Below are 57,671 nucleotides of genomic sequence, written 5' to 3'. Positions count from 1 at the left end.
GGCTTGTTAGATACAAATGTAACTCCAAGGTAAATGGAGATTTGAAATCAGCGGGCTTTCATTCAGTTAAACAGAATTCCAGAGTATCTATTATGAGTAACAAACATTGGTCAAAAGTGACCTTACTGCATGAAGCGGTCACCAACCCCAACATCACTATCAAGGGTAAACACAGTTATTACAGTGACTGCTGGGACTCGGGCTTTGAACAATCCGTCGTACGATATCTTCAAGGGGATGAGATCAGCCGCGATTGGGAGTTGGCATGGACAATCGATAAACTCCATATCGGTGACTATGTTTGCATCGCCCCGGAAGTGGTTATCTTGATGGGTGGAAACAGCACTCATAGAGCCGATTGGTTTTGCTTATACCCATTTATGGACTTTATCGAAGATGCCTATGTCGGCAAAGGTGATACGCATATTCATGATGGGGTATGGCTGGGCATGAGATCCATGATCATGCCTGGGGTCACCATTGGCGAAGGTGCCATTGTTGCCGCAAACAGTGTTGTCACTCACGACGTTGAGCCGTACAGCTTTGTGGCTGGCTCGCCTGCCAAAACGGTGAAATATCGCTTTGATAAAGCCATTATTGAAGAACTTCTGGCTCTAAAGATTTATGACTGGCCCGAAGACAAGTTCAATCACCTTAAAAAATATCTTTGCGCAAATGATATTGACGCCCTGAAGCAAGCCAGTGCTCTTTACGATAACGACATTCTGGAAGCTGATTAAGCGGTTATCTCAAGTTGCCGACTGAAGCTTGCCTAGTGGCTCAGCAAGCCATACTGAAGCCCCGGATTCGTTCTATCTCAGTCAGGGTATTCGAGTTATCGCCAGCTCGGCGCTTATGTTTGAGCTGGCGACTTTGCCAAGAGGCAGACGGCTATGACTTACCGTCACAAATTTGTTGCCCTTCCTGCGGCTTTTTCAATCAGCATTGAGGAAGTTAACACTTGCGGCAATACTTGCGGCTGCAGGTTCCCTCTTTGATACCAAAGATATAATGGCACACCAGAGCGTTGATGTTTGGCCAGAAAGCCAGTGATCTCTGGGTCACCATTTGTCCAGTCCCCCAACATCACCGCCGTATTGGCACGGGAAAAAGCCGCTTGGGTTTCCTGCCGCTCAATGGCTGTCTTCTCATTCACTTTACAGGTTAAACACCAGTCGGCACTGAAATAGACAAAGACATCCTGATCTTTTACCAAGGCCGAGAGAGTTTCTTCATCGAACGCCATGGTGCTCTCTGCATCTGTGACAGTTGCCTTGGTGCCACTTCCGGGAGCAACTGTTGTCAGGGAGCCACCGCTAATGACTAACACCAAAACCAGTGGCCACCAAGGGTTTTGACGCCCGGCCTGTTGGAACAATCCAGTAAGCCATAGTCCCAAACTCAGTAACAACACCAACAGCAACGCAGTAAACACATATTGGCTGTCAGACTGTTGCATCAATACCCAAACCAATCCCAGAGCCGTTAAGAACATGGGCACAGCAAAAAAACGTTTTGCCGTCACCATCCAGGCACCGGGTCTGGGCATACGTTGACGCAATGCCGGAATAAACCCCACCAGTAAAAAGGGCAAAGCCATGCCCAACCCCAATCCGGCAAACACCATCAACCCTATGCTCGTCGGCAACACCAGGGCGGCACCCAGCGCGGTGGCCATAAAGGGCCCGGTACAAGGGGTTGCCACGAATGCAGCCAGCACTCCGGTCCAGAAATCTCCCACCGCCCCTGGCTTATGCTGCAACCGCCCCCCCGAACTCAGGGTACCCAGTTCAAACAAACCGGCCAAATTCAGCCCTATGGCCATCATCAACAGAATAAGCGCTACTATGATTTCCGGTCGCTGCAATTGAAACGCCCAGCCCACTTGATGGCCAAACTCCCGCAACATTAAGATGAAGGCACCGAGGAGAAGGCACGCCAGCACAGCACCAAGGGTGTAAGCCACAGCCCCGGTTCTGGCCACACGCTCATCACTCAAATTGGCAAGACTCAGCACTTTCAAACTCAGAATGGGAAATACGCAGGGCATCAAATTCAGCAAGAATCCGCCCAGTACCGCCCCGAGTACGGCAATCAGAGAGGTGACAAGCAAATTGCCGGGTTGCTCGGGCGGCAAACTCACCTGGGTTGGAAACACCAAGTCGCCCTCCGGTTGCCGGACAGCCTTGATTCTGATTGCCAGCGTCTCATTCAAGGAAAGCACCCCGTAAAAGTCGCTGACATTGCCCTCAGTGGCAACGGTTTGCATAAAGAGGCGATCGCCCTTTCGAACAAAGGATTGTGATGCCGTGTTGGATAGCACCCCGTTCACTTCAGGGTAAAAGTGCGGCTCCTTGGCCAGAGTGATAGATTCAGGTAACGGCAGCGACAATACAAACTGATCCTTGTGAACAGTAAAATCTGCCGACGCCGCGGCAGGCCTTGGTATCAACCGTCGCCATGTATTAAAGGTCTCAAGATATTTCTTGGGCGCTCCCTTTTCCCCTACTATGAACCGGGTTTGTAATCGCTGCTGCTCGGGCACGCACAACTTGGGACTGCACACCAGATAGCGAATATCCACGGTGAGGGTGATAGGTGTGCCCGCCGCAATATCATCAGCAATAACCAATGGTGCCAATAAGGCATAGTCGCCGTGATAGATGTAATTCATCAGGTCACTTGCCAGCAACTGCTCGGGAGCGGGATATTGCAGCTCGCCAACCGTTACCCCTTCAGGCAGGTGCCATTGCAGCTGCAGCGGGAACCCGGCGTCCCCAGGGTTTAACCAGTAGCCATGCCAGCCCGCCTGGGGAGACATACGTATTGCCAAGGTGGTTTCGGTTCCGGCCGCTGGCATGCGGGACTCAAGTAAAAGTGATGCCGCTATCTTTTGGCCTTCATCTTCATAGGCTTGCGCTGACATTGCAGAACACACCATGAGCAGGCAAGCAGTGATAATTTGCATCCATAACGAGGTGATTTTCATAGTATGTTCTGCGCTCCAACCGCTTTACTTACCACTGATTAACAGCTGGAGGCGTTCGGCAAAGTCAGGTGCCTGACGGCTAACCTTTTCAGTGACTTGGCCGCTCTCATCGATAAAGACTATGGTCGGCAACTGGGTAACACCGAATTGCCCAAACAGGTTGCCTTCCTCATCGAAAACAATTGGCAAACGAGTTTGATAATTGGTTTGGTACTCGACCAAATCTGTCCGGGATGACCAGAGGTTAGTGGAAATATGCAACCATTGAGACTTGCCATTGGAGGCGGACTGCTCAACCATTTGCCGCACCAATCGACACGATTTGGCGGTATCCGGCTCTGATTCAGCCAGGTACCACTCACACCAGGGGGCAAAGAACACTAGCCCGGTAGCTTTACCCTGCCGGGTTGTGGACGGCAACGGGTAGCCAATGTTGGCAATCGACTTCAATCTCAAAGAGGCAAGCTTATCGCCAACTTCGTAGCCTGAAGCTTTTTCGGCAACAGTGCCGCTGAGCGGCGCCTTGTTTTCACCTTTGTCTGCGATAACCGCTTCCAACGCCTGATGAAACGCCTCATCATCCTGATGCCCCACATACGCAATACGGCCACTCCTATCAACCAAAAAGTGCTGCGGGGTTACCCTTAGCTTAAACGCCCTGGCCAGAGTGCCATCGTCTATGGTCACCGGCATGTTCAAACCGGCCTGTTTCACAAAAGTCCCGACGGAATTGATGTCATCACTGATACCGGTATTCACGGCGATCACTTGCAACTTCTCACCGTACTGCTGATAAATTTTTTCAAACCCCGGCATTTGCTGGCGACATGGAACACACCAAGTTGCCCAAAACTTGATGTATACAGGCTTGCTGCCATACAGCTGTTGTAGATTGAGCGTTTCTCCGGTCAGAGTGGTCAGCACTCGCTGCGGCGCCGGTGTGCCAATGAGTTCGCTACCGGCGAGTTTGGCCCTTCTTTCCCCTTCGGAGGCAAAATCATCCTCCGCCAAGGCCTGCCCTCCAAACACAATAGACAGAAGCTGGGTTAAAAGACCCACAATCAATAACTTGGATAGCTTAGGGGGTAAATGCGTCATGCTGTATTCCCATATCAGGTAATGGCTAAATGAAGGCCGTGAGGACCAAGGAGGTTTACCTGACTGAGATACAAAGTCACCTTGAATTGGTTACGCAATGAAATGCCAGGTATCACGGCTGCTGGAATATTAGCTAATGATGGGAAATGCGAATTGTAGATTTTCGACATTTCATTAAGATGCAGTGAGGGTTACCGTGTTTTTGCCCAGCCGAGCTTTGATATACCCGCCCCCAGTTGATAGAGCACAGTAATATGTCGACATTGCCACATCTTGGTTTTCAGCGTTATCAGCCCTGTGCTCTACTGCGGCCTTATATCAGTTGTTACTGGCAGATTTTTAGACCAGCCGGTCCTGAATCACTATCGACAGAATTTATGCATCCCGAAGGAGGCACAGGCATCATCTTCAATTTTGGCGCCCCGATGCACTTTGATGGCTTGCTGCATAAATCGCTGTGCCTGGTGACGGGGCCCACAAGGCAAAGTACCAGATTGGAGTTGTCAGGTCAGGTAGATGCTTTGGGGATCCGCTTCTGGCCTGGCAGCGGACGCGCATTTTTAAAATCCCCCCTTTCGGAAATCTTGGGGCAAACCCTGACACCGGCCGACCTGTCTTTGGCGCTGCTCAGCGATGAACTGGCGCAGCGCCTGGCCTTACTGGCAACAGCGCCGGAACGCATTGCGCTTCTGGAAACCAGGCTGATGCAATATCTGGCAGGTCATGAATCATTGGCCAAGGCAATGGAGCCGAGGATGAAATATGCACTGCACTGGATAACGGCCCAAAACGGCCAGGGAGAGATCCGCAACTTATTGACCAAGATAGATATCAGCCAACGCCAACTCGAACGTTTGTTCCAGCAAAACTTAGGCATGTCTCCCAAGAATTACAGTATCTTGCAGCGCACAGCCTTCGCCCGGGAACTACTCAAGCAGGAAACAGATAAGTCTCTTACAGAGATAGGCTATCACGCCGGCTTTTATGACCAAGCCCATTTCATTCGAGAATTCAAACAGGTGATAGGCATTACCCCTGGAAGTTATAGAAGCAAGGCCCTACAGGGGCGATAGCACTGAAACCACCACATTTTGATAGCACTAATGAACTCAAGACTGTACATCTCCATCGATAAGATTTCCCTGTTTATATGTTAATATTCCAGTCGACGTCCTGAAATGGTGTTTCAGGAGTACCGTCAGGCTGGATATGCGGGTGTGACTCTTCAAAGTCGAGCTGTCGCCAAAATGCAAAAAATTGTTCAAAAGACTATGAAGGAAGTACTTTTTGTTTTTTATCATACTATTATCATGTCTATTCTTTAAAGAGTCCGGCATCAACACTTATGCAGTTTCGCAAGATCTTGTCAAAATTAACAATGAATTAATCGATTCAAACAAAGTGAATGGCGATATATTTTTTGATATAAGAAACTCATCTGAACCTTACATAAGGAGTTTAATGAAAAAACACAGCATTAAACGAATTACTTTTAGTAAAATTAACCAAAGGATATCTATACGGTATTCTTTTGGCGGATGGGCGAGTTGGTTAATGCCCTATCGTTATTACTTATTTAACTCCGACGGATACACTGAAGAGTATCAAGTTAAGTCTGTTAGACAATCAGTGAAAGATGAAACCGAAGAGTTTTATCATTTCTGCCAAAAGTTAGAATATGAAAACTGGTTCTATTGTGAATCTCAATCGTAGAAAGCATACATTAATGATATTTTTACAAAAAACTAAGTCAGTTCACCCCTTTACTTACTCCTCGAATTAATGGTGCATACAAAAACTCCATCAGTCGGCGGGTACCCGTTTTAACCTCTACCATGACTGACATGCCAGGCTTTAACTTAACCCACTTGCCATCAACATTAATTTCATAAGTCACCAATGATGCTTTAAGGGGAAACAATAGACTAAGCTGTTCGTGCTCTATCGCGTCGGCTGAAATATCAGTTATAACACCATAGGGGTATCGAACGAAGGACGCAATCATACAGCACAACAAAGTTACCGTATTGGCAGTAAAGAGCCTTGGTTACTGGCAACCAACTTACCTATGGAGGTTTTCTCTTCAACCCAGGTGGTCAAGCTTTATGCCAGACGGATGCAAGGAGAAGAAATCTTTCGCGACCTCAAACGACATGGACTCAGACAAAACTGCAACCATTGTCCAAACCGTTATGATGTGTTGCTGTTGATAGGCTTTAATGTATCGCTCTGGCTTGATAAGGAGGCGCGACAACGTCCGGAATACTCAATCACATTTCCGCAGGCCCTAGGGTGAATTTCTTAAACGGGTTAACACTTTTGGGAGACCCGAATTATGAGGGGATCCTCCAGCGTCAGATTAACAGGCTAGTTGACCAATAAAATGCCAGCATAGTGAAGTGAGAAAGCCTACTAATGTGAGCGTTTGGTTGTGGGAAATTAAAGCAGAACTATGGGGTCAAGGTTGTGGGCCGGATGATATAACCACCTGAAAACAAAAAACGACCCAAGGCAGGTTTCTGTTATCTCTATGAGAGATGGTAGCAGAGGTCGGAGCGACGGAGCTGGCCTTCCAGCCGATGCGCGCGTGGCGCAATGACCGACTCAGACCTGACTCGGGGCTGAATCTGACCTGAAAACAAAAAAACCGACTCATGGTCGGTTTATGTTCTCTCTTAGAGAGATATGGTACCAGAGGTCGGACTCGAACCGACACGCTTTTAAGGGCGGGGGATTTTGAATCCCCTGTGTCTACCAATTTCACCACTCTGGCACATATAGATTGTTTCGCGACGAAGTCTCATCGGCGAGTGAACGGCATTATACCTGTGCTCACTTCAATGGCAAGCGCTTTACGAGCCTGTTTGCCAAAATCCTGATCGGTTGGACAAAATTCAGTCTGACTACTGGGCTCCGCGGGCAATTAGGAAGCTTGTGTACTCCTTGTCACTGCCCTGAATATGGTTGATAAGCCAGGATTTGAGGAAGGCCATCAATTCATCGGCAACATCTTCACCACTGGCCACTCGTTTCTGGAAATCCAGTACCTTAGCCACTAATTGCTGGTGCTTAAGCTTGTGCTGCTCGGTCTGCGGATAACCGAAACGGGCAAACAACTCCTCTTCATAGGCGAAATGATTGGCGGTGTAATCCACCAGGCCCTGTACTATGCGTTTAATCGCTTCCAGGCCATAAGCTTCTTCCAAGGTGCGGTGCAGTTCATTGATCAGGGATACCAGACGTTGGTGCTGACGATTGATCTCTTCCATGCCGAGATCCAACTGCGGCCCCCACTCAACAAAGCGATGGCGTTTCTCCAACTGTTCCATCGCCCGTTTGTCGACATGGAAGCGCCCAAGCAGGGAACTGATCTCCTGCGACATATTGAATACCTTCAGGCTGGAGAGGTTGGTACTGTGGGTCTCTTTGGCATTCTCCACCGCCACTTGTGCCATTGATGAGATATTGCTGCTGATCTCTTCGGCAACTGCCTGCTGTTGTTCCGAAGCTGCCGCTATTTGATGCGACATATCTGTAATGCTTTCAATCTGAGCCACAATTTGCCCCAATGCTTGCTGCGCCTGGTGAGCCATAGCATGGGTGGCACTGGCCTGCTCGACACTGGTGGTCATCACTTTCACGCCTTCATCGGCGCCCTGTTGCAATTGCAATATCTGTTGTTGGATCTCAACTGTAGCCGCAGACGTCCGCTGTGCCAGGCTACGGACTTCATCGGCAACCACAGCAAAACCTCGGCCATGCTCGCCGGCGCGGGCACTCTCGATAGCGGCGTTGAGCGCCAGCAGATTGGTTTGCTCTGCCACTTGGGAAATGGTGTCTATGATGGTACTTATGTTGTTGCTGTCTTCCGCCAGGCGGGCAATAACTTGCTGAGTTTGCCCAACCTGAGCCGACATATCATCTATCTGCCGCACCACCTGCCTGACAGTTTGGTCGCCACTGCGGGCCGCCTGCCTGGCTTCTTCTGCGGCATTGGCGGCACTGGCAGCATTGCGGCTGACTTCCTGCACAGTAGAAACCATCTGGGTCATGGCGGTCGCTGCCAATTCCGCTTGTTTTTCCTGCTCCTCCACTCCGATATGGGCGGCATCGCTGATGGACTTGATATCCATGGCCACACTCTTCATCGCATCTGCGGTATTGACCAAAGACAGAATGGTGCGGCCAACGTCCTCTCCCATACGGTTGATACCGTGGACCACAGAATGGAACATGCCGGCATCCTGTTCCGACAACTGATAGCTGAGATCGCCTTCTCCCAGATGACGGGCGGCATTTTCCAGGCGCTTGAGATTGGACAGCTGTCTGGCACCGAGCCAAGCCAGCACTATCAAGGCGGCCAATAGAGAAGCAAAGGCGAGATAACTGGCGCCGTGTAACAGGCTCCACAGGGGGTAAAGCAACAAGAACAACAGCGGATAAAACTGCCACTGGTTTAATATCAGTTTTAAAAGACCTCGGGATGTTTGCATCGCACGCTCCTTGCCAATGAACAATCGCAGGCCAAGCCACCCTACTCCTTTAGTGTAGTAATTAATATTAGCCTTTGATCCTATTCCCTTTAGGGAACACTTACGTTGCTCCTTAGCCGGCTAATTTAAGCAAAACATGATAAAGCTCATGTTTTAACAAGCTGATTTACCCGATTAACAACTCTGACAACATTTGTTGATCGAGATCAGCTCCGGCCGAAGCAAATTTGGTTAGTTTAGCTTTGACTTTACAAGAAAGAGGACTTCAGTGATGGCATTCTGGTTAGATCTAATGTTCGGAAACCCCATAGGTTTACTGTCGATGATAGTTATCTTCAGTACTATCGGGATCATCTCCTACATTATGTGGATGTTTATTGTAAAGTCAGCAAAGCCTTAGCTTTGATTTCCATGTTCTTTTAAATGCAATGACGTTTTTGAGTATTGCTTGGGCAGCCCTGTGGCTGCCCTCTTTTTTGCTGCCTTCAAGCAGCGTGTTTCCGCACTTGGGCAATACCATTGATAAATTGCGGTCTTGCCTTGATAAGATGCTGCAGCTCTTCCTGGCTGGGCTCACCGGATGGTAAACGCAATACTTTGCGGTTCAGATGCTTACGGGCAGCCATGGCTATCTTGTACTCGGCGGTGGGGCCTTGAATGGCGTAATGGCGTTCATTTCCCAGGCTCTCGAGTATGTGAGCCTTGAGCAGTGCCTGCACCGGCGTTTCATTTTGCGGTAGAGTCAAAACACTGGCTCCCTGCAGGAAGAACTCCCTTAACAGGGCCCGCTCGGCGGGATCCAGCAACCTGACTTTCTCTTCAATCATTTCGTTGATCCGGCGCTCACTCAAACGGCTTATCGCTTCATCCAACAAAAGATTGACGGCCAGCGCACCAATATAGGCCAAGGCCAGCAGCAGTGTCAGGCCGATATAATGGGCATTGGCTTCTACCCAGGATTCCAAATGCAACAGGGCCAGCAAGGACTTTGGCATAAACAGCAGCAATGTGGTTATCAGCAGCACCCACAGTGTCAGTTGCAATGCAGCGGCCTTGAACTTGCCCTCTTTCAATACCTCAAGTTTCAGTCTCTTCATGGCTCTATCCAGCGTCAGAAAATTGTTCCAACCGCTAATCAAGCAAAACCAGTGCCAGGATTGCTCAGTGAACTTTGCCATCAGCGGCAACAAAAAATGCCGCGAAAGTCAGATGCGAAGCTATGCTTAAAGCTATCCACAGCAAGCACTTAAGATAGTTGAAATTAATGCCCGGTTTTATGCAGCAGCTCATCAGTAGTCCCATCGGCCGCAGGCTGACTCTGGCTATTATCTTGTTCAGCTCACTGATCACTCTGGTGACCACAGGTTTGCAGTTGGTTTCCGATTACAAGGGTGACATTGGCCGAATCAACGATGAGTTTGCCAATATTGAAAAAGCCAACCTGGATGTACTGGCGGCAAGTATCTGGGTAATAGATGAAAGGCTTATCAAGACCCAACTCAACGGTCTCAACCAACTGCCGGATACCAGCTATGTGGTCATAGAAGATGACAGTGGTAAAGAATGGACCGCCGGCGAGTACAGAGACCAAGGTGTAATAGAGAAGCGCTTTCCGCTGGTGCACAAGACCAGCAGCCAGAATTTCAATGTCGGTGAGCTGAGAGTTCAAGCCGATCTCTCCAAAATCTACGACAGATTGGTGAACAAGGCCTTACTGATACTACTGGCCAATGGTATCAAGACCTTTCTGGTGGCCGGTTTCATTCTCTATCTGGTTTGGGCCACCATTACCCGGCACCTGTTGCAACTGAGTGAGTACTGCTCACAGCTCGATTTGGAGCAGGATTATCAACCACTGCAGTTTAAGCGCCGGGACAAACAGGATGAATTTACCCAGGTTGCCCTGGCCATCAATTTGATGCAGCAACAGCTGCGCGCCTCTTTCACCCAGTTGAACCGCTCCCGCTACGAACTGCAAGAAGCTCTGAGTGACAGGGAAAGACTGTTGGAACTGGAACGCAGTTATAAAGATGAGCTGGCAAGGCAGGTCAAAGAACAAACCAAAGAACTTGAACAGTCGCTGTTGGTGTTGGAACGGGCTCAACAGGTGATGGTCGAACAGCAGAAAATGGCCGCGCTCGGCGGTCTGGTATCCGGCATCGCCCATGAGATAAACACCCCGATAGGTATCTGCCTCACCGCTGCCAGCAGTCAGCTGCAGCATATCAATGAATTGGTTGAGCTGTTGCAAAACGATGGCGCTACGCTGGAAGAGCTCAATGCCATTCTCAACGAGTATCAACAGAGCTGTGAACTGATCATCAGTAATATTACCCGCGCCAGTAACCTGATCCAGAAGTTCAAGGCGATTGCTGCCGAGCAAGGCAATGACGTGCACGAACAGATGCTGCTACCCCAGGTATTGCAGGAATTTGCCGATGCTGTAGCGCTATCTTTCAAGCAATTACAGGTAGATGTGGAGATCCAGGTCGAAGCCGATCTTTGGCTTACCAGCAGCCACAGCCTGCTGAAGCAGATAGTGACCAACATACTTTCCAACGCTTATGCTCACGCCTTTGAGGGTGATACCGGCCATCAGATCAGCATCAGCGCACAACAGCAGGGTCAAGAACTACAGCTGGATATCGAAGACAATGGCAAGGGAATCGCCCCCGAGATTGCCGGCCAGATCTTTGAGCCCTTCTTTACCACCAGCAGACGAACCGGCGCCACCGGGCTTGGATTGGCGGCGGCCTTCAATGCCGTCACACTACTGAAGGGCAATATCACCCTTCTCAATGACTCCAGCCTCGGCGGCGCACACTTTCGGGTTCGCTTCCCGGCTGTGATAGAGTCCCGCCCCGCCGATGACGACAGAGTGGAACTCTTTATTTAGATTACTCGGCGTATCTTTGAGTGGTTAACCTGGCGATATTGATGATCACCTCTACCGCCTTTTCCATTGACTCAAGACAAACATACTCATGTTTGCCATGGAAATTGTGGCCACCGGCAAAGATGTTGGGGCAAGGCAGCCCCTTCCAGGACAGTTGCGCACCGTCAGTGCCGCCGCGGATAGGTTTGATATCCGGTGTGATGCCGGCCATCTCCATCGCCTGACAGGCAATATCTGTCACATGAGGCACAGGCAAGATGCAGTCCTTCATATTGTAATAACTGTCGCTGATGCTAATCTCCAGGCTACCGGCCTGCAGCTCGGCATTACATTTGGTCACAGATTCCTGCAGCCAGGCCTTGCGCTGCTCAAACTGAGCCCTATCAAAGTCCCTTATCAGGTACACCAACCTGGCTTCTTCTGTTTGGCCTTCCATGGATAACAGATGGAAAAAGCCCTGATAACCTTCGCTGGTCTCGGGTGCATCATTGAGTGGCATTCTGGCGTGAAATCTGGCAGCCATGGTCAAGGCATTGACCATCACCCCATAGGCACTGCCTGGATGACAATTATTGCCTTTGGCGGTGATCACCGCAGTGGCGGCATTGAAGTTTTCATATTGAAGTTCGCCAACTGCGCCACCATCGACTGTATAGGCCCAATCGGCGCCGAAACGCTCGAGCTCCAAGCCATCAGTACCTCGCCCTATCTCCTCATCGGGCGTAAAACAGAGGTTGATCTCTCCATGGGGAATTTCAGGGTGTTGCAATAGATAGTGCAGCGCCGTGATGATTTCGGCTATGCCTGCCTTATCATCGGCGCCCAATAGCGTAGTGCCATCGGCAGTGATCAATGTTTTATTGAGGTAGTTCAGCAAAGAAGGAAACTGCTCAGGACTAAGCGCTTCCCCCTGCTCCAGTTCAATGATCTGCCCTTGGTAGTCATCTATCACCCGAGGTTTTACCCCGGCGCCGGAGTAATCTGCCGCCGTATCCATATGAGCCAAAAAGCCGATTGCCGGCACCTTGGCAGTATTCGCCGCTAATTTGGCATAAAGGCAGCATGATTCACTGAGGAAGACATCATCAAATCCCAACTCGAGCAGTTCTTGCTGTAACTGCCTGGCAAAGGCCACCTGACCTTGGGAACTGGGAATAAACTGGGAGTTCGGATCGGCTTGTGTATCCTGTTTGACATACCGCAGGAAACGATTGAGCAGCGCTTGTCGCATAAGCTGAATATCTGTAGCGAAAAAGTGTCTGGATTCTAACAATCCAGACACCTGCTGCATTAGACTCAGATCATGTTTTGTGCTGTTTATTCAGGCTTGGGATTATTGGCTTCCTGCGCCAAGCGCGCCAACACCCGGCTGGCTGCCACAAAGCCAAAGCTGCCGGTCACCATGGTCACGGCACCAAATCCCGAGGAGCAATCCATTCTCATGCTGCCTTCGACACCAACCTTGGTGGAACAGACACTGCCATCCGTCTGGGGATACTTGAGGTGTTCACTGGAAAACACGGCATCAACGGCAAACCGCCGCTGTGGATTCTTGCTGAAACCATACTCTTTACGCAGCAAGTTGCGTACCTTGGCCAGCAATGGATCCTGAAAAGTCTTGGCCAGATCCGTTTGCTGGATCTGGGTTGGATCTGTCTGACCGCCGGCACCGCCAATAGTCACCAACTTAATCTTATTGCGTTTGCACCAGGCGATTAAGGCCGCCTTGGGCTTTACCGCATCTATGCAGTCCACCACAAAGTCTATGCCCTTGTCCTGTGCCAGATACTGACTCAGATTATCTGCTGCAATAAAGTCTTCTATTTCATCCACCCGGCATAGAGGATTAATCGCCTTAATCCGCTGCGCCATCACGGCGACCTTGGACTCGCCTATGGTGTCTGCCAAAGCATGGATCTGACGGTTGGTATTGGTCACACACACATCGTCTAGGTCCATCAGGCTGATGTGCCCTATTCCACTGCGGGCCAAAGCCTCTGCAACCCAAGTGCCGACGCCACCTATACCTATCACCATTACATGAGCCTTGGAAAAGGCTGCCAGTGCAGCAACACCATATAAACGGGCAATGCCGCCAAAGCGCTGTTGATAGGCTTCGGACTCCAGTAGTTCTGTGTCTGTATCTTGCATAACTTGGTTCCCAATTATCTTCGGCGGCATTTTAGCCGAATACCCGGCTATCCCCAAGCCGAGTAAGAGAGAGTGTATATCCCGGGTATGTTTTGCTTGGGCTTATGGATATAAACGGCTTAGTAAATACAGAGCTTCTTTTAGGGATAGATAGGGCATCATGGAGTGAACCGAGACAGCTAGTTGGCTATATAAGGCAGAGTTTGCCACCGGCCGGCTTGGGTGCCTAAATGAGAACCAGAGCACATAAATATCATTTTTATGATGAAAAATTTCACTTTTATTAAAACTTCATCTATCACTAATTTACAATTTGATCTATTAAAAATAACCAGCTGATACAGTCCTTCATACTGCAAAGTTATCTTTTTATAGCGAAAAGATGATTATGCTGATTTTGTGAACAATGATGGTTGAATAGTTTTTAACCGAAATGGACATTTTGGTCACAGATTAAGGCTTTTCCCACAAGAATGGGGCAAAAAGTTTGATCTAGGCCACAATCTTGAGCAAACAAAACTGTAAGAATCAGCGCAGCTTTGTGACGGACAGGATGTCCGCTACAAATCCAGGAACACTCGTTTGTTAAATAACCATAAATACATGGAATAGAACTCAGGTTCTAGGGAGCACAACACATGAAGAAGACCCTTATCTCTGCGTCAGTAGCAACAGTTCTGGCCGCAGCCTCTTTCGGTGCACTGGCTGATGGCCCAACTCTGTATGGCCGTCTGGATCTGTCTATCACCAACTCTGACCAAGGCGCCACACTGCAAACTGGTACTAACGGCGTAGAAGTAGGTGAAAGCGGTACTTACATCGAAAACAACTTCTCACACCTGGGTGTAAAAGGTTCCGAGAAGATTTCTGATGGTGTAGACATCATCTATCAGATGGAGTTCCAAGTAGAGAACACTTCTGGTTCTGGCGACACTTTCAAAGCTCGTAACACTTACCTGGGTGCCAAGACCAACTTCGGTACTGTACTGGCCGGTCGTAACGACACAGTATTCAAGCAAGCTGAAGGCGGTGTAGACGTATTCGGTAACACCAACGCGGATATCGACCGTATGCTGGGTGGCCAAGTTCGTAGCGGTGACGGTGTTTGGTACTACTCACCAAAGATCGCTGACCTGATCACTCTGAACGCCACTTACCTGATGGAAGACAACTACGCGACTTACGACGCGAACGGTAACGAAATCGACAAAGACAACATGTACGCTCTGAGCGCCACTATCGGTGACAAGAAGCTGAAAGCTCAGAACTACTATGCTGCCATCGCCTACAACAAGGCTATCGGTGGTATCGATGCATACCGCGCCGTTGGTCAAGTTAAGCTGGGTGACTTCAAACTGGGCGGTCTGTTCCAGAACTCTGAAAGCATCGTTGACGGTTCTGACGACAACAACACTTACTTCGTGAACGTAGTTTACAACCTGAACGGCGTTAACCTGAAGCTGCAATACGGTTATGACGAAGCCGGTTTCGGTAAGTACTACAAGGCTCTGGGCGACAATGCTGGCACAGACATCGAAGTGACCAACATCACTGTTGGTGCCGACTACCGTGTAGCCAAGTCTACTCTGCTGTTTGCTCACTACGCAAACTACCAAGGCGAGTACAAAGACGCTGGTGCTAAGTTTGACCTGGAAGACGACAACGTATTCACCGTGGGTGTACGTTACGACTTCTAATCTCTGTTGAGATAGTGGTTATAGACACTAAAGGCGACCTCTGGGTCGCCTTTTTGTATGCCAGCATTCCTACTAACCGCTTGTTCCGCCTTGGATTATTATAATTTCCTGGGGAACTTATTTACGTTTCAGCAGATAGGCACTCTCATTGAGCCAAGGCACCTCTTTGGCAATGAACCTGGGGTTGTCGGCCAATACATCGGCTTGCTCCAGCAAAGTGACCTCAAACCACTGGCTCATATGCTCCCTTATCCACTCCTGAGTCACGCTGAATGGCGGCCCCTTGAGCATATCCTGCGGATATTCCAGAGTAACCAACAAGCCGCAACAACCCCTTGGCAGCAAGGCGGCCAGCTTGGCGGCATATTGCAAACGCATCTCCTCAGGCCAGGCGATTAGTGCCGCCCTGTCGTAGAAGGCACCTACCGACGCCAATTGCTCAGCCTTGAGCGCAAACAAGTCGCCCTGCAACAAGGTCATCTGTTCGCTGGAAAACGCCTGCAATTCGCCAAAGGCTTTCTGTTGATACTCAAGGCCGTTCTCTTCAAAAAACTGCCTGACGGCCAACTCGCTCAGTTCGCAACCAAGCAGATCATGGCCCTTCTCGGCCAGATAACACATATCCAAAGACTTGCCGCAAAGCGGGACAAAGACCTGCTCATTCCCCCTGAGTGCGAGTGTGGACCAGTACTTCACCAAAAAAGGGTTAATATCCTGCTGGTGAAAACCTATCTGCTGCTTGTGCCAGCGTTCATGCCAGAATCCGGGTTCCATCTATCCATCCTGTGTATCAGAAAACCTTGATACTCTATCGACTTGGACGCCGATTGCAAAGAGCCCAACAGCAACAGACAAAAAAGCCCGCCGCGGAGCGTGCAATGACTCCGGGGCGGGCAGCATCAGTTTTCAAGCTATTCAGGGCAGTCTGGCCAGGGTCTCCTGCACCTTGCGCAACCAATTACAGTTATCACATTGGCACTTGCGTCGTGACAAATGGTGCGGGCTCAGGCTGGAGTCGACAAAGTCGACGGCAATCAATAACTGCTGCTTCAACTCTTCGAGTGATTTCTGTTCCAGATCCACCAGTTCATCATTCTGGTTCATCCAGATACACTCCAATCCCTGATGACAAAAGTTACAGCGGTCGTCCACCGGATTGTAGAAACCCGCATGGGGACAATGACGCAATTCCATCGACTGTATCACCCTGGGACGAGCATACTCGAACAGTTCGATCAGCTCCTGCTTATCTGGCACTGACATAAGGCCTCCAAATCTCTTCTGCCACTGCGGCTTGTTGCAAACAGGTTACTCTGGGGAGGGCGCAATGAAATTGATATAGGTCAAAGTGCCGCCCAAAAGGATACGCTAGGAAGCCTGGTTCTGAGCTGGATCCCAGAGTCACAACTTGCCGCTGTTATCCCTTGCTGTTTTAATGAGCTTCTGCTTGTTGTTATTTTGTATCCTTGCCTGTGCCAATGGAGAAATCGCTTGCAAACACCTGAACTGCAGCACTTTTATATTTCTGAAGAGCAGTCCGTCTATCTGCTTAAGGCCGATGATGCCCGCAAACACAGGGCCTGGATCCGCCTCTGCCGCCAGCAACTGATCAAGTTGGGCTATGATGACCCGCAACTGATAGGCAAAGGCGCCTATGGTTTTGTGTTCGCCGGACGAAACAGCCATGGTCAGGAACATGTATTCAAGTTCTCTCGCATCACCCTGCCTCAGCAGGTACAGGACAGATTGGAAGAAGAGGCTTTCATGCTGTCTCAGGTCAATCATCCCAATGTGCCGCCACTGATAAAGTTCGACAGAGTCGGGCGCCAGGGGATCCTGGTGATGGCCAGAGCTCAGGGCCAGGATCTGGATCAGCGCTGCCGCCGCCAAGGCGCCTTGCCGGTGGCAGAAATCATGAGCATTGCCAGGCAGTTGGCGGATCTATTGCAATATCTTCGCAGCGGCAGACCCTTGGTACACGGGGATATCAAACCTTCCAACCTGGTTTATGACCCAGAGGAAGACAAGTTGTCTTTGATTGACTGGGGCTCGGCGGTATTTGCCCAGCGCGATGCCGACAACCGCCCGGTTGGCGGCAATGTGATGGAGTTAATGTCGAGCGATCAGCAGCATACCAACGCCCGCATGGGCGATGTTTACTTTATCGGCGATGAGCAACTCTCGGGGGCGCTTTCCAGCCCCAGGTTTGATGAACAGGGGGTTGCCGCCACCCTCTATGCGCTGGCGTCCGGTCAGGCCAGCCGCTTCGGTTCCCAGGTGATCCCGCCTACCAGCATAGGTCTACCGATGGAACTGGCCAGGATCCTCGAGGGGATGTTGGGCTCAGATCCTCTCACCCGCCTCAAGGCCGGCGACTACTTCCTGCGCAGCATGAGATACAGCCAGCATCTTTTACTGCCGCCGCTGCCACAGGAGCTGAATGCCGAGATCCCCGTCTGGGTACAGAAGCGAGCCCGGGATGTGGAAACAGTCAGCTACAGTTCGCGTAAGTCGTTTCTGCGCAGCCATCATCCGGACGCCGATGCCGAGGCTATTCGCGCCGAAGATATTCAACTGGAGAAGTACTACCGCAACTTCCTCGCCGGTATGGGAGACACAGAGAAGGGCTTTATCGCCGCTGTCGGCCGCCTGGGTCAGTATCCAATAGTGGGCGGTTTGGCGATTCATTGGCAGGAGACAGGCGTCTATATCGACTCCAACCTGGCGCTTTATGATGAAGAACTCAGGCCGGCATTGATTCAGGCGGTCAACAACATGGTGACCCTGGCCCGGGGCATTCATCGCATAGGTATCTTCAAGGCCTGTTTCTTCAACGCCAAAGATACCCTGCACCTTGAGCGCAGCGCTCCTTCAGAGCCGTTCAAGGCCAAGGCGGATCAGCTGCTGCCCTTTGAGGTGGGCGATGTGCCGACGCTCGAAGATCAATCCCGGCTGCACTCTTACTTTGAAGATGGCCGGGATCCGGATGAAAACCTCGAGCTGCCCGCGGAAATCATGACAGAGCTGGGCTGGCTCAACCAGATACATCACACAGGCTGTATCATCTTCGAAGCCCTGCCAACTCATATGAAGATCCACAGTTATCTGAGACTGCTCAACCCGAGAAAACAGGCGCAGTTTCGCGCCTGTCTGGACAGGATCCTCAGTCATGTCGACAAGATCCAGGGCCAGGGGGTTTCGGGGTTTATGAAGCTGCCCTATAAAAATACGCGCAGGTTCGAACACCTGCAGCGCAAGCCGGAACGCTTCTATCCGAGAAACCCCAAGAGCGGTGGTTAGCCGCCGTAACTGCTGGTCACACTCAAGCGGCGATCATTCTCAAGATACTCACGGGCCACGGCTTCCAGGGCTTCTCCATCCAGTTGCCCCAGTATCTGCCTGCGCTGCTGCCATCCCTGCCAGCGGCCCGGCCGACTTTGGGCCGTTGCCGCCAGATCCAACCAGAAACCGTTACTTCCCGGGGCGCTTTCAAACCACTGCAACAAGGGCTGGCGCGCGCGCTCCAGCAGATCGGCATCTATGCCACCCTTGGCCTTGACTCTGGCCACGACCGCGGCAAAACCCTGTTCGGCAGCCTTCAGCTTGGCGGCATCTGTGACAGTAAAGAGCCCCAGATAACCGTAACCTGTTGGATGCCAATCGAAATGATTGAAGGTATAAGGCGAATATCCGGCGCCGGCTTTTTCCCTGACCTCTTCATTCAACAGAATGCCCATCACCTGCTCGAGTAACATCAGTTCGCTGTGGCGTCGAACATTCTGCATGTCGGTGGTTGGCCACAGCCAGGCCAGTGCCGCCGAGTTCTCGGCGCCGCGGTGCAAGATTTGGCTCTGTGCCGGCACCTTGGGGAATACCGGCCGCTCGAAGGCCGGGGCCTTGGCCGGATGCCGCTTGATGGCGGCGAATGTCTCGGCGACCGCTTTTATCCCCTGAGCCTCATCGAAATCACCTACCAGCGCGATTTCCAGCATTCCCTTATCCAGCGCCGAAGCCAACACCTTGGCAATTTCAGCAAAGTCCCGCTGTAATACCTGTTCTTCCCGACCGTAACCATATCGGGGATCGCCGGGGAACAAGAGTCCGCTCAGACCATCCCAGAAGGCCTCTTCCGGATTGGCATTACGGCTCTGGCTCTCTGCCTTGACTTGTTGCCGGAAGAGGTTGATGGCTTCCTGTCGCCAACCCGGGGCGGTTAGAAAGGCGGCCTGTAGCCCAAGTTGGGTTCTGAGTTCATCGGCATTGGTATTGGTCACGCCGCCAAAGCCTTCAGTACTGACGCCAATATTTGCCGAGATGTTCTGCCCGGCAAAGATATCCGCCAGCTGTTGCCAGGAGTGCTGCTCCAGCCCGCCGTAAATAAAGGCATTATTGAACAGAGTGCCCAAACCTTCTTGGCGCGGAAATGGCAAATCACCGAATCCCAATGACAAGCTGACGGCCACATTACCCTGCTCAAGCTCGGTAGGTTTGAGATTGAGTAGAGTCCCATTGGCAAAACGTAACTGGCGTATTCCGGTATCGGGATCCCGCTTATCGGCCACTATCTTCCCGGGTTCACCAAAGCTTTGATAGGCAAACTCGCTGGCTTGTTTGGCCTTATAGGGGGTAACAGATTGCAGCAAGCTGTTCTCATATGCCGTCAGCAGTTGTTGTTCCGCCGCGGCCGGCGCCTTGGCACCGGAGAGATAGATCCAGGGTTGCCCCTGCCAAAGCTCAGTCAGTGTCTGTTGGATAAGCGCCGGGGTAATTTGCGGCGCCAAGGCCTCAAAAATGGCCAGCTCATCTGCTGGTTCTATCGGTATCAAGTCCTCGGCATCCATTGATACCAAAGCCTCGGCCATATTCAGGCTGTGAATGGTGTTACTGCCGGCCAGATTGAGCTGATACTGCTTATGTTGGCGTTTCAGTGCCTGCTGCAACTCTTCATTGCTGAAACCGTATTGCAAGGCCTGGCGTATGGTCTGCTCCAGCAATACCACACCATCCTGCCAGTTGTCTTCCAGGGTCGCCAGAGCCAATTGCACCCTTCCCGCAGTGCCAAACTCTTCCCCTATCTCAACGGAGGCATCGGTGAAACCTTCTTCGGCAAACAGGTGCGGTTGCAACCTCTGATAGAGCATATTACTCAGCAGCGACTCAAGCATCAGCTGACGACGCCGTTCAATACCATCAGGCTTTGGCTTTATGGGCGTCAGCACCCCAAGAGAGACTTGGGTCGGCAAACTGGGGTCGAAGAAAGCGTCCGCCTGAGGCTGCTTTCTGACTACAGGCGGAGAAAGTTTCACCTGAGCTGCGGCAACCGCCTGAGGGTGCGGCTTCCAATCGGCAAACAACTGCTTGATTTGAGCCTCGGTACGGGCGATGTCCAGGTCGCCGACCAAGATCAGCGTTGTCCGCTCCGGGGTATAGAAACGTTGGTACAAAGAGCGCAGCTTGGCGACATCTGCCGCCTTGATGCTGGCTACTTCACCGATAGGGAAACGTCTGGGCAGCAGGCTGGAGGGGTACCAGAAATGCAACTGGTTGCGATAGTTTTCCAGCCCGGCCGATGTGCGCTCCTTGAGCTCGGCCAGCACTACGGCTTTTTCCTGGGCAAGCGCCTTGGGATCCAGAGTGAGTCTGTCGGCAATCTCCCGCATCAACATCAACCCGGTATCCAGCTTCTGCTCATCCCCTTGGGTGATGTTGAACTTATAGACTGTTTGCGTAAATTCAGTCACGGCATTGGTATCGGCGCCAAAGCTCAAGCCGAGACGCTGCAACCTTGGGATCATATCCCCTTCAGGCACAGCGGCCGAGCCTTTGAACGCCATATGTTCCAGCAGGTGCATCAGCCCCTGCTCATTTTCCGCCTCAAGCAGCGAGCCGGAGGCGATCCGCATCCGCATTATGACGGTATTGGCCGGCGTCTTGTTGTCCACCAATTGATATTTAAGACCGTTGTCCAGTTGGCCCTGATGAATGCGAGGGCTGACGCTGAGCCCATCGGCCTTGGCAACGAAGCAGAGAAGCAGCAATAAGCTGCCGAGCCAGGCTCTGAGAAACAGGATTTTTGGCAAAAGAATTCCCCCAAAAAACAGAGGTTCGGTGCAAAACGGGCCCGAACCTCTGGAATATGAAAGATGCCAATATAAGATATGGCATTAATTATGTCACATAATCAATACCTTACGACGTACTAAATCGGCGATCCCGGTGGTATTTCCGCAGGTTTGCTGATCACTCTGACCCCGGCTTGTTTCAGTGCCTGTTCAAGCACAGCTTGCAGTTGTCCATAGTGGGCAGCCTTGTAACCTGAACTTCTTTTTTCCTTTCTGGGCAACTGCTTAAGCAGATAATCCAGCTTCATCCTCAACATGGCTTTGACTTCCGGGGCGCTGGCGTCACTCTCCAGACTCTGCAACATGCCGTCCAAAACCACCGCATTTACCCGCATCGCAATACTGGTCTGATCTCCCGAAGGCAGGGATTTCAGCAGTGTCTTACCCAGCAATCTGTCCAGCAAATCCTCTACCGAAAGCTGCTCTGTGTCTCTGGCAAAGGCCTGATCCACACGGTTGAGCCGCTCAGGGTTCAACAGCGCCGACACAGTGTGGCGACTGAGCACTTCTGCCATGGCCAGCTGATCCACGGCAACCCCCAGAGATGAGCCGAAACTCTCGCGGCTGCGGTAATAGTTGCCGGCCTTGGGCACCAGTTGCTCCAGGAGCTCGGTTGGCAGATAAAGCTCTCTGGGATCCAGAGTCGCCAACAGGGTATCGAGCGCCCGCTTCTGTAATTCCGGCGCAATAAAATGCCAATTACCGCTATCGGCATCGGCCAGATAATTATAGTCAATGCCGCCGACAAACTTGGCAGCAGCGCTAATCTGGTAACGATTCAGCAGATAGATGGGCACCAGAGCATCGCTGAGTTCACCCAAGGGTTGCCCCGGCAACAGCGCCTTGGCGGAGAAAGTTTCCAACGCCTGGCGCCTGACCAGCTGCATTCTGGCCAGCTCCTTGACAGGATCCTCGCCTCTGTCCCAGAGACTGGCATAGGCATGGGCGGCTGAAGTCGCTCGCGAGTCCCCCTCGCCTATGTATCTCAGCCCCTGCTGCTGAACCTCTTTGAGCAGCGACTTGAGCGCGGCCTGGGTTTGGGCTTCATCACCAAAGTCACCATAACCATACTTGATGGCAAACTTATCCCAGGTCCCCAGCCCTTCGGCGTAAGGCTGGCTGATATCCACCCGCTTGCCATCGAGGCGCACATAGGGATGGGGATAATCCATCACAGAAGCGTTGTTATTGGTGGAAGCGGCAAAGTTATGATCCAGCCCCAGGGTGTGACCGATTTCATGAGCCGATAACTGGCGAATACGCGCCAGAGACAAGGCCATGGCAGCTGCATCGGCCGCCTGCCTGTCTTCCCAACCTGCGGTAAGGCCACGGGCAATCAGGTGATCCTGACGCACCCGCAGACTCCCCAGAGTGACCTGGCCCTTGATGATTTCACCACTGCGGGGATCTGTCACCGCCGCACCGTAGGACCAGCCACGGTTGGCCCTGTGCACCCACTGGATCACGTTGTAGCGCACATCCTGAGGGTCGGCGCCTTCCGGCAATAGCTCCAACTTGAAACCGTTGATAAACCCCGCCTCATTGAAGGCCTGCTCCCACCAGCGGCCGCCTTCAAGCAAGGCACCGCGGATAGGCTCGGGTACACCGGGATCCAGATAATAGGTAATGGGCTCAACCACTTCGCTTGGCTCAGGGCCGGGATTAACCTTCTGCAGCCGGTGGCGCAGCAAGAACCGCTGGTTGATATCCTGATCTATGGCGGTGGCATAGTCCTTGTATTCATCGGACAGATAACCACTCATGGGGTGATAACGACGCGCCTGATAACCCGGCTCGGGCAAGGCGATAAAGGAGTAGCGCAGTCTCAGAGACAGGGCCTGGCCATCCGGGGTCACCTCGGCGACTCTGGCACCGGCCTTATCACTGGCGAAAGTCAGCTGCACATCCACATCCGAGTTACGCTCGAACGACTTGACCGAGGCTGGCAACACCACAGAGCGGCTGGTGTCCAGACGATAATGCCCTTGGCCCCTGGCCGCCAACTGTTGGCTGATGCCGTGCAGGTCCTGCAACATCAAGTCATTGACCGGCACCAGCAGACGTTTTCCCGGCAGGAGTTTACCGCGCCAGAGTACAGATTCGGCAAAGGCTTCATGCACGGCTCTTTGCTCGGCTTGGTCGTCGGTATCGGCACGAAAACGGGTATTGAGCTGTTTGAGCAGGATATAGGGCCCCTGACGCTCAAACTGCACCATGCGGGTATGCCCCAGTTGCCCACGGTCAAGCCCAATATCATTGGAGCCGGCGCCGTGGGGCAAGCTGGAGAGCAGCAGCATAGGCTGGTTGAGTTTGCTCGGTTCCAGATACAGCTGCCCGGCTTTGGCATCATAAAAGAGATTGATAAAACCTTCGGCCTGAGTGCTTTCGCTGATGACGTCGGCGGCCTCCCTCTCCTGTGCCGCCTGCGCCAATCCAGGTACCGCGATCAGCGCCAGCAACAAGGTCCAACTTTGAGGTTTCATCCCATCTCCTGATTGTTATCTGTAAGTTGCCATTCAAGTTAAGGGATCGGCCGGTTTATCTCAAGTCCTGCCCACCCATTCACTCAAGGTATCAAAGAGTTCATTGAGCATAATGGGCTTGGTGATATGGGCGTTCATTCCCGCCGCCAGGCTCTTCTCACGATCGCCTGACATGGCGTGGGCCGTCATGGCGATAATCGGCAAGGTCTCCCTGTCGTATTTCTTGCGCAGTTCCCGGGTCGCCGTCAGGCCATCCATCACTGGCATCTGAATATCCATCAATACCGCGTCGTATTGACGCTGCTCCACCATCTCAAGAGCAATTTGACCATTGTCGGCCAGATCTACCTCATAACCGGCGCTTCGCAGCAGTTCAGAGGCCACCTGCTGGTTGATCAGGTTATCTTCCACCAGCAGCACCAAGCCTTTATGACTACCGCTCTGATTGTCGGTAATTTCAGCCACGGTCGCCGGATGGGGTTTCTCGGCAAAGGCAGAGATTATCTCATCAAACAGAGTCGAGGCCTTGAAGGGCTTTTGCAGCAACGCAAACACATTGGCGTCTTCCACCTCCTGTGCCAGCGGTTCGGCGGCATAGGCCGTCATCATGATCACCACGGGGCGCTTGCTTATTCTGCCATCGGCCACCATCTCGTCCAGAGTACGGATCACCTCGCGGCCATCCATTTCCGGCATCATCCAGTCGATAAGCAGCAGGTCGGTTTCCTGTTTGCCCAGCTTATAGAGGGCTTCGGCACCGCTGGCGGCTGTGTCCACCTCGAAGTGGAAGTCGCGCATCAGGGTCGAATATATCTGCAGCGCCGTGGAGTTATCGTCCACCACCAGCGCCCGCAGGCTGTTGAGCTGCTCCGGCATCACCAGAGGTTCAATCTTGGCCTCTTCGGCGATCTCAAAGCTGATGGTAAAGCTGAACACACTGCCGACACCCGGCTCACTCTGCACTTGCATCTTGCCACCCATCATGGACACCAGATGCTTACTGATGGACAAGCCAAGGCCGGTGCCGCCATATTTGCGGGTGGTGGAGCCATCCGCCTGGGCAAAGGCGTCAAACAGTATCTCTTGCTGTTCCTTGCTGATACCTATGCCGGTGTCCCGAACCCAGAATTTGAGGGTGATGCGATGATCGCGTTCGCCGACATCTTCACAACCGAGTTCAATCTCCCCCTGGGAGGTAAACTTAACCGCATTGGACAGCAGATTCACCAGCACCTGGCCGAGACGCAGCGGATCGCCCTTGAGGATCAGCCCGGCGGTCACTGGGGCATACAACAACAGCTCGACCCCTTTCTCCTGTGCCTTGAGTGAGTTGATATCCAGGGCGTGCTCCAGCACCTTATCCAGCGGGAAGGAGACCCGCTCCAGCTCCAGCTTACCGGCTTCAATCTTGGAGAAGTCGAGAATATCATTGATGATCCGCAGCAGTGACTGAGCCGAGAAGCCGGCCTTCTCTAGATAATCTTTCTGCTGCACCGTCAGGTTGGTGCGCTGCGCCAGCTGTAGCATGCCTATGATGGCATTCATCGGCGTGCGGATCTCATGACTCATATTGGCCAGGAATTCACTCTTGTAGAGGTTGGCCAGTTCGGCATCTTTCTTGGCCTCCAGCAAGGCCACTTCATTGCTCTTGCTGCGGGTAATGTCTTTGTGGGTACCCAGCATACGCCTGGGCTCATTGTTGGCGGTAAATTCCACCACCCGGCCACGTGACAGCACCCAGTGATACTGACCACTCTTGCCGCGCATCCTGAACTCTATCTCATAGGCTCCAATAGGATCGGCCAGATACTGCTCGCGATACTCTTCGACCCGGATCCTGTCATCCGGATGGATCAGCTCGTCTATGGTCGACAGCAGCGCCGGAAACTCATTGGTCTTGTAACCCAGCATGGTGTAATAAGCCGGGTTGCAGATGATCTGCTCCGAATCCAGATACCAGTCCCACAGGCCATCTTCCACCGCGTCCATCGCCAGGTGATAACGTTCTTCCGACAATCGCAGCTGTTCGGCCGATTCATATTCGCGGGTCACATCACGCCAAACAGCAATCAAGCCCAGCATCTCGCCACGGCGGTTATAAAACGGCAGCTTGAGAGTGTCGAGCAGCACGGGCTTGCCGGCCAGCTCGACCTTTTCCTGATAACGCAGCGGCGCCCTGTCTTTAAGTACCTGTTCATCCTCGGCGCGAATTCTGGCGGCCTGTTCCGGGCTGGTAAGTGTGTCTGAATTCAGGCCGATCATCTCGGCTTCGGTGTAGCCAAGCACTCGCTCGGCCGACTTATTGCAGCCGAGGTACTTGCCTTCTTTATCTTTGAAGACAATGGCTTCCGGAATCGAGTCCAGCAGAGAGCGCAGCAGGGCATATTCCCGCTCACGTCGCTCTGTGGTTTCTTTCAGCCGTTCGGTGCGCCGGGCCACCAGTTTATCCAGCCGCTTGTTCTGCTCCGCCAAGTGACGGGTATATTGCTGGTTCTCTTCAAAAATGCGGCTGACTAGCTGGAACCAGGGCTCCCAGCCCTGGGTGATCTTCTCCGGCGGCCGAATCGGCTCACGGGAACAGTCTTCCAGGTGCGAAAGCAGGCGCGAGGCCGGGCTGACGAAAGAGCGACGAGTCTGCCAGTGCACTATGGTCACCAGCACGGACAGCGCCAGTACCACAAGAATAAAGGTCAGCTGCAGCTTCTCGAACGAGTCCAGAAACAGGTCATCGACATCCTGCAGATAGAGCAGGCGCCAGGGGGCGTTGTGCAGCGCCACTGAGTGGATGTAATAGCCGTTACGGATCATCCCCTCGTGGGCATCGAACAGCTCGGACTCCGGCAGTGAATGCAGCTCGGATGGGATCCGCTGACTGATGTGGTAGACCCGGTTAATGCTGGAGGTATCAAAATCGCTGTGGGAGAGAATATTGTTGCCTTGATCCAGCAAAATCACTGTGCCAGGCATCTTGAAATAGAGACGTATCTGTTTGGCGAGCGATGCCAGTGTCATGTCCAGATTAATGGAGCCGATAAACTCATCTTCGAGATAGATGGGCACCCCGAGCGTGGTCAACAGACCATTGCCGGCCGAGTCCACATAGGCCTCACTCCAGAACACACTGCGCTGGGGGTTCATCGCCGGCGTCGCCAGTTGAAACTGTTTCTTGTTCAGCAGTTCATCGCGAAAACGCTGCTCGTCCGAAGGCCAAGGGTAATAGGACATCATTCGCCGCTTGGACAGGTAATAGATGGCCGAGGCCTTGGGTGCGGCTTCCTTGGCGACCGGGAACGACAACGACAGCTCGAACAGCATCTCCAGTTCCTGATAGAACTTGTCGCTGCGGCCATCGAGAGAACCGGAACCGGTTATCCGCCCCATGTTGGTGAATGGCTCACCACTCTTGGCGTAATTGGGCTCCAGGGTAAAGAACTGACCGCTTTCGTTGAATTTCTCGTACTGGGGCAGTCTGTCCTTGCGTACCTGCTCGGCCAGGCGCAAGTGGTCCACGGCCACATTGCGCAGGCTCTTGACCGCACGGATACTGGATTCCAGCAAGAGGTCAATCTGCATCACATGGCGATCGACCTGTTCTTCTCTGAGCTCCATCTGTTGGGTCTTCTGGCGCTCAAAAAACACCCAGGCGGTGAGCAACGCCAGTACAATTACCCCCATATAGGTGTAAAACACTGCGCGGTTGTAATTTTTCTGGATCGGAGATTTCAGCTGCAGATCCGGCTCACTCGATTTCATCCATTACCCTTGCATCACGTCCCATCCCCAAGCGGCGGGAAGGAAGAAGAACAAAGCCAATATCATATACTTAATTTGGTCGAATATGCAGTACCCCGCACAAAGCAAAGGCCCCGAAATGGGGCCTTTTTCAGTAGCCGGGTTTATCAGAGCTGCTCTTCGGCAAACTCCGCCAGCCGTGAGCGCACTACGCCGTTGAGGTAGATGTTGGCGCTGCCTTCAAAATTTTTAAAGCGTTCAACCATATAGGTCAAACCCGAGGTGACCGCGGTCAGATAGTTGGAGTCTATCTGTGCCAGGTTGCCGCAGCAGATAAGCTTGGTGCCTTCTCCCATACGGGTGATCATGGTTTTCAGCTGTGAGGCGGTCAGGTTTTGACACTCATCCAGCAATACCACTGAGTTCTGAATCGAACGCCCACGCATGAAATTGATCGACTTAAACTGGATATTGGCCTTTTCCATTATGTAGTTGAGTGAACCACTGGGATTAACGTCATGCTTGTGCAGCACCTCCAGAGTATCGGTAATTGCCGCCAACCAAGGGGCCATCTTCTCTTCTTCCGTGCCCGGCAGGAAGCCTATCGATTCGGCGATTTCCGGAGTATTCCGGGTGACTATCACCTTATCGTAGAGATTACGCTCCACCACCAGCTCCAGTGCCGCCGCCATCGCCAGCAAGGTCTTGCCGCACCCTGCTGGGCCGGTGAGAATAACCAAATCGATATCTGGGTCCATCAAGGCCTGCAGCGCCATGCCCTGATAGATGTTCTTCGGCCTCACGCCCCAGGCCTCCATATTCATCAGGCGCTCGCGACCGAGATCCAGCACATTGAGACTGGTTTCACTGCGGCCGACCACCCGGCCACAAAACTCGGATTCCTCATCCAGCAGATATTGGTTGATGTAAAAGAGATCGTCGCCCAGGTCCTTGAGCGGCACATCATGCACAGTATGACGGCCATGACGCTCGGTGGCCACCTTGTGCAGATGCTCCCAGAAGTTGCCTTCAAATTGATGAAAACCCTTGGATAGAAAACGTATGTCATCGATCAGCTGATCTGTGCGGTAGTCTTCTACCAGGAGTATCCCGGCACCTTTGGCCTTGAGACGCATATTGATGTCTTTGGTGACCAGCACCACGGTACGGGGCTCGTATTGATTTTGCAGATGCAGGGCTGTGTTGATGATGCGGTTGTCGTTGTTGTCGCCGGGCAGCGAGCCTATGGTGAATTCAATCTGGTGGTCGGGGAAGATGGCCAGAGTACCTGTGGCATCTGTGTGCCCTTCGCGGCTTGGAAGGGGAACCCCTTTGATTATCTGTTCCGGAGTAGTCTTGCCGCCGAGGATATCTTCCAGTGCCCGAATGGCGACCCTGGCATCGCGGCTGACATCCCGCTTTCTGTCTTTTATCTGGTCCAATTCCTCCAGTACCGTCATTGGGACCACAACATCATGTTCTTTAAAGGAGTAAATCGCTAAGGGTTCATGTAATAACACATTGGTATCAAGTACAAACAACTTTCTGTCGTCTTGTTCCATGGCGCCTCCATTTGCGTCAATGAGCTACTCACAGCTTTGTTGTCATGGGCCAGCGCAGGCCTGGGGTTGGGGTATATGGCACTCCTGTTTCTGACAGATGGCGGGTAGGTTTCACCACTGTGACATGGCTTAAACTAATACTGGCACCTTTAGCAGCGGATGACAAATACCCTTTGCAGTCTGTTCAATGGCCACTGCGCGGTATCCGTTTTTGAGTGTAGGATGCTAAAGATGACGATTGGATGACAAGCGAGCGAAAAGGCCTGCGTCATAAGGGGGCAGGATTGGTATTATACTCGGATTGGTATAACATACGCGCCCTTTGAGAATCCGCTCGGAGATGAGAGTTAAAGATGCCCTTCGCCTTAGGTCAACGCTGGATCAGTGATACCGAATCAGAGCTTGGTTTGGGTACAGTAGTACAACTGGAAGGCCGCATGGTCTCACTGCTGTTCCCCGCCACCGGAGAGAACCGCATGTTCTCCCGCAACGACGCCCCGTTAACCCGGGTGATTTATAACCCAGGTGATCAGGTCAAGAGCCATGAAGACTGGACACTGACCATCAACTCTTTGGATGAAAAAGACGGGCTGGTGATCTACAGCGGCATTCACAGCGAAACCGGTGAAGAAGTGCAGCTCCGGGAAACCCTGCTGGACCACAACATTCGCTTCAACAAGCCGCAGGACAGACTCTTCGCCGGCCAAATAGACAGACTGGACAGATTCGGGGTGCGCTACGCCGCCCAGCAGCTGCGCCACAACCTGGCCACCTCAGATCTGCTGGGGCTGCAGGGTCCCAGAGTCGGCCTTATTCCTCATCAGCTGTGGATTGCCCATGAAGTCGGGCGCCGCTATGCGCCTCGGGTGCTGCTGGCCGATGAAGTGGGCCTGGGCAAGACCATAGAAGCCGGCCTCATCATTCATCAACAGTTAATGACAGGCCGCGCCGAGCGGGTACTTGTGATAGTGCCCGATACCCTGCGCCACCAATGGCTGGTGGAGATGCTGCGCCGCTTTAACCTGCGGTTTGCCGTATTCGATGAAGACCGCTGCATCGAGGCCTTTGCCGACCATGACAACCCCTTCTACACAGAACAGTTGGTGATCTGCTCGCTGGAGCTGCTGCGCAAGAAGCGCCGTCTCGACCAGGCGCTGGATGCCGACTGGGATCTTATGGTGGTCGATGAGGCCCATCACCTGGAGTGGACCGAAGAGGCTCCGAGCCGCGCCTATCAAGTGGTTGAAGCTCTAGCGGAAGTGGTGCCCGGCGTACTGCTGCTGACCGCGACCCCGGATCAGTTGGGCCATGAGAGCCACTTTGCCCGACTGCGACTGCTGGATCCGGATCGTTTCTACGACTATCAAGCCTTTATCAAAGAGGAAGAAGGCTACAAAGAGGTGGCCCTCGCCGCCGAGGCGTTGGCCAGTGGCAACAAGCTGCCCGACAATGCCATCAACAGCCTGACCGAGCTCTTGTCCGAGAAGGATATCGCCCCCGCCATTCGCCTTATCCAGGCTGAAGGCGTCGATGCCGAGCAGCAGCAAGCCGCCCGTGACGAGCTGCTGCAGGAGCTGCTCGATAGACACGGCACGGGTCGGGTGCTGTACCGCAACAGCCGCGCCTCGGTCAAAGGCTTCCCGAAACGCATTTTCAACGCTTATCCACAGGCCATGCCGGAGCAGTACCTCACTGCGGCCCGCGTCAGTGCCATGATGAATGGTCACCGCACCTTGGAAATGAAGGCCGCCTATGCGCTGGCGCCGGAAAAAATGTATCAGGAGTTTGATGAAAACTCCGCCGCCTGGTGGAAGTTCGACCCCAGGGTCGACTGGCTCATCGATTTCCTCAAGCAAAACCGCAGCAAGAAAGTGCTGATCATCGCCAGTCAGGCGGCCACGGCGCTGAGTCTGGAAGAAGCACTGCGTACCCGAGAAGGGATCCTCGCCACTGTGTTCCATGAGGGCATGTCCATCATAGAACGTGACAAGGCCGGTGCCTTCTTCGCCCAGGAAGAAGGTGGTGCCCAGGCGCTGATCTGCTCGGAAATCGGTTCCGAAGGGCGTAACTTCCAGTTCGCCAGCCAGTTGGTGCTGTTCGATCTGCCGCTGAACCCGGATCTGCTGGAGCAGCGCATAGGTCGCCTGGATCGCATAGGTCAGAACCATGATGTAGAGATCCACCTGCCCTTCCTCACCGACACGGCGCAGGAGCGTCTGTTGGCCTGGTACCACGAGGGCCTCAATGCCTTCGAACTCACCTGCCCCGGCGGCCATATTCTGTTCAAGGAGTTTGGCGCCCAGTTGCTGCCACTGCTGGTGGAAGAAAACGAAGAAGAGATGGCCAAGCTGCTGCGCGATACCCGCAGCCGTTATAAAGAGCTCAAGCAGGCGATGGAGCAGGGCCGCGACAAGCTGCTGGAACTCAACTCCCACGGCGGCGACAGGTCATTGGCATTGGCCGAGAGACTGGCGCAGATGGATAACGACACCCAGCTTATCGGCTCAGTGATCCGTCTGTGGGACATCATAGGTCTGGATCAGGACGACAGAGGCGAAAACACCATAGTGCTGCGCCCGAGTGAGCACATGATGTTTCCCACTTACCCCGGTTTGCCGGAAGATGGCATTACCGTGACTTTCGACCGGGATACCGCCCTGTCCCGCGACGATATCGCCCTGATAACCCAGGAGCACCCGCTGGTGCAAACCGGTCTGGATCTGATCACAGGTTCTGAGACAGGCACCACAAGTGTTGCCATCCTCAAGAATAAGGCGCTACCGGCAGGTACCGTATTCCTGGAGCTTATCTATCTGGCACAGGCCTCGGCACCCAAGTCCAGCCAGCTGTATCGCTATCTGCCGCCGACACCGCTGCGCATTCTGCTGGATAAGGATGGCAACAATCTGTCTGACAAGGTGAGTTACGAGCACTTTGATCGCCAGCTCAGCGCGGTTAACCGCCATATCGGCAGCAAGCTGGTCAATGCCTCGCAGGCGATATTGCATCCACTGCTGGCCAAGGGCGAAGCCCACGCTATGGAGGCTATGTCCAACCTGCAGGCCGAAGCGCAGCAGCAGATGGAGCGCCAATTGGGCGCCGAGCTGGAACGTCTGGAAGCCCTCAAGGCGGTGAACCCCAATATCCGCGATGCCGAGCTTGAATATCTGCAAAATCAGATAGCCGAACTACGCGGCTATTTGGATCAATGCCAGCTGCAGCTCGATGCCGTGCGCCTGGTGCTGGTCAGCCACGCCTGATAATCCACTCAAATATCATCCCCCAAGACCCGCTAACTGCGGGTCTTGTTTTTTGCGCTAAATTTCAGAAGCCCTGGTGCACCACGCCTTCAAGCATTGGATCGACACACAAACTTTCGATACAACAGCTACTAAATAGCTGTTCCAAATAGTAGATCACAGGAAGGGAACTCAGTCCTGTTTGAGCGATCAGATCTATCGCCAAACAAACCCACCACTCGCCGAGGACTGAGAATGGCTATCTTAGCACCACTATGCCGCGCTGAGCGCAAGCGCATGCAAAAATTGATTCAAAAAACCAACGATAAGCACTTTGCCAGGCGTCTTATTGCGATGTTGATGTTGCATCAAGGGCTGCCGGTTACCCAAGTTCAGCACATCACCGGCGCAGCCCGCTCCAGCATAGGCCGATGGTTGGGCTGGTACACCCAATGTGGCATCGATGGACTGAAATCAGAGAAGCCGGGGCGGCCAACCGTCTTGCCTATTAACCCGATATTGCTCTGTCTGTCACTACTTATCCAGCTTTGTCCGGAAGACTTTGGTTACCAGCGTAGCCGCTGGAGCAGTGAGCTGCTTGCCAAGGTGATTAATGCACAGCTTAAGCTATGCGTCGCTGCATCAACCATTCGCCGTCTGTTACCCGAAGCAGGCATAGTCTGGCGCCGCTCAGCCCCGACGTTGCGCATTAAAAGCTGAGAAAATGGCCGCTATAAATCAGGCTCTTGAGCAGTGCAGTGCTGAGCATCCGGTATTCTATGAAGATGAAGTAGACATCGACCTTAACCCCAAAATCGGGGCGGACTGGATGCCCAAAGGGCAACAAAAACGCGTGGTCACCCCAGGTAACAACCGCAAGCACTACTTGGCTGGAACGCTGCATACCAAGACAGGAAAAGTGCTTTATGTGAGCAGCGCCAGCAAAGCATCGGAGCTGTTTATTGCGGTGCTGGAAAAGCTCTAACGACATTACCGCAAAGCCAAAACTATCACGCTAATTCTGGATAATTACATCATTCACAAGAGCCGTAAAACCCTGGCTTGGCTCAAGAGCAACCCCAAGTTCAGGTTGTTGTTTCAACCGGTATACTCACCTTGGGTCAACAAGATAGAGCGCTTATGGTTGGCACTAAATGAAACGGTAACCCGTAATCACAGTTGCCGAAACATGCGGGAACTTCTTGGCAAGGTATGGCATTTTATGGAAACCGTTTCGCCTTTTCCCGGCAACGGACACGGCATCGCGAAAATGTAGCAGTATTCGGATCAGCTATTTAGTGCACAAATTTGCGGCTTATAATTTTAGCATTGAGTCAATAAAGGCTGCAGAATCATGCTATTCCAGCCTATGAAAAGTTTAAGGAGTTCACTTGGCGCTGATATCCAGGACGATAGCTATGCTGTGCTTTTTCCCCTTGATGGCACTGGCAGCCGACGAACCAGCCAACAAAGACATGGCCAACCAGGAGCAGACTCAACCGCAACCGGTGCAGAAGCCTGCCAAGCAAACACCTGAAACAGCCCCTATGAAACCCAGAGACAATAGCCGGGCGTTGGAGCATGTCGCCGCCTCAGAACTGCAAAAGATCCAAGTAGATGGCGAGGAGCAAACCGTTCTGGTGCGCCCCTGGAGTGGTCCGAAACAATTGGGCGCAGCGCTGTTGCTGCCGCCCCCCGGCACCCATGCCGATGCCCCCGGGCTCAACGCCTTCTTGCGCCGCAGCATCAATCCGGCAGGCTGGGCCAGTCTCAGCATGACACCACCTCCCTTTCCTGAGCAGCCCAACTTCACCACAGAGGCCCAGGAAATAAGCAAGGCCGGCGATGGCAAGGTGCAGGGCAAGAGTAATCAGGCAACAAGCCGCAGAGAGGCGGAGGAGTGGCAGAAACTCAGAAAGCAGCAACAAACCTTTATCCAAAAGAGTCTGGCTCAATTGGACGCCTTGGGTGAGCCCTTTCCCGGCAAGCGCTTGCTGATAGCCCAGGATCAGTCCGCCGCCTTGGTGATTGAGTTGTTGGCGGCGCAGGAGTTGGCCAAGCCGGACTTGCTGGTGGTGATCAATCCCTACCTCGACGATCCCTATGCCAATTTGGCACTGCCAAAGAAACTGGCCGGGTTGGAGTTGGCGATACTCGATATCCAATCTCCCGACGGTCACCAGGCCTCGCAGGCTACAGTGGAAAGTCGCAAAACCCTGGCTTCAAGCAAGCTGGACAATCAATATCGGCAGCAGTTGCTGGCGCTGGATCTACGCCAGGATGTTGCCTTTGAAAACACCTTGCTGATGATAGAAGGCATGGCCAGAAAGGTGCTGAAACAGCAGGCGCCAAACGAGAAGGCGGCCACTGAAACCCATCAGTGACCGCCTAATTGCAGAAGTTGCTGCCAAAACTGGCCGGCAGACCAAGCTTCCCGTAGAGCAAATATCGGCAGTGCGATTACTCTTTCTTGCCGCCCTTGGAGAACATCAACGCCAGGGAGATGAGCACCACAGTGCCGCCCATGAACAGCAAGTCCAATGCCGAGCTGGGTTTGATATCTGCAAAGAAGGAAAACACCTTGATGATCAGCATCATCAATATCACTTTGCCCAACTTGCTCTTGAGCGCATCTATGCTGGAGATGATCAATATCTTGCCGCCGGTATCCGAGTTACCGGCCGGCTCCAGGTTACGGATAAAGAGCTCATAGAGGCCGAAAGCAAAGATCAGCAGCACAGCCCCCAGCAGGAAGGTATCCAGTATCTCCACCAGTACCATCACAAGATCGTTACGCACATCATAGCTGCCACTGAGCAGGTATTCCCACAGCAGGGCAAACATATGCAGCACGTCCTTGACTCCCATGACAAAAGTGACCAAGGCCGCCAGCACACAGGAGAAGACTCCGACCATGACAGACAAGCGACTGCCCCAGAGCAGGCGTTCAAAAAAAATCCGCATCCCAATTTCCGTCTAAAAATAAAGTGACGGATTTTCAGCCAGTTTTGCCATTGAGGTCAAGTTATTATCCCATCATACGTGATAGGTATCTCACCAGTTTCGCCGCGGTTCAAAGGCCCGCTCGGGATCCTTGCTCTGACGCACGGCGGCAATGGCTCTGTTGCGCCCCAAAAGCAGACGCACCTGGCTCCAGGACTCACGCGCCAGCAGCCGCCTACGGGAACCGTTCCAGCTGCGGTTAATACTCAGCTTTATCGCCGCCAACGCATCGGGAGAGCGCTCATTGAGCTCAGCTGCCAGTTCTTTTGCCCGGGCCAGGGGATCACTGCAGCACTCGGTCACCAGCCCAAGATCCAATGCCTTGGAAGCCGGGATTAATTCCGCCGTCATGCTGAGTTTCAATGCCTGATCTTTTGCCAGAATTTCCCGCAAACTCACCAGGCCGCCCATGTCGGGAACCAGGCCCCACTTGGCTTCCATTATTGACAACTCGGCGTCATTGGCGGCAATGCGAAAATCGGCGCCGAGAGCAATTTGCAAACCGCCGCCATAACAACGGCCATCCAAGACGGCAATGACAGGAACCGGCAACTCACGCCAGGCGACAGACACCTGCTGCGCCAGATTGGCATTGCCCGGTAACAGCTTGAACAGCAGTTTCAGCGCTTGCCAGGGAGAGTTGGCCACACTCTTGATATCCAGGCCTGAACTGAATTGGCCGCCCTCACCTCTGAGGATCACCGCCCGCAAATGTCGTTGACGGTGCAAATGACGCGCCATCGCCTTGAGTTCACTGAACATGGTGTAATTAATGGCATTGAGCTTATCCGGCCGGTTCAAGCTAACGATAGCCAGCTGTTGTTGCCATTCCAGGCTGAGTGTCTGCCACTGCATCTGCAGGTCCTTGAAAGTTGAAGTTATGTTAACGGTATCACCATCACACTGGTCAGGCCAGAGCAAAAAGCGTCCCGTTTCAACAACACAGAGCAGTCTAAATTTTGACTAACGTCAACAATCTGACATTAGCTTTGACTTAGTGACAACAAGTGTTCACAATATCGACCCTCAACAGGCAAGCCATTGCACTATAATAAGATTTTCTCCTGCCAAATGTATGAGAAACGGGCATCAAGCCCGAGCTCGCCGATAACTGACTATCGGCCCAGTCCTCACTGATCCAGCGGCATAATCAGAGGATAATCACAAAAATGCCGCTGTAGGTGTTATCTTCAAGTAATGCAGTAGAACAGGAAATCTCTATGGCGATTCCGGTACTCATATGCGACGACTCTGCGCTGGCTCGAAAGCAGATGGCCCGTACTCTTCCCAAAGATTGGGAGGTAGACATCAGCTTTGCCGCCAATGGCGCCGAAGGACTGGAGGCAATTCGCGCCGGCAAGGGCGAGATTGTCTTTTTGGATCTCAACATGCCGGTCATGGACGGCTACGAAGTGCTGCAAACGATTCAGCAGCAAGACCTGCCGGCCATGGTGATAGTCGTCTCGGGCGATATACAAATTAAGGCTCATCAGCGAGTCAAGGCCTTGGGCGCGCTGGATTTTATTCAAAAACCCGTCAGCGCAGATGCCATCAGCAGCATACTGCAGGAATATGGCATTTTGCAGTTGGCCGAAGGCGGCGAAAGCAATGAAGAGCCAATGATCCAGGTGGATATGCGCGATGCCTGCCAGGAGGTTGCCAACGTTGCCATGGGCCGCGCCGCCGATCTGCTGGCCAAGCTGTTGGATGTATTTGTGCTCTTGCCTATTCCCAACGTCAATGTGCTGGAGGTCAGCGAATTGACCATGGCACTCAAGGCCACAGAGGAAAGCCCCAAAATTTCGGCGCTGTGCCAAGGCTTTATCGGTGCCGGGATTGCCGGTGAGGCTCTGCTGCTGTTTCACGACTCCAGCTTTAAGGATATGGCCAAGTTGATGGGCCTGTCGGATCCCGAAGATGCCAACACAGAAATCGAGGTGATGATCGACACAGCTAACGTGTTGATCGGCGCCTTCCTCAGCGGTATCTCGGAGCAACTGGACATGCAATTCAGCCAGGCGCACCCTGTGGTGCTCGGGCGACATTGCACAGTAAACGATCTGATCCACGATAACTCAGATCGCTGGCAACGCACGTTGGCGATGGAGATCAATTATCGTATCGAAGATCACAATGTGCAGTGCGATCTCTTACTGCTCTTTACCGAAGACTCCTTGCCGACGCTGAATTTCAAGCTCGGCTATCTGATGAACTGACAAAAACAGGTTTGCCATGGCAAAGGATTTGGATGCAATGAATGAACTGCACTGGCTGATCGATATGGTACAAACCATAGAGGTCGGTCTGGTGGTGCTGGACAGAGAGTACAATATTCAGCTGTGGAACGGCTTTATGGAGAACCACAGCGGCGTTTCTCCCAACGATATCAAGGGCGACAACCTGTTTGAACGTTTCCCTGATCTGCCGGCCAGCTGGCTCAAGCAGAAGATGGAGTCTGTGTTTCTGCTGAAGAACCGCGCCTTCATCAGTTGGGAGCAGAGGCCCTATGTATTCAAATTCAAGAACTACCGGCCCATCACTGGCCGCGCCGAATTTATGTTCCAGAATGTCACCCTGTTGCCGCTGGCCTCTCTGACCGGGCAGATCTCCCATATCAGCATCATCATCTATGATGTGACGGATATTGCCATCAACAAGCTGCAGCTCAAGAGTGCCAACGAGCGCCTGGAACACCTGAGCCAAACCGATGGCCTGACCCAGCTGCATAACCGCAGACACTGGCAACTATGCATGCAGCGGGAATTTGATCGCCATTCCCGCTATGGCGATCCTGCCAGTCTGGTGATGTTCGATATAGATCACTTTAAGCGGATCAACGACAGCCTGGGGCATATCGCCGGAGACAGGGTTATTCAGCATCTGTCCCATATTCTCAGCCAAAACCTCAGGGAAACCGATTGCGCCGGGCGTTACGGGGGCGAAGAGTTTGCTGTGGTCTTGTCCCACACCAGCGCCGAGGATGCCCGCTCCTTTGCCGAGCGGCTGCGCTCTCAGGTGGAAAGCAGCCGCTTCAGCTTCAATGGTCAGCCGGTGCCCTTTACCATCAGCCTGGGGATCTGCGATCTGAGTGATGAGGTGGAAAACAGCGATCAATGGCTGGCCAATGCCGATCAGGCCCTCTACCAGGCCAAGGTTTCCGGCCGCAACTGTGTCAGTATTTTCAGTGATTGATCCACAGATGACGGCCAATAAAAAACCACCTTCAGCGTTAATGGGATACTTGTTTTTATTCATTTTTAACGCACGTGGATAGGCTCCCATCAAGCTTGAATTGCCTCCTCTTGGTGCACTTCCAGGCGTTTGAGATGACAGTTGAGTCAATTTAAAAATGATATAACTCGACGCATCTCTAAAGCTTAATTGGTTCGGATGTAACGACGGTAAGCTTTTAGCCATCAACATCATCTTGTATCTGATGAGGTTATAGGCCAACAGTATCCCCCACAATTCTTGGATAACCAGTTCGGCAATTGACTGCGTAACGTAAAGCGACTCTCCAGAAGATGCTGCTTCACTTCCCGATAGCCCACTTCTATCTCCCATCGATGGGCATATAAATCTACTATCTCTGCCCCAGGATAACGCAGGGGGTCAGTTAATTAGGTCAAAATAGAAACCGACTTACCTTTTACCGTCTTCGTCAGTAAGCGAGCTTCAATATTGTCAGGCAGGGCCACTTCTTTCTGGCTTGAGGAGAGGTGGTTAACTGCAGCCGTTGGTCGTGTTTTCCTAAAGAGAGCACCACTTCATATTGCATCCCTTTCTTCAATGGCAGCGGCCAATGACTGTTCGGTTGAGCCTGTTGCCAGGCGTGCAAAAGTCCTAACGAATGGAAGCCTCTGTCAAACTGCAATGGTATGGCGATTTATTGAAACGGTTTCACCTTTTCCGGGCAGCGGACACGGCATCGCGAAAATGTAGCAGTATTCGGATCTAATGAAATGGACACCTCCCCACAAAGACTTCAGTGAGCCATGCTGTAAGTGCAAACCAACAGCAATATGAAGAGGTGTCCCATGGAACAAATTATCGGAATTGATCTGGCAAAGCGAGTTTTTCAGGTGAATATCGTATCTGCGCAGGGTGAGAAGAAAGCGAATAAAATGATCACCCGTGAAAAATTGACGGCGTTTATTGTTCAGCAGCCTCCGTCCCGTATTGTGATGGAAGCGTGCGGCAGTGCAAATTACTGGTCACGCCAGTTCAGGCAATACGGACATGAAGTTAAACAAATCAGTCCACAGTATGTTGCCCCCTTCAGAATGGGCAGTAAAAATGACAAAAATGATGCAGCTGCAATTGTCGAAGCTGACAGTCGCCCGGGTATGCGCTATGTGCCGGAGAAGTCTATTGAACAGCAGGATATTCAATGTCTGCACAGGGTTCGCCAGCGGCTGATGAAAAACAAAACCGCGCTGATTAACCAGATACGGGGGCTAGGCCTGGAATACGGTATCGCCATACCGGAAGGGGCTCATAAAATTATGGCCCACCTGCCTGAGCACCTGGAGGATGCAGAAAATGAGCTCACCACGCTCAGCCGGGAGCTGTTCCATGAGATGTTGCAGGAACTTCAGGACAATCAGCAGCGGATTAAAACTCTGGATCTGCGCCTTGCGCTTATCAGCCAGCAAAATGAGGATACCCTCAGACTGAAAAGCATACCTGGTATCGGGCCATTAGGGGCTTCAGCCTTGACGGTAGCTCTGGGCGACAGCGCTGATTTTCAGAATGGCCGGCATTTTGCCAGCTATCTGGGGCTGGTTCCGAAGGAGCACAGCAGTGGTGGTAAAGTCAGACTACTCGGGATAACAAAACGCGGAGATGGTTATCTGCGAGGACTGCTTATTCATGGCGCCCGCTCAGTGGTTTACCGGGTCATCAACCTTCCGGAAGAACGATGTGGAGGTCTCCAGCGTATTATTGCCCGAAGTGGCGTAAACAAAGCTGTAGTGGCGCTGGCTAACAAAAATGCCCGAATAGCGTGGGCGCTAATAAACCAAAAAACAGAGTATATCGTTAAGTAACTAACTGATTTTAATAAGTCCAAAGAGTTGATGTGCTGACAGGTAGAACCGACTCTCTGTGAACCTGACAAATAGCTGGGCTGCTAAAAGCCATGGCACTAATGAGGACAGAGAGTACGGATGTTCATCAGGGCTCACGAAGCCGGATATATGTGTGTGGCTACTTTGTCAGAAAGAGACCTGCCGGTGCTTGCATCGGAGAGGTGTCCATATAAGCTATTTAGAGCCGATCACAAAAGATTGCTCTAGAACTTATGGTGGTCGAAATCAGCCAGCACAAAGCTTAGCCGACTCAAAACATTTGAAAAAACTGCTCAAAAAACATAGACATCATTACCAGCCTTAAATAGCATATCACTCTCATAAAGAAATAAAATTTGTTAATGAACAGCACGAAATAAATTAAGACTCTGAAATTTATGAATAACGTAATCAAATGGCTAAACAGTCGTTACGAAGAACTTGTAAAAGATAGTTATTTTACATATCTAGTTGGAGAAAATACGCTTAAGTTTGAGCCAACACTTGATGATCGATTTGACTTAGTATGTTACGACGACAAGATAAATATGATTTTCGATCAAGATAAACGTCTCAAGTTTTTCATCGTGGAATACCCTCTTGATGAAGCGCTATTGAGCATGCTTTCAACAAAAGATATACCATTGACTGAAAAAATGAGTTTGACTTCGATAAAATCAGTATTTGGGGAACCAGAAAAATCGGTTGGTCCGAGAAAGCTACCTGGGTCAGTTAAAAATGGCTGGGTTCAATATAACTTATCAGAAAAATACAAACTAACATTCAGCTTGTCTCATGTTGATCAAGCTCAGATAGTAGATATAAGGTTCTCAATGAGTTAGTAGAAAAGGTAGCTGATATAAAGAGTTATCTAAACTTTATTGGCGATATTTACCTAAACGTCTTTTCAAAAGAGTTAGCAATACCCGCGATTGGTACTCCACTAATTTTCTTAAAAAAATCTATGTACCTACTCGACATCAAAATGAGAAAAGTGGCTTAGGGGGATATAATTAACCTTTCAAGAAAGGTAAACTAAATAACTTTCCCAAATAAGTAGAACACTGTAAGGGAACTCAGTCCAGTTTGAGCGTTCAGAGCTACCACAAAACAAACCTATTTCTTGTACAATACCTGAGGTTAGTTAATCCCCAGAAAATATCTAGCCCGAGGCGTAAAAAGTATACTTAGTATCGAACTACGAGCTATTGCTGAAATAACTGTTGCACTAACAACCTAATGCACAGCTATTTCAAAAACTCGTCCACCTTGATTTAATGTCATCTAGAAACTAATTCACTCTATTAAACTCCATTCCAAGAATGTATTCACTGAGTTTGAAAAACTGAAATGCTTCAATATTGAATTTGGCTAGCGCTTTTACTATTTTTTCATGAACGATAATTGCGCCACCCTCCACTCGAGCCAACTTGATAATTAAGCGACTTTCTTCTGGTATATCATTCAAAATATTCTCGAGTAGTTTGTATTTTATAACCTCATTGTATTTAGCATTGGGTTCATACTCATCTACATTACTACTTTCAAAGTCAACACAATCCAAGGTGGAGTAAAAATTGAAGAAATAAAAGTCCTCGTACCACGTCCCATCATCACCTATAATGACAGCAGGAAACAACTGAAAGCCATTTATTTCGTATTGGTTCACTACTGAAGCAATATCCACAGATACCACTGGGTATATACTGTCCATTTGAGCGTTATTAAGATTAAAAGGAACCTCTCCTTTATACCCATTTTCAAAAAATACAGGGCCATCACCATAATCTAACTTTGCATATGTATGATTTCTTCTTCCAGTATCTAACGTCGCTCGCAAAGATAGATATTTATCGCGAAAAACTACGCGTTTCATTATAAAGTATTGATCTTCGTACTGACTCATTTTCTACCTGACTAAAAGTTATTTCATCCTACACAAACACAATCTTTGCTCTTATACAGTATTAAAACCTGTTGCGAGGACATTTATGGTGACTCATACGGAATCCAGCTGTTTATTCAAAGGCTGGTTGGCGAATTGGAGTCACCTACGGACTACTGTACTCACCTGCAACGACGACGCTGGCAAGGAACTGCGAATTGCCAGACATTGTCTCGCTGAATCCCCATAACCCAACCCATCAGCCAAGTCGAACTTTGTTCGATTTCAATAATGTCTGAAATTGGTCCCTTGCACTAACTTCAATAGCCGAATAGCCCTCAAATGGCTATGGCTTGAAAGATAGCTTTCTCCCTGTGGAAACATCTGTGTTTCTGCAATCCAGGAAACTAGATTTCTCACTCAGTTAATGTTGGGTGTCTCTATTGTTTTCTTTATTTTTCGCATATCTTTAACCAATCTTGTTCAGTTGGCATCGTATCAAATTGTGGTATACCGTCATTCATGAAACCCACATCCCAACTTGCGTGAGATCCGACATAGACATGAGCAGAAACTTTTGTATCAACAGGCTCGGAAAGCAAACCAGCAGGTACCCAATATGAATCACCGTTTGAGCTGATATTAGGTACCGGACTACCACATTGGCAACAAAACTCAGATTTAAAGCCAGAGCTAGTAGAAAATGACCGAATCTGATGTTCGCCAGTGCACCACTTAAAATTTGATGCCTTGACTATCAAAGCTGAATTTGATGAAGAACCCGACACTTTGCGACACAATGAACAATGACATTGATAAATGAGTGGTAATTCACCTGACAACTCAAACGAGATCTCTCCGCACAAACAGTTTCCTTTCAATTGAATTATTCCTTGTTAATTAGTACGCATACCCCCAAACAGAGGCGCAAGCTTCGCTGGTGTCCTGTAGCCTTGATTTTGTTATGTTTTTTTTCGGTGGCTGAAACACCATCTAATTACAACAGTACATCTCGCTATGCATTTGTATTGATTGGTTAAAACAGGTTTCAGTCCTAATATCCTTTGCAGCTAAACGCGCATTCACGGTTTCCAAATCTATTATCTACCAACAGTGTTTTATATCTTTTTGAATTTAAATCTATTTTCTGTGATATTACAGAAATAATGCGCAAATTTATCTTCAAATTGCCAGGCATTTTGTCAAAACTTTAATAGACAAGCAGCGTGGCTACCGCAGGGGGATTAAGTGTTCTGCCTCTTCCCTCAACCTAAATTTTATCTTTCTGTATCAGCATTTTGTCAGAGATTAACAACATTAGGCAAGCGATAAATTTGCTACCTTTTGGCCAGTTCTTCAATCTGTGCCTGAGTGAAATCACTCATCCAGTAGCACCAAAGATAACCGCCAATAAAAAAGAGCGATACAAGCCGCGGGGTCACTTCAGCCCCTAAAACCAATGCACCTATTTCAAACTGTTTGCGGCTGTGGCTAAGCCGTCAAGGAGGCTCAGCCCATGAGCATACAATGAGTATGTGATTGGAGGAGCAGGCGCAGACAATAACGCCACGGTCGCAAACAAAAAATAAAACACTGCAGTCTGATCGAGGGCTGACAAAGCCGACTAGTCACTTCAGCCCCTAAAACCAATGCACCCATTTCAAACTGTTTGCGGCTGTGGCTTAGCCCATGAGCATACAATGAGTATGTGATTGGGTGAGCCGACGCAGACAATAACGCCACGGTCGCAAACAGGAAGAAATAGCAGAAATATCAGTAGTCGAAACCAGGCTGCGCTTTAACCCCCGCCTCAAACGCATGCTTCACGCTATTCACCTCACTGACAGTATCTGCCAATTCAATCAGTTGCCTGTGGCAGTTGCGGCCGGTGATGATCACATGCTGCATGGGGGGACGATTTTGCAACGCATCTATCACTCGCTGCAGATCCAGATAGTGGTAGCTGACCATATAGGTGAGTTCATCGAGCAGCAGTATGTCTATGCTGGCATCCTGAAGCCATTTTTCGGCGGCCGCCCAGGCCTTTTCGGCGGCGGCGATATCCTTGGCTTTGTCCTGGGTGTCCCAGGTAAAGCCTGTGCCCATGACTTCGAACTTGACCCCGGCGCCTTCCAGTAGCTTGCGCTCACCGCACTCCCAGGTGCCCTTGATAAACTGCACTACGGCGCCCTGCTTGCCATGACCGACCGCGCGGGCCAGAGTGCCAAAGCCGGAAGTAGACTTACCCTTACCGTTACCTGTCACTACCAGGAGTATGCCCTTCTCTTCGGTGGCGGCCGCGATTTTGGCATCCACCGCCGCTTTCACTTTCTGCTGCCGCTGTTTATGACGCTCTGCCTTGATATCGGTTTGATTATTATCGGTCACCCTGGTCTTCCTCTTTGAATATGTTGATTATTTTATTGAAATCCAGATGTTGCTCCAGCACATCGGCCAAACGATCCAGCTGTTGCTGACGCTGCTGATTGATATCCACTGTGCGGCCCTGTGGCGCCGTCATCCCGGCCCAGGTGAGCAGCAGTTCACAGGCCTCAGGGCTGTCAAACAAGCCATGCAAATAACTGCCGAGAATTTGATTATCCTCCGACAGCAGACCTTCGTTGCGGGGTGCTGTGGTTTTTGCAGGCTCAGTGATTTTTGCAGGCTCAGTGGCGCTGACACAGTTGGCGTCACTGCCTCGCTCATTAAGCAACAGTGGCTGGGTGCATCTGTCAGGGATCCGCGATGCTCCGCAGTGGATCTCATAACCGGAGACTGATGCCGATGATTGCCCAAGCCTCAGGGTACCGCTGACATTGAGCAGCTGTTTTTCGACTTGCAGCTCGGTAGTGAGTGGCAGGTAGCCCAGCCCTTGGCTGGTACCGGGCAAGTCTTCCAGTCCCAAGGGGTCGGCAATGCTCTGCCCCAGCATCTGAAAGCCGCCGCAGATACCGATAAGCTTGCCGCCATAGCGCAGATGGCGAGCTATGCCCTTATCCCAGCCCTGTTGGCGGATAAAAGCCAGGTCGGCGCGCACATTCTTACTGCCGGGCAGCAGCAGGAGATCCAGCCCTGGAAGTTCGCCCTGATGGGTCGGCCCTATATAATAAAACTCGATGTCCGGATGCAGCCGCAGCGGGTCAAAGTCGGTATGGTTGCTGATCCTGGGGTACACCAAGACGCCGACTCGCAGTCGCGTCCCAGTTCTTTCAGATTGAGTTGTTTCAGATTGAGCTCGTGCTGATTGAGCTGTTACCGACTGCTCGGTAGCAGCCTGAGACTGAGCAGTTGTTTGCACCAGTGCATCTTCGGCGTCCAGATGCAGGGCATCGAGGTAGGGCAATACGCCCAATACCGGCTTGCCGGTGTGAGCCTCGAGCCAATCCAGCCCGGACTGCAGCAATGAGATATCACCGCGAAAACGATTGATCACAAAGCCCTTTACCCTAGCTTGCTCACTCTCGGACAGCAGGGCCAAGGTACCGACCAGGTGGGCAAATACCCCGCCCTTGTCGATATCGGCGATGAGGATCACCGGGCAGTCCACCGCTTCGGCAAAGCCCATATTGGCAATATCGCCCCGGCGCAAATTGATTTCGGCCGGGCTACCGGCGCCTTCTACCAACAGCCAGTCAAACTCCTGCTGCAACCTGTGCCAGGATGCCAACACCGCCTGCATGGCAGCGGCTTTATAGTCACGACTCTCGGGGCCGAAAAAGGCGGCGGCTTCCAGGCTGGTCAGCGCCTTGCCCTGAATAATCACCTGCGCCTTGGTATCTGAGCTGGGTTTAAGCAATACCGGGTTGAAGTCGATTCTCGGCTCAAGACCGGCGGCCACCGCCTGCAGCGCCTGGGCCCGGCCAATTTCACCTCCATCCCGGGTGACGGCGCTGTTGAGTGCCATATTTTGCGGCTTGAAGGGCGCCACTCGCTGACCATGACGATGAAACACCCGGCAGAGTCCGGCCACCAAGGTACTCTTACCGGCATCCGAAGTGGTGCCCTGCACCATAAGGCTGCGACCAGGCCGGGCCAGAGTCGAGAGCGCGGCTTCAAGTTCAGCGCTAATAGCTGTTACTGGGCCGCTCATGTATTACCCCGCTGATCCGGGCTTGTACCCGAAGTGCTCAAGCCCTGGGAGCCACTGCTATCAGAGCTCACAGGCTTTAACGCCAGCGGTAAACCGGCGACCACCAGAGTGACTCTGTCGGCCTTGGCGGCCAGCGCCTGATTGAGCCAACCGGCCTCATCGACAAAACGCCGACTCAGCTCCCCAAGCGGCACTATGCCGGAGCCGACTTCGTTGCTCACCAGCAGCAGATCGCCGTCAAACTCTGCTACCGCCTGCAGCAAGGCCGCGCGTTCGCTAGCCATATCGGCACCAAAGCAGAGCTGGTTACTGAGCCAAAGCGTCAGGCAGTCTACCAATACCGGCGCTCCAGAGCCTGAGCGCTGCACAAGCGCCTTGGCCAAATCGAGCGGCACCTCGGCCAACTGCCATTCGAGGCTGCCGCCTTGGCGCGCAGTTTGATGGTGGGCGATACGCCGGGCCATCTCCTCATCGGCGGACTCGGCCGTTGCCAGATACCAGGGGCGGACATTGGCCGGGCACAAGTCGGCCAGTTGCCGCTCAGCGTAGCCACTCTTGCCGCTGCGGGCACCGCCCAGAATAAGATGGATCATGCCGGGCTGCCTCCCAATGCCAGCAACAGCATATAAACCGCCAGCTCACTCACCTGCTGCGCCGCTCCCAGGGTATCACCTGTGTAGCCGCCAATCTGGCGCCGGAACCAGAACACCAGGGCCCAACGCAGCAACAACATGGTCGGCAGTAGCCAGAACAGCAGCGTGGTGGACAGCAGTGCCGTCAGCACAATTCCAGTCAGCAGCAAAATACCCAACTCATTGAGCCCCTGCTGCTGCGCCAGAGGTTTGCTCTTGCCCTCGTCGCGAACATAGGTTTCGCTGAAGATAATGCTGGCCGCCGTCACCCGGCTGACACAGTGCGCCAATACCAGGGCCAGCGCCGCTTGGTTGATGTCGTAAAGTGCCAACTCCAGCAGTAACTGGTACTTGAGCAGTAACACCAACACCAATGCCAAGGCACCATAGCTGCCAAGGCGGCTGTCTTTCATGATTTTCAGTTTATCTTCTACCCGCCAACCGCCGCCGAAACCATCGGCGGTATCGGCCAGACCATCTTCATGAAAACCGCCGGTAACCAGCACGCTGCAAATCATCGCCAGCACTATGGCGATGGAGCTTGGCAATATCCCGGCAGCCAGCAGTAACACCAAGGCGGAGATCAAGCCCACCACAACGCCCACCAGGCCAAAGTAGCGGCTGGCCTTGTTGAGGCTGTCGCTGTCCACCGTCAGGGCGCTGGGTACAGGAATACGGGTGAAAAAACCTATTGCGATCAAAAATAGCCGCAGCTGTCCGAGCCAGAATCCCATCAGAGCACCTCTTGGGTAGCAGGCTCTACCACCTTGTCGACCCCGGCTTCACCAAAGCTGGCCATCTGGTTGTAGAAGTTGGCCGCCGCCTGCACCAAAGGCAGCGCCAGCGCCGCGCCCGAGCCTTCGCCCAACCTGAGCCCAAGCCGCAGCAAAGGCTTGGCGGACATGGCCTCGAGCAGCAACTTGTGGCCGCGCTCTTCGGACTCATGGGCAAAAATAAGATAATCCCTCACCCCCGGCGCCAAACGCACAGCCGCCAGCGCCGCTGTCGACGCGATAAAACCGTCCACCAGCACGGGCACGCCAAATTCGGCCGCCGCCAACATGGCCCCAGCCATCTGCACTATTTCAAAGCCTCCGAGGCAGGCGAGGATACTGAGCGGCTCGGTCAGCTCGCAGTGGTGCAGCAGCAGTGCCTGCTCTATCAGCAGGCATTTGCGCTTAAGCGTCGCGGCATCTATGCCGGTGCCGCGGCCAACACATTCACTCACAGGCAGACCGGTCAGGGCAGCCATCACGGCGGCGGCAGAAGAGGTGTTGCCTATTCCCATCTCCCCCAGCGCCAGCAGGTTGCTGCCGGCATCGATATGGCGTTTTACCAAGGTGCGCGCCATGGCAAACCCTTGATGCACAGCGCCCAGAGTCATGGCGGCGCGTTTGTGGATAGGCCCGGTACCGGCGCCCAGACGCTGCTCTGTAACCTCGGGGATCCCCAAGCGGCTGAGAATGCCGCAGTCAATCACCTCCAGCTCGAAGCCGGTCTGGCGACAAAACACATTGATGGCAGCGCCGCCGGCAACAAAGTTGAGCACCATTTGGGTGGTCACCTCGCTGGGAGCAATCGACACCCCGGCCGCGGCAATACCATGGTCGGCGGCAAACACCAGCATCACGGGGCGGCGGATGACCAACTCATCAGTGGCGGAACCGAGCTGAATGCGCCCCAATTGCAGCGCCAAAGCCTCCAACTCACCCAAAGCGCCCAGGGGTTTGGTCTTGTTGTCTATGCGGGCCTGAATCGCGTCATCCAGCGCGTGATTGATTGCTGCAACCTGGTACATCCTTCCCTCTCTTATCGTTATTGGCCGCGTTTACGCAGCACTATCAGGAAAAACAGACTGCCGATGGCCGAGGTGATCACCCCCACCGGCAGCTCTTGGGTGGGCAGTATGCTGCGAGCCAGCACATCGACCCAAACCATAAACAGGCCGCCCGCCAGTGCCGTCAGCACCATGGGGTGCTGCCCCGGCAGCAACAACCTGACAATATGAGGCACCATCAGCCCCACAAAACCAATTCCGCCGCAGTGGGCCACCAAAGTGGCGGTAATAAGCGAGCATAACAGCAGCATGGAAACCCTGAGCCTTTGCACCCTGATTCCCAGAGTGTGGGCGGTTTCATCACCGGCAAGCATCGCCAGTACCTGGCGCTTGAAGGCCAGGATCACCAGCAAGGCCGCCAGCACCACCAGAGTGGGCAGTCCAAGCCCATCCCAACTGGCACGGGCAAAACTGCCCAGGCTCCAAAACAGCAAGGAGGTGGTGGCCTGCGGGGTGGAAAAATACAAGATCAAGCTGGTGAGGGCGCTGAACATAAAGGAGATGGCGACCCCGGAGAGCAACATTCGCTCTATCTGGTTGCCGATATTCCTGCCCGCGAGCAGCAGTACCATGAGCACGGCCAAACTGGCACCGATAAAGGCTCCCAGCGGCAGCGATATCCCGGAGATGGCCGAACTCAGGCCAAGGCCGGTCGCCAGGGCGACCGAGACCACCGCGCCGAAGCTGGCGCCCGAGCTGATACCGAACAGGTAAGGATCGGCCAGCGGGTTGCGGGTCACCGCCTGCAATACATAACCCGACAATGCCAGACCGCTGCCGGCGATAAAGGCCAGCAAGATACGCGGCAGGCGCAGATCCCAGACGATACGCTCGCTGATAGCGGACGGCTCACCCACGCCCAGCAGGTGTTTGCCAATCACTCTTGCCACATCGAAGAGACTAATATCTGCGGCGCCAAAACCGGCGGCGGCCAAGGGTGTCAACACAGTGCCGAGCAGCAACAGCAGCCAGCACCAGTAAAGTCTGGGCAAGGGCTTGAGAAACCAGCCGATAAGCGAGCGCCCCGGTGCGACCATGGAAGTAGTCATGCGCCACCTCCCACCGAGCCTGGGCGCCGGTCAGTTTCCTTGTGGGCAACACAGGTTTCGGCCGAGGCAGGCCCTGCCATTGGCTCGACTATCGCAGCGCCGTGAGCCTTGCCGTGACCAGGCTCTGGCGACTGATAGCCGTAAAAGTAGTGGATCAGCGGCCGTCCCAACTGCGGATGCGTCCCCACCTGGCAGCAGACACCGAAGACACCGGCAATTCTGTCTTCGGTCAATACGCTCTGGGGCGAGCCGTGGGCAATACGGCGGCCGTTATCCAGCAGCAAGAGTTCGTCACACAGGGCCGAGGCCAGATTGAGATCGTGAATCGAGGCGATCACTGTGACCCCCAGGCTGCGCACCAGCTCGAGGATCTGGATCTGATAGCGGATATCCAGATGATTGGTGGGCTCGTCCAGGATCAAAAGCTTGGGGCGCTGCACTATGGCGCGGGCAATCAAGGCCCTTTGCTTCTCACCGCCAGAAAGCTGCGCGAAAGGCTCTGCGGCCTTGTGCTGCAACCCGACCTGAGCCAATGCCGCCTGCACCTGGGCCTTGTCGGCCGCCGATGGCATATCAAACAACCCCTTGTGGGGAGTCAGTCCCATGGCCACTAATTGAGTCAGATCCAGTGCCAGTTGGGCCGGGGTATCCTGCAGCACCACGGCCACCTCTTTGGCGAAAGCTTTGGCTGACAAACTATTGATATCCTGCCCAAACAGCTGGATCTGACCGCTGTCCGGGCGGATATAACGATAGAGGCAGCGCAGCAGGCTCGACTTACCGGCACCATTGGGGCCTATGAGCCCGAGCATCTTGCCGCTTGGCAGCTCAAAGCCCACATCGGCCAATACGCTGTGGCCACCGGGAAGCCAGCTAAGCTGTTGCACCTTGAGTGCCAAGCTCATAACCGCCCCCCGACATTGAGCCTGTGACCGGCAGAAGGCTCAGGCTGCAGTGGAAGAATCATCTATTCGCTCCCCCGGTTTACCCGCCCGGGTTTCTGGTTTGGTTTATCAGCTTGGGCAGGTCTCCTGACTCGTCGCCAACGGCGACTCACAGTTGCGGGCACAGTCCGGGCTTTCCCGGTTCCCTGGGTTGGTTCACCTGCAAAGGTGCCAACACCCTGGCTGCTGCCGCACTTGGCGGCTATTTGGGGTTATTATCCCGGTTTTATCGCCCGGCACAATTGCCTGGCGCAATAGCGCAGCACTATTGCGGCCAGTGGAGCTTGCTGAAACACTGCCATTCCTGGTCACTTTCACCGCTGGCATCACGGCTGGCATAGAGGGTTATTCTGACCCAGGCCGCATAAGGTAGTTCCAAGGCGTTGAACACTGCCGCAGGCGGCATTTGCCCCGGCAGCAAAATCTCGGCCAGCAGCAACCGGATAACTCCGCTGTGAGTCAGGATCAGCGCTGCATCGGCACTTGCTGAGGAACCAGAGCCTTTTGAACCAGAGCCTTCGGAAGAATTAGCCTCTCTAGCAAGCCAGCGCTGCACCATAGTCTGCCAGCCATCCAACACCCGGCTACGAAAGGCTGGCAGCGATTCCCCGCCCGGCGGAGTATTGGCCACAGGGTCACGCCAGAAGGCTTCGGCCGCCTCGCTATGCTGCTGATAGACACTCGCCACCTTCATGCCGTCCCAGTCACCGAAGTCCAGCTCCCAGAGCCAGTCATGCTGCTGCAGTGGCGCCGGGAAATAGTCAGGCATATCGGCCTTGAGCTCGGCGGCAAAGGCCTGGCAACGCTGGGCCGGAGAACTCAACAGCACCAAGCTTTGGGGCGCACTCGGCAACTGCTCCAGCTCACTACTGATAGCCCGCCAGCTACGCCACATCTGCGCTTTGCCCTCATCGCTCAGGGCCACATCACTGCGGCCGCGGATAATCTCACCGCCTTCACATTCGCCGTGCCGCAGCAGATAGATATTCAGTTGCCTATGTTCAGCCACACACTTCTCCCGTCAGAGTCCGGTGGTTACCGGGCCAATTTAACCTTGCCGCAGGCCGCCGGAATCCGTATATTATGGACGTCTATACGTATAAATGTCCAAAATAACTTTCCGCGCCCACACACGCCTTTGGCTATCATGCCAGATAGTGCCCCGGGCGTCAGGTCGGCAGAGATGATGTCGCGGATGCCAAGCGCCGCGAATGTAAAACAGCAATAAGACAGGTATGAAAGGTAACCCTATGGCGACTTCCCAGCACTCCCCAAGCCAGACAGAGCGCAAGCTCAAACAGACCCTCAAAGAGCGGATCCTGATTTTAGATGGCGCCATGGGCACCATGATCCAGGACTACAAGCTGGAAGAAGCCGATTACCGCGGCGAGCGCTTCAAAGATTGGCATTGCGATGTCAAAGGCAACAATGATCTGCTGGTACTGACCCAGAGCGAGATCATCAAGACCATTCACAGGGAATACCTGCTGGCCGGTGCCGACATCATAGAAACCAACACCTTCAACGCCACCACCATTGCCATGGCCGACTACGAGATGCAGAGCCTGGCGGCGGAGATCAATTACCAAGGCGCCAGAATAGCCCGAGAAGTGGCCGATGAAGTGGCCGCCGCCAGCGGTATTCCCCGCTATGTGGCCGGGGTACTCGGCCCCACCAACCGCACCTGTTCCATCAGCCCGGATGTGAATGACCCCGGCTTTCGCAACATACATTTCGACGATCTTGTGTTGGCCTACAGCGAATCCACCGAGGCGCTGATCGCCGGTGGCGCCGACATCATTCTGGTGGAAACCATCTTCGATACCCTCAATGCCAAGGCAGCGCTGTTTGCCATCGAAAATGTGTTCGAGAAACTGGACCAAAGGTTGCCGGTGATGATTTCCGGCACCATTACCGATGCCTCGGGCCGCACCCTGACAGGGCAAACCACAGAGGCCTTTTACCATTCTCTCAGACATATCAAGCCGCTGAGCATAGGCCTCAACTGCGCCCTGGGCCCGAAAGAACTGCGGCCCTATGTCGAGGAGCTTTCCCGTATCAGCGAGTGCTTTGTCTCGGCGCACCCCAATGCCGGTCTGCCCAATGAATTCGGCGGCTATGACGAGACTCCGGCGGAGATGGCAAGCGTGATAGGCCCCTGGGCCGAAGAGGGGCTGCTCAATATTGTCGGCGGCTGCTGCGGCACCACGCCTGCGCATATCAAGGCGATTTCTGAAGCCGTTAGCCTTCATGCACCAAGGCCGCTGCCTGAGCTGCCGGTGGCATGTCGCCTCTCCGGACTGGAACCCCTGACCATAGATGCAAGCAGCCTGTTTGTGAATGTGGGCGAGCGCACTAATGTCACCGGCTCGGCCCGGTTTCTCAAGTTAATCAAAGAAGGCCAGTACGAAACCGCGCTGGAGGTGGCCCGTGACCAGGTGGAAAACGGCGCCCAGATCATAGATATCAACATGGATGAGGGCATGCTCGACGGGGTCGAGATGATGCAGAAATTCCTCAACCTTATCGCCTCAGAGCCGGATATCAGCAAGGTGCCTGTGATGATAGACTCCTCCAAGTGGGAGGTGATTGAGGCCGGGCTCAAGTGCATTCAGGGCAAGGGAATAGTCAACTCCATCTCCCTCAAAGAGGGCGAGGCCAAGTTTATTGAACAGGCCAAACTGGTGAAGCGCTACGGCGCCGCCGCCATCATCATGGCCTTCGATGAACAGGGCCAGGCCGATACCCGAGAGCGCAAAACAGAGATCTGTACCCGCGCCTACCGGGTGCTGGTGGATAAGGTGGGCTTCCCGCCGGAAGATATTATCTTCGACCCCAATATCTTCGCCATCGCCACCGGCATAGAGGAGCACGATAACTATGCGGTGGACTTTATCGGCGCCATTGAAGATATCAAGGCCAACCTGCCCCATGCGATGATTTCCGGCGGGGTGTCCAACGTTTCTTTCTCCTTCCGCGGCAACAACCCGGTGCGGGAAGCCATTCATGCCGTATTCCTCTATCACGCCATCAAGGCGGGGATGGATATGGGCATAGTCAACGCCGGTCAGTTGGCCATCTATGACGATATCGACCCTGAGCTTAAGCAGAAGGTAGAGGCCGTGGTGCTCAACCTGCCCTGCCCGGTTGCCGACTCCAGTAACACAGAGCAGCTGCTCGAGGTCGCCGAGAAGTATCGCGGTGGCCCGGGCGGCGCAGGCAAGAAAGAAGATCTCGAATGGCGCAAGTTGCCGGTCAACAAGCGCCTGGAACACGCACTGGTGAAAGGGATCACCGAATACATAGACGCCGACACAGAAGAAGCACGCCTGCAGGCCAAGCGGCCGCTGGATGTGATTGAAGGCCCGCTGATGGACGGCATGAACGTGGTGGGCGATCTCTTTGGCGCCGGTAAGATGTTTCTGCCGCAAGTGGTCAAGTCCGCCCGGGTGATGAAAAAGGCGGTCGCCTATCTCAACCCCTATATCGAAGCCGAAAAAGTAGAAGGCCAGAGCAACGGCAAGGTGCTGATGGTCACGGTCAAGGGCGATGTTCACGACATAGGCAAGAACATAGTCGGGGTGGTGCTGGCCTGTAACGGCTACGAAGTGATAGATCTCGGTGTCATGGTGCCGGTGGAGAAAATCATCGAAGTTGCCAAGGCCGAGAAGGTCGACATCATAGGCATGTCCGGGCTCATTACCCCGAGCCTGGATGAGATGGTGCACAACGTTAAAACCTTCGAGCGCGAAGGTCTGACCCTGCCGGCGATTATCGGTGGTGCCACCTGCTCCAAGATCCATACCGCAGTGAAGATAGCGCCTCATTATCCCCATGGCGCCATCTATATCGCCGATGCATCGCGCGCCGTGCCCATGGTCAGCAAGCTCATCAACAATGAAACCCGCCAGGCCACCATAGACGAAACCTATCGCGAATATGAAATGATGCGCCAAAAGCGTCTGTCGCAGACCAAGCGCAAGCAGATTGTGCCCTTGCAGGTAGCACGGGATAACCGCTGCAGCCACGACTGGGCCAACTATCAAGCGGTGAAGCCCAACACCCCGGGGATCCAGGTGTTTGACGACTATCCGCTGGAGGACTTACTCGAGCGCATCGACTGGACGCCGTTTTTCCGCGCCTGGGAGTTGCACGGCCATTTCCCGCAAATACTGGATGATGAAGTCGTTGGTACTGAGGCCCGTAAAGTCTATGCCGACGGCAAGGCGATGCTGGAGCAAATCATCCAAGAGAAGTGGCTCACCGCCAAGGGCGTTATCGGCCTCTTTCCCGCCAACAGCGTCAACTTCGATGATATCGAGATCTACACAGATGACTCTCGCAGCCAAGTGTTGTTGACCACCCATCATCTACGGATGCAGCTGGAGCGGGTGGGCAACCACAACTTCTGTCTCTCTGACTTTGTCGCCCCCAAAGAGAGCGGCGTGGCCGACTATATGGGGGGATTTGCGGTCACCGCCGGCTATGGCATCGATGCCCATATTGCCCGTTTCGAGGCGGCCCACGATGATTACAGCGCCATCATGCTCAAGTGTCTGGCCGACCGCCTGGCCGAAGCCTTCGCCGAGCGGATGCACGAGCGGGTGCGTAAGGAATTCTGGGGTTATGCCAGCGAAGAAAACCTGGATAACGAGGCGCTTATTCGTGAAAAGTACAAAGGCATACGCCCGGCTCCCGGCTACCCAGCCTGCCCGGACCACACGGAAAAAGGCCTGCTTTGGCAGCTTCTTAAGCCAGATGAGTGTATCGACCTCAAGATTACCGAGAGCTTTGCCATGTACCCCACGGCGGCGGTCAGCGGCTGGTACTTTGCGCACCCGCAATCACGCTATTTTGGAGTAAGCAACATAGGCCGAGATCAGGTGGAAGACTACGCCCGCCGCAAAGGGATGACAGTGGCCGAAGCCGAGAAGTGGCTGGCCCCGGTATTGGATTATGATCCTGAGTAAAAGAGGCTCTTAAGCGAACAACTGAGCTGTTCAGGGGCTCTCGCCTATTCAGGTGAGGGTCCCTGAATTCAAGACCGTTCCACATTTTTGATAACAGCCATATTCATCAAACACTTACTGTATATCACCTTCGCCCGTAAGCTGGTGCTTTTTGCAAGAACCTGAAACCGGGATTACTTTTAATGAGGTTGTCTCCATCACTTCATTGAAAAGGAATTCACTATGCGAACAGTGCATTTGGCCGCGGCCTTGCTTTGCCTATCTGGATGTACCAGTACACTCACCACAACGGTCATTAAAAGTAATGACGGTCCCGGTGCAACATCGGCCAAGCAAGGTTTGGTTTACCATTTGCCGGCTTCATCGCAAACAGTAACGCTGACTCATAAATTGGTCTTTTGTCGTGTGGTCAATGATACCCTGGAGTTTGATTTCAACACTACCGCAACAGTCAAACAAACAGGGCATCCTGATCTAACCAAAGTATTCGTGATTAACCCTTCAGAGTTACATGCTTTTTCCAAAGCCTGGGGCATGAACGTGGTGATGCATCCCAATGGTTTGCTTAAATCCTTTTCCACCCATGCTGACGACAAATCCATAGAGTTGGGCATGGCGGCGATAAAAACCGTAGCCAACATTGCCGCCATTTCACAGGGAATTCCTATATCGATTGGTTCAGCTTCTCTCCCTCCAAGCGAAAAAAAAAATCAGGGGCAAGGCGTTACGCCTCCCAAAGCAGCTTGTATTCCAAAACTTTTGCATCAACCCTTGGTATCCGTGGTTATCGATAACCTGAAAGCTACAGTGACAAATAAACAAGGAGAGCTGAAGAAAAAGCAGAAGCTCCTGGCCGCAAAAAAAGGGAATACCTCTGCAGAAGAAGCAGCGGTACTCAGCGCACAGAAAGCCGTATCCATGGCGACTCTTGAACTCGATACATTCCAGAAAGAAATCTCAGTGCAACGCGAATACACCATAGATACAGCATCGATCCCCCAAAATCAGCCTTATCTATTGCCTCTTGTTAGTGATGATTTTTTGCCTTGGGTAATATCCAAAGATACCGAGTTAAGAAATGACGTGGCGATAACTATGGCCAATAAATACCTATTTGGACTATCAACTGAAAAACTGACTGATGTCGGATTAGCGAAAGAGAGCACCTTAAAAGCGGAAGAGGATTATCCGGGGTTGTATTACACAACGTTCGGAACCCGCAAACTACTCTTAGTGCGACAAGACACTGCTAAGAAACAAAATAACCTGACGATGGTATTCAGCGGTTTTATTAATGCGCCTGAATTCGGCCACGTAGGCATTTTGCCCTACCAAAACCATATTGGAGAAAGTAACTCTTTTACGGCCGTATTCGACGCCAATGGTGCACTGACTTCAGTCGATTACGGAACTGAACGTCCTGCCTCAGAAAAAGTGGAGTCTGCCCTCTACGAGGCCACTGATTTTTATAGCGATTACGCCAATAATCGACAAACTATCCGCGATGCAGACAAGCTGGAGAGCCAGACATTGACAATCCACGCATTATCGATAGCCAATAGCACTTATCCGAACCTGACCGTTGATCAGCTAACCGCACGTGCCAGCATAGTCCAATCACTGCTCATCAAGCTTGGTGACACGGAGCAGAGTCGGGCGGCAATAACCTCTCTGTCGATGAACATAGACAATGACAATCTGATTCGATTAGCTGAGGCGTTATAAGCTGC

38 protein-coding genes, 1 tRNA gene, 3 pseudogenes and 1 riboswitch are annotated in these 57,671 nt (G+C 52.7%); of the genes and pseudogenes, 16 read left to right on the top strand and 26 right to left on the bottom strand.

From position 1 onward, the window contains the following. Positions 1–92: 92 nt before the first annotated feature. Positions 93–740 carry a CatB-related O-acetyltransferase gene (locus ACWAU4_RS03895; protein ID WP_071237134.1) on the top strand — a complete coding sequence of 216 codons (648 nt, stop codon included), beginning with the start codon at positions 93–95 and terminating at the stop codon, positions 738–740. A 164-nt stretch (positions 741–904) separates the two neighbouring features. Here the strand turns inward: ACWAU4_RS03895 and ACWAU4_RS03890 are convergent, their stop codons facing one another. Both ACWAU4_RS03890 and ACWAU4_RS03885 read right to left on the bottom strand, forming a co-directional pair. After that, on the bottom strand, positions 905–2,926 hold the full coding sequence (locus ACWAU4_RS03890; protein ID WP_243756821.1) for a protein-disulfide reductase DsbD family protein: 2,022 nt from the start codon (positions 2,924–2,926) through the stop codon (positions 905–907). A gap of 87 nt (positions 2,927–3,013) precedes the next feature. Then, the gene (locus ACWAU4_RS03885; RefSeq protein WP_208125519.1) at positions 3,014–4,087 is read right to left on the bottom strand and encodes a redoxin domain-containing protein; all 1,074 of its coding nucleotides are present in this window, start codon (positions 4,085–4,087) and stop codon (positions 3,014–3,016) included. Positions 4,088–4,341: 254 nt separating this feature from the next. Between ACWAU4_RS03885 and ACWAU4_RS03880 the strand changes: the two genes are divergently transcribed. Together ACWAU4_RS03880 and ACWAU4_RS03875 are read left to right on the top strand one after the other, a co-directional pair. After that, positions 4,342–5,160, top strand: coding sequence for a helix-turn-helix domain-containing protein (locus tag ACWAU4_RS03880; RefSeq protein ID WP_317058534.1), 819 nt, complete (start codon positions 4,342–4,344; stop codon positions 5,158–5,160). A 911-nt stretch (positions 5,161–6,071) separates the two neighbouring features. Beyond that, positions 6,072–6,426: pseudogene (locus tag ACWAU4_RS03875) on the top strand (transposase); the annotation flags it as partial. 347 nt (positions 6,427–6,773) lie between these two features. On the opposite strand, the gene ACWAU4_RS03870 reads toward ACWAU4_RS03875, so the two are convergent. Both ACWAU4_RS03870 and ACWAU4_RS03865 read right to left on the bottom strand, forming a co-directional pair. Then, positions 6,774–6,860 (bottom strand) — tRNA-Leu (locus ACWAU4_RS03870). A 130-nt stretch (positions 6,861–6,990) separates the two neighbouring features. Continuing rightward, entirely contained in the window at positions 6,991–8,580 is a 1,590-nt protein-coding gene (locus tag ACWAU4_RS03865) for a bacteriohemerythrin (protein ID WP_208125517.1), read from the bottom strand. Positions 8,581–8,851: 271 nt separating this feature from the next. On the opposite strand from ACWAU4_RS03865, the gene ACWAU4_RS03860 reads away from it, so the two are divergent. Continuing rightward, positions 8,852–8,980 carry a DUF3149 domain-containing protein gene (locus ACWAU4_RS03860; protein WP_071237139.1) on the top strand — a complete coding sequence of 43 codons (129 nt, stop codon included), beginning with the start codon at positions 8,852–8,854 and terminating at the stop codon, positions 8,978–8,980. Between the two features lie 85 nt (positions 8,981–9,065). On the opposite strand, the gene ACWAU4_RS03855 is transcribed toward ACWAU4_RS03860, so the two are convergent. Beyond that, the gene (locus ACWAU4_RS03855) at positions 9,066–9,677 is read right to left on the bottom strand and encodes a superinfection exclusion B family protein (RefSeq protein WP_028780504.1); all 612 of its coding nucleotides are present in this window, start codon (positions 9,675–9,677) and stop codon (positions 9,066–9,068) included. A 167-nt stretch (positions 9,678–9,844) separates the two neighbouring features. On the opposite strand from ACWAU4_RS03855, the gene ACWAU4_RS03850 reads away from it, so the two are divergent. Further along, entirely contained in the window at positions 9,845–11,476 is a 1,632-nt protein-coding gene (locus tag ACWAU4_RS03850) for a sensor histidine kinase (RefSeq protein ID WP_208126092.1), read from the top strand. A 1-nt stretch (position 11,477) separates the two neighbouring features. On the opposite strand, the gene pepT is transcribed toward ACWAU4_RS03850, so the two are convergent. Then, positions 11,478–12,707, bottom strand: a complete 1,230-nt coding sequence (pepT, locus tag ACWAU4_RS03845; RefSeq protein ID WP_208126091.1) for a peptidase T — start codon at positions 12,705–12,707, stop codon at positions 11,478–11,480. Between the two features lie 86 nt (positions 12,708–12,793). After that, on the bottom strand, positions 12,794–13,627 hold the full coding sequence (tcdA, locus tag ACWAU4_RS03840; protein ID WP_037436925.1) for a tRNA cyclic N6-threonylcarbamoyladenosine(37) synthase TcdA: 834 nt from the start codon (positions 13,625–13,627) through the stop codon (positions 12,794–12,796). 638 nt (positions 13,628–14,265) lie between these two features. Between tcdA and ACWAU4_RS03835 the strand changes: the two genes are divergently transcribed. Then, the gene (locus ACWAU4_RS03835) at positions 14,266–15,324 is read left to right on the top strand and encodes a porin (RefSeq protein WP_028780502.1); all 1,059 of its coding nucleotides are present in this window, start codon (positions 14,266–14,268) and stop codon (positions 15,322–15,324) included. Positions 15,325–15,441: 117 nt separating this feature from the next. Here ACWAU4_RS03835 and ACWAU4_RS03830 read toward each other — a convergent pair whose 3' ends face one another. Both ACWAU4_RS03830 and ACWAU4_RS03825 read right to left on the bottom strand, forming a co-directional pair. Further along, entirely contained in the window at positions 15,442–16,098 is a 657-nt protein-coding gene (locus ACWAU4_RS03830) for a thiopurine S-methyltransferase (RefSeq protein WP_107005546.1), read from the bottom strand. Between the two features lie 141 nt (positions 16,099–16,239). Beyond that, positions 16,240–16,587, bottom strand: coding sequence for a hypothetical protein (locus tag ACWAU4_RS03825; RefSeq protein ID WP_025010325.1), 348 nt, complete (start codon positions 16,585–16,587; stop codon positions 16,240–16,242). A 228-nt stretch (positions 16,588–16,815) separates the two neighbouring features. Here ACWAU4_RS03825 and ACWAU4_RS03820 point away from each other — a divergent pair, with 228 nt between their 5' ends. Further along, a complete protein-coding gene (locus ACWAU4_RS03820; RefSeq protein WP_028780500.1) occupies positions 16,816–18,624 on the top strand; it encodes a protein kinase domain-containing protein in 1,809 nt (602 codons plus the stop codon). Here the strand turns inward: ACWAU4_RS03820 and ACWAU4_RS03815 are convergent. From ACWAU4_RS03815 to ACWAU4_RS03800, 4 genes are all read right to left on the bottom strand, one after another. Further along, positions 18,621–21,404: a M16 family metallopeptidase gene (locus ACWAU4_RS03815; protein ID WP_243756820.1), complete on the bottom strand. Its 2,784-nt coding sequence runs from the start codon at positions 21,402–21,404 to the stop codon at positions 18,621–18,623. The genes ACWAU4_RS03820 and ACWAU4_RS03815 overlap by 4 nt on opposite strands. Before the next feature lie 119 nt (positions 21,405–21,523). Further along, positions 21,524–23,929 (bottom strand): zinc-dependent metalloprotease, encoded by a 2,406-nt coding sequence (locus ACWAU4_RS03810; protein ID WP_208193961.1) that lies wholly within the window; start codon positions 23,927–23,929, stop codon positions 21,524–21,526. A gap of 60 nt (positions 23,930–23,989) precedes the next feature. Further along, positions 23,990–27,682 carry a response regulator gene (locus ACWAU4_RS03805; RefSeq protein ID WP_107005544.1) on the bottom strand — a complete coding sequence of 1,231 codons (3,693 nt, stop codon included), beginning with the start codon at positions 27,680–27,682 and terminating at the stop codon, positions 23,990–23,992. A 146-nt stretch (positions 27,683–27,828) separates the two neighbouring features. Further along, entirely contained in the window at positions 27,829–29,223 is a 1,395-nt protein-coding gene (locus tag ACWAU4_RS03800; protein ID WP_025010322.1) for a PhoH family protein, read from the bottom strand. Between the two features lie 353 nt (positions 29,224–29,576). Between ACWAU4_RS03800 and rapA the strand changes: the two genes are divergently transcribed. The 3 genes and pseudogenes from rapA (at position 29,577) to ACWAU4_RS03785 (ending at position 34,846) form a co-directional block, all read left to right on the top strand. Beyond that, the gene (rapA, locus tag ACWAU4_RS03795; protein WP_208125515.1) at positions 29,577–32,483 is read left to right on the top strand and encodes an RNA polymerase-associated protein RapA; all 2,907 of its coding nucleotides are present in this window, start codon (positions 29,577–29,579) and stop codon (positions 32,481–32,483) included. A 234-nt stretch (positions 32,484–32,717) separates the two neighbouring features. After that, positions 32,718–33,738 (top strand): annotated as a pseudogene (locus ACWAU4_RS03790) (IS630 family transposase). Between the two features lie 115 nt (positions 33,739–33,853). After that, positions 33,854–34,846, top strand: a complete 993-nt coding sequence (locus tag ACWAU4_RS03785) for a DUF3530 family protein (RefSeq protein WP_208125514.1) — start codon at positions 33,854–33,856, stop codon at positions 34,844–34,846. Between the two features lie 76 nt (positions 34,847–34,922). On the opposite strand, the gene ACWAU4_RS03780 is transcribed toward ACWAU4_RS03785, so the two are convergent. Together ACWAU4_RS03780 and ACWAU4_RS03775 are read right to left on the bottom strand one after the other, a co-directional pair. Beyond that, complete coding sequence (locus ACWAU4_RS03780) at positions 34,923–35,426, bottom strand: YqhA family protein (protein ID WP_025010320.1); 504 nt, start codon at positions 35,424–35,426, stop codon at positions 34,923–34,925. 90 nt (positions 35,427–35,516) lie between these two features. Next, positions 35,517–36,320, bottom strand: a complete 804-nt coding sequence (locus ACWAU4_RS03775) for a crotonase/enoyl-CoA hydratase family protein (RefSeq protein WP_144225945.1) — start codon at positions 36,318–36,320, stop codon at positions 35,517–35,519. 365 nt (positions 36,321–36,685) lie between these two features. On the opposite strand from ACWAU4_RS03775, the gene ACWAU4_RS03770 reads away from it, so the two are divergent. Together ACWAU4_RS03770 and ACWAU4_RS03765 are read left to right on the top strand one after the other, a co-directional pair. Next, complete coding sequence (locus ACWAU4_RS03770; RefSeq protein WP_025888766.1) at positions 36,686–37,681, top strand: response regulator; 996 nt, start codon at positions 36,686–36,688, stop codon at positions 37,679–37,681. Positions 37,682–37,697: 16 nt separating this feature from the next. Further along, entirely contained in the window at positions 37,698–38,657 is a 960-nt protein-coding gene (locus ACWAU4_RS03765) for a GGDEF domain-containing protein (RefSeq protein ID WP_028780494.1), read from the top strand. Positions 38,658–38,696: 39 nt separating this feature from the next. Here ACWAU4_RS03765 and ACWAU4_RS03760 read toward each other — a convergent pair. Next, positions 38,697–39,333, bottom strand: a pseudogene (locus tag ACWAU4_RS03760) (transposase); the annotation flags it as partial. 169 nt (positions 39,334–39,502) lie between these two features. Between ACWAU4_RS03760 and ACWAU4_RS03755 the strand changes: the two are divergent. Beyond that, complete coding sequence (locus tag ACWAU4_RS03755) at positions 39,503–40,513, top strand: IS110 family RNA-guided transposase (RefSeq protein WP_144377907.1); 1,011 nt, start codon at positions 39,503–39,505, stop codon at positions 40,511–40,513. Positions 40,514–40,932: 419 nt separating this feature from the next. Continuing rightward, complete coding sequence (locus tag ACWAU4_RS03750) at positions 40,933–41,376, top strand: hypothetical protein (RefSeq protein ID WP_045283993.1); 444 nt, start codon at positions 40,933–40,935, stop codon at positions 41,374–41,376. 449 nt (positions 41,377–41,825) lie between these two features. Here ACWAU4_RS03750 and ACWAU4_RS03745 read toward each other — a convergent pair whose 3' ends face one another. From ACWAU4_RS03745 to ACWAU4_RS03700, 10 genes are all read right to left on the bottom strand, one after another. Next, on the bottom strand, positions 41,826–42,440 hold the full coding sequence (locus tag ACWAU4_RS03745; protein WP_144380478.1) for an imm11 family protein: 615 nt from the start codon (positions 42,438–42,440) through the stop codon (positions 41,826–41,828). Positions 42,441–42,871: 431 nt separating this feature from the next. Beyond that, positions 42,872–43,300, bottom strand: a complete 429-nt coding sequence (locus ACWAU4_RS03740; protein ID WP_208125513.1) for a GFA family protein — start codon at positions 43,298–43,300, stop codon at positions 42,872–42,874. A gap of 892 nt (positions 43,301–44,192) precedes the next feature. Continuing rightward, positions 44,193–44,807, bottom strand: coding sequence for a cob(I)yrinic acid a,c-diamide adenosyltransferase (gene cobO / locus ACWAU4_RS03735; RefSeq protein ID WP_025011252.1), 615 nt, complete (start codon positions 44,805–44,807; stop codon positions 44,193–44,195). Beyond that, on the bottom strand, positions 44,797–46,431 hold the full coding sequence (locus ACWAU4_RS03730) for a cobyric acid synthase (protein ID WP_208126089.1): 1,635 nt from the start codon (positions 46,429–46,431) through the stop codon (positions 44,797–44,799). The genes cobO and ACWAU4_RS03730 overlap by 11 nt, the downstream gene beginning before the upstream one ends. A gap of 74 nt (positions 46,432–46,505) precedes the next feature. Then, positions 46,506–47,102 carry a bifunctional adenosylcobinamide kinase/adenosylcobinamide-phosphate guanylyltransferase gene (gene cobU / locus ACWAU4_RS03725; protein WP_156020242.1) on the bottom strand — a complete coding sequence of 199 codons (597 nt, stop codon included), beginning with the start codon at positions 47,100–47,102 and terminating at the stop codon, positions 46,506–46,508. Next, positions 47,099–47,875, bottom strand: a complete 777-nt coding sequence (locus ACWAU4_RS03720; RefSeq protein ID WP_044733705.1) for an adenosylcobinamide-GDP ribazoletransferase — start codon at positions 47,873–47,875, stop codon at positions 47,099–47,101. The genes cobU and ACWAU4_RS03720 overlap by 4 nt, the downstream gene beginning before the upstream one ends. Further along, positions 47,875–48,939 carry a nicotinate-nucleotide--dimethylbenzimidazole phosphoribosyltransferase gene (gene cobT, locus ACWAU4_RS03715; RefSeq protein WP_144216705.1) on the bottom strand — a complete coding sequence of 355 codons (1,065 nt, stop codon included), beginning with the start codon at positions 48,937–48,939 and terminating at the stop codon, positions 47,875–47,877. The genes ACWAU4_RS03720 and cobT overlap by 1 nt, the downstream gene beginning before the upstream one ends. 17 nt (positions 48,940–48,956) lie before the next feature. Continuing rightward, on the bottom strand, positions 48,957–50,027 hold the full coding sequence (locus ACWAU4_RS03710) for a FecCD family ABC transporter permease (RefSeq protein WP_243756819.1): 1,071 nt from the start codon (positions 50,025–50,027) through the stop codon (positions 48,957–48,959). Continuing rightward, on the bottom strand, positions 50,024–50,932 hold the full coding sequence (locus ACWAU4_RS03705; RefSeq protein WP_129978818.1) for an ABC transporter ATP-binding protein: 909 nt from the start codon (positions 50,930–50,932) through the stop codon (positions 50,024–50,026). Before ACWAU4_RS03705 ends, ACWAU4_RS03710 begins: the two co-directional genes overlap by 4 nt. A gap of 99 nt (positions 50,933–51,031) precedes the next feature. Then, a riboswitch (cobalamin riboswitch) is annotated at positions 51,032–51,168 on the bottom strand. Between the two features lie 68 nt (positions 51,169–51,236). Further along, complete coding sequence (locus ACWAU4_RS03700; protein WP_129978817.1) at positions 51,237–51,980, bottom strand: histidine phosphatase family protein; 744 nt, start codon at positions 51,978–51,980, stop codon at positions 51,237–51,239. Positions 51,981–52,221: 241 nt separating this feature from the next. Here ACWAU4_RS03700 and metH point away from each other — a divergent pair, with 241 nt between their 5' ends. Continuing rightward, positions 52,222–55,941, top strand: a complete 3,720-nt coding sequence (metH, locus tag ACWAU4_RS03695; RefSeq protein WP_208125511.1) for a methionine synthase — start codon at positions 52,222–52,224, stop codon at positions 55,939–55,941. A gap of 222 nt (positions 55,942–56,163) precedes the next feature. After that, positions 56,164–57,666 (top strand): hypothetical protein, encoded by a 1,503-nt coding sequence (locus tag ACWAU4_RS03690; RefSeq protein WP_208125510.1) that lies wholly within the window; start codon positions 56,164–56,166, stop codon positions 57,664–57,666. Positions 57,667–57,671: the final 5 nt, after the last annotated feature.

This window comes from Shewanella sp. FeAMO, assembly GCF_053653955.1.
The sequence above is the reverse complement of the archived record's forward strand: the minus strand, read 5'-3'. Positions and strand labels throughout refer to the sequence as shown.

Coding starts and splice junctions, on each gene's coding strand:
- ACWAU4_RS03895 (WP_071237134.1), top strand. CDS start 93: ATGAGTAACAAACATTGGTCAAAAGTGACCTTACTGCATGAAGCGGTC.
- ACWAU4_RS03890 (WP_243756821.1), bottom strand. CDS start 2,926: ATGTCAGCGCAAGCCTATGAAGATGAAGGCCAAAAGATAGCGGCATCA.
- ACWAU4_RS03885 (WP_208125519.1), bottom strand. CDS start 4,087: ATGACGCATTTACCCCCTAAGCTATCCAAGTTATTGATTGTGGGTCTT.
- ACWAU4_RS03880 (WP_317058534.1), top strand. CDS start 4,342: ATGTCGACATTGCCACATCTTGGTTTTCAGCGTTATCAGCCCTGTGCT.
- ACWAU4_RS03865 (WP_208125517.1), bottom strand. CDS start 8,580: ATGCAAACATCCCGAGGTCTTTTAAAACTGATATTAAACCAGTGGCAG.
- ACWAU4_RS03860 (WP_071237139.1), top strand. CDS start 8,852: ATGGCATTCTGGTTAGATCTAATGTTCGGAAACCCCATAGGTTTACTG.
- ACWAU4_RS03855 (WP_028780504.1), bottom strand. CDS start 9,677: ATGAAGAGACTGAAACTTGAGGTATTGAAAGAGGGCAAGTTCAAGGCC.
- ACWAU4_RS03850 (WP_208126092.1), top strand. CDS start 9,845: ATGCCCGGTTTTATGCAGCAGCTCATCAGTAGTCCCATCGGCCGCAGG.
- pepT (WP_208126091.1), bottom strand. CDS start 12,707: ATGCGACAAGCGCTGCTCAATCGTTTCCTGCGGTATGTCAAACAGGAT.
- tcdA (WP_037436925.1), bottom strand. CDS start 13,627: ATGCAAGATACAGACACAGAACTACTGGAGTCCGAAGCCTATCAACAG.
- ACWAU4_RS03835 (WP_028780502.1), top strand. CDS start 14,266: ATGAAGAAGACCCTTATCTCTGCGTCAGTAGCAACAGTTCTGGCCGCA.
- ACWAU4_RS03830 (WP_107005546.1), bottom strand. CDS start 16,098: ATGGAACCCGGATTCTGGCATGAACGCTGGCACAAGCAGCAGATAGGT.
- ACWAU4_RS03825 (WP_025010325.1), bottom strand. CDS start 16,587: ATGTCAGTGCCAGATAAGCAGGAGCTGATCGAACTGTTCGAGTATGCT.
- ACWAU4_RS03810 (WP_208193961.1), bottom strand. CDS start 23,929: ATGAAACCTCAAAGTTGGACCTTGTTGCTGGCGCTGATCGCGGTACCT.
- ACWAU4_RS03805 (WP_107005544.1), bottom strand. CDS start 27,682: ATGAAATCGAGTGAGCCGGATCTGCAGCTGAAATCTCCGATCCAGAAA.
- ACWAU4_RS03800 (WP_025010322.1), bottom strand. CDS start 29,223: ATGGAACAAGACGACAGAAAGTTGTTTGTACTTGATACCAATGTGTTA.
- rapA (WP_208125515.1), top strand. CDS start 29,577: ATGCCCTTCGCCTTAGGTCAACGCTGGATCAGTGATACCGAATCAGAG.
- ACWAU4_RS03780 (WP_025010320.1), bottom strand. CDS start 35,426: ATGCGGATTTTTTTTGAACGCCTGCTCTGGGGCAGTCGCTTGTCTGTC.
- ACWAU4_RS03775 (WP_144225945.1), bottom strand. CDS start 36,320: ATGCAGTGGCAGACACTCAGCCTGGAATGGCAACAACAGCTGGCTATC.
- ACWAU4_RS03770 (WP_025888766.1), top strand. CDS start 36,686: ATGGCGATTCCGGTACTCATATGCGACGACTCTGCGCTGGCTCGAAAG.
- ACWAU4_RS03765 (WP_028780494.1), top strand. CDS start 37,698: ATGGCAAAGGATTTGGATGCAATGAATGAACTGCACTGGCTGATCGAT.
- ACWAU4_RS03755 (WP_144377907.1), top strand. CDS start 39,503: ATGGAACAAATTATCGGAATTGATCTGGCAAAGCGAGTTTTTCAGGTG.
- ACWAU4_RS03750 (WP_045283993.1), top strand. CDS start 40,933: ATGAATAACGTAATCAAATGGCTAAACAGTCGTTACGAAGAACTTGTA.
- ACWAU4_RS03745 (WP_144380478.1), bottom strand. CDS start 42,440: ATGAGTCAGTACGAAGATCAATACTTTATAATGAAACGCGTAGTTTTT.
- ACWAU4_RS03730 (WP_208126089.1), bottom strand. CDS start 46,431: ATGGTGCAGGGCACCACTTCGGATGCCGGTAAGAGTACCTTGGTGGCC.
- cobU (WP_156020242.1), bottom strand. CDS start 47,102: ATGATCCATCTTATTCTGGGCGGTGCCCGCAGCGGCAAGAGTGGCTAC.
- ACWAU4_RS03720 (WP_044733705.1), bottom strand. CDS start 47,875: ATGGGATTCTGGCTCGGACAGCTGCGGCTATTTTTGATCGCAATAGGT.
- cobT (WP_144216705.1), bottom strand. CDS start 48,939: ATGTACCAGGTTGCAGCAATCAATCACGCGCTGGATGACGCGATTCAG.
- ACWAU4_RS03710 (WP_243756819.1), bottom strand. CDS start 50,027: ATGACTACTTCCATGGTCGCACCGGGGCGCTCGCTTATCGGCTGGTTT.
- ACWAU4_RS03705 (WP_129978818.1), bottom strand. CDS start 50,932: ATGAGCTTGGCACTCAAGGTGCAACAGCTTAGCTGGCTTCCCGGTGGC.
- metH (WP_208125511.1), top strand. CDS start 52,222: ATGGCGACTTCCCAGCACTCCCCAAGCCAGACAGAGCGCAAGCTCAAA.
- ACWAU4_RS03690 (WP_208125510.1), top strand. CDS start 56,164: ATGCGAACAGTGCATTTGGCCGCGGCCTTGCTTTGCCTATCTGGATGT.